The sequence below is a fragment of the Acinetobacter lwoffii genome (genome assembly GCF_024129735.1).
Taxonomy (GTDB): domain Bacteria; phylum Pseudomonadota; class Gammaproteobacteria; order Pseudomonadales; family Moraxellaceae; genus Acinetobacter; species Acinetobacter lwoffii_H.
Map to the genome: position 1 here is coordinate 1 of NZ_JAMXXK010000024.1, position 48728 is coordinate 48728.

Consider the following 48728-nt stretch of genomic DNA (forward strand, 5'->3'; position numbering starts at 1 on the left):
ACATTTGATTTCTAGAGTTATTCGCATTTCTCTATTTTATCAAAATTCAACCTGCTTTGTTTCAGCATACTTTTTGAAACACCACCGAAATCATTACTCCTTCTCTGTCTATTCTGGCTGAACCACCCGTGGCAATCGTAGAAAAAAATGCCAAGAAAGATGGTAATGAACATCTGGCCAAAGCCTATTTAAATTACCTCTATTCACCTGCTGGACAGACTGTGGCGGCGAAAAACTTTTACCGTCCACGTAATGCGAATGTATTAAAGCAATACAGTACCGTATTCAAGTCCTTAAAACTGGTCACCATTGATAAAGAATTTGGTGGCTGGACCAAGGTTCAGAAACAGCATTTTGACAATGGTGGTGTGTTTGATCAGATTGTCAAAACCAATCACGCAAAATAATACTTTAAATGCAGTTCATTATGGCCTTTATTCATAAGGCCATTCTTATTTCAAACACTTAAGAGCTTATTTATCTCTTTTTTTCATATAAAATTCATTTTTAATTATTTTTTATGCATAAAGAATAAGTTTATTCTGCGCTTATGTTACAGAACATATCAGAGATTCAGTCCAGATGAGCATTTCAAACACATTAAAACTTGGGGTTTTAGCAGCTGTTATCTCGGCAACCTCATTTGGTGCAGCAGCACGTGATTTTCTCAATGTATCCTATGATCCGACCCGTGAACTGTATGAAGATGTAAATAAGAATTTTGGCAAATATTGGGAAAGCCGTACCGGTCAAAAAATCAATTTCAAGCAATCGCATGGCGGTTCAGGCAAACAGGCACGTGCCGTGATTGATGGTCTGGATGCAGATATCGTAACGTTAGCATTGGCTGCCGATATTGATGTGCTGGCAGAAAAAGCTAAACTGTTACCTGCGGACTGGCAGAAGAAATTGCCGCAAAACTCGACGCCTTATACTTCAACCATCGTGTTCCTGGTGCGTAAAGGCAATCCGAAAGAGATTAAGGACTGGGGTGATCTGGTCAAACCGGGCGTAGCGATCATTACCCCAAACCCGAAAACTTCAGGCGGTGCACGCTGGAATTATCTGGCGGCTTGGGCTTGGGCCAAACATCAGGCGGGCGGCAACGATAAGACTGCGCAAGAATTTGTTCGTAAAATTTATAAAAATACCAAAGTTCTGGATTCCGGGGCACGTGGTTCAACCACGACCTTTGCTGAACGTGGCATTGGGGATGTTTTACTCGCATGGGAAAACGAAGCGCATTTAGCCCTTCGCGAACAGCCGGGCAAGTTTGAAATTATTACCCCTTCTCTGTCGATTCTGGCTGAGCCACCGGTGGCGATTGTAGAAAAAAATGCCAAGAAAAAAGGCAACCAGCACTTGGCTCAAGGTTATTTGAACTTCCTGTATTCGCCATTGGGTCAAGACCTGGCAGGTAAACATTATTATCGTCCACGTAATGCCAAAGTACTGGCCAAATACAGCCAAGTATTTAAGCCATTAAAACTGGTGACGGTTGATCAGGAATTTGGCGGCTGGAACAAAGTACAAAAGGCTCACTTTGAAAATGGTGGTGTATTTGACCAGATCGTTAAAGCCAACAGCGCGAAATAATTTTCCAAGCTGATTGATATAGGAGCATCGACATGATTCATACGCTTATCGTTCCTGGTGTAGGTGGCAGTGAATACAACCACTGGCAAACCTGCTTACAGCACCGGCTGATGCGATGCTCCCGTGTGCAGCAAAAGGACTGGAATCATCCGGTACTGGATATCTGGGTAGCAGAATTTGTCAAAACTCTGCAAGCCATTCCAGCAGAGGTTCAGATTGTCGCACACAGCTTTGGCTGTCTGACCAGTATTGCGGCCCTTGCCCGACATCCCGAACTCAATGCAAAAGTAAAAAATCTGCTATTGGTGGCACCAGCTAATCCGGCACGATTTGGGGAAAATGGTTTTTCGCGCGACAGTCAGACTGACTACAGCACCTATTTTCAACAGCTCAAGCTTCAGGTGCCCACCACGTTATTGATCAGTGAAAATGATCCCTGGTTAAGTTTTGAAGATGCCCACATACTGGCCCAAACCTGGAAAATCAAACCAATTAATCTGGGTGCAGTCGGTCATGTCAATGTCGCTTCTGGTTTTGGCCCTTTTCCTGAAATTGAACACTATTTGATTTCAGAAAACACTATGCCCCATATCAGCAAAGTTGATGAGAGCAAGTGTTATTTTAAATTTGCATTTTAGTCGCTGCAAATTATGCTTGTGCCCAAATTGTTTTTTTATTTTAGCTGATTGACTTCAATCAGCTTTCTCTCTTCTGAGGAGTAATCATGTCGCAGCGATCCCGAGTGCTGCCAGGATTTGGTCTTTCTCTAGGCTTTACCCTAGCGTATTTGTCATTAATCGTTTTGATCCCGCTGTCAGCTGTTTTTATTAAATCACTGGGCATTGGCTGGGATGGCTTATGGGAAATCCTGAGCTCTGAACGTATCTTGAAATCATTGCAGTTAAGTTTCACCGCGGCCATTGTCGCTGCACTGGTCAATGTAGTTTTTGGCCTGTTGCTGGCGTGGTGTCTGGTACGTTACAGCTTTCCGGGCAAACGCATAGTCGATGCTCTGGTAGATTTGCCATTTGCCTTGCCAACTGCAGTTGCGGGTATTGCCCTGACCTCTTTATATGCACCGACCGGCTGGATTGGTCAATATTTAGAACCAATTGGCATTCAAGTCGCTTATACCCCGATTGGTATTACATTGGCATTGATCTTTATTGGCCTGCCTTTTGTGGTGCGTACCGTCCAACCGGTACTGAGTGATCTGGAAACTGAACTGGAAGAAGCTGCATCTGCATTGGGTGCCAACCGTTTTCAGATTGTGACCAAAGTGATTTTTCCAATTCTTCTGCCTGCGCTGATCACTGGTTTTGCTTTGGCCTTTGCCCGTGGTGTCGGTGAGTATGGTTCGGTGATCTTTATTGCCGGTAACCAGCCTTTTGAAACGGAAATTGCACCGTTAATGATTATTTCTCGCCTAGAAGAATATGACTATGCCGGTGCAACCACGATTGCTGTCGTCATGCTACTGATTTCCTTCGTGATGCTATTCCTGATTAACTTATTACAGGCATGGGCTAGCCGTCGTACCGGGAGAACTGCGCGATGAGTTTAAATACCAACAGCAATGCGCTGGCTGAAAAGTTGCAATCCCGTGATGCAACCCGTGAGCCAACTTGGGTACGTTATACGCTGCTCACTATTGCCTTAATCTTCTTTTTAAGCTGCCTGATTCTGCCCTTGATTCTGGTTTTTGTTGAAGCCTTTAAACAAGGGGTTGGCGTTTATACCCAAGCGCTGGTGCATCCGGATACTCTGTCGGCAGTAAAACTTACCTTGCTGACGGCTGCAATCGCAGTACCGCTCAACGTCGTATTTGGTGTTGCGGCAGCCTGGTCTGTGGCGAAGTTTAACTTTCCAGGTAAATCATTCCTGACGACCATTATTGATCTCCCTTTCTCTGTTTCACCTGTGATTGCGGGTATGATGCTGGTACTGATTTTTGGTACCCAAGGCTGGATGGGCTCTTGGCTGATGGATCACGATATCAAGATCCTTTATGCAGTGCCTGCGATTGTCCTAGCGACTATCTTTATTACGGTACCTTTTGTTGCGCGTGAGCTAATTCCGTTAATGGAAGCACAAGGAACCGAAGAAGAAGAAGCTGCGATTGTACTCGGTGCATCTGGCTGGCAGACTTTCTGGAAAGTGACCCTGCCCAATATCAAATGGGGTCTGATCTATGGCGTGATTCTGTGTAATGCGCGGGCCATGGGTGAATTTGGTGCGGTGTCGGTGGTTTCCGGCCATATCCGTGGTGAAACCAATACCTTGCCGCTACACGTCGAAATTCTTTATAACGAATATACCTTTAGTGCTGCGTTTGCCGTGTCTTCGCTTCTGGCTCTCCTCGCAATTGTGACCCTGATTTTAAAAACATGGGTGGAACTGCGCCAGGAAAAACAAGACAAACGTAATGAAGATTCAACAGTTTCTTAAGGAATGCCCACATGAGTATTCAAGTACAAAATATTGAAAAACACTTTGGTGCATTCCATGCACTTAAAAATATCTCGCTGGATTTCCCAGATGGTCAACTGGTCGCACTTCTTGGTCCATCAGGCTGTGGTAAAACCACTTTGCTACGGATTATTGCCGGTCTGGAATCAGCAGATGGCGGTCAGGTTATTCTTGAGGGCGAAGATGCTACCAATGTGCATGTACGGGAGCGTGAAGTTGGTTTTGTATTCCAGCACTATGCCTTGTTCCGCCATATGACGGTATTTGACAATATTGCCTTTGGCCTGCGTGTGCGTCCACGTAAAACTCGTCCATCGGAAGCGGAAATTAAAAAACGTGTGACACGTTTACTCGACTTGGTTCAGCTCGGTTTCCTTGCTGACCGATATCCAGCTCAACTTTCTGGGGGTCAGCGTCAGCGTATTGCCCTTGCACGTGCTCTGGCCGTTGAACCACGTGTATTATTACTAGATGAACCTTTCGGTGCACTGGATGCCAAAGTGCGTAAGGAACTGCGTCGCTGGTTACGTACCCTGCATGACGAATTGCATATTACTTCGATCTTCGTGACTCATGATCAGGAAGAAGCACTTGAAGTTGCAGATCAGATCGTAGTAATGAACAAAGGCAATGTAGAGCAGATCGGTTCACCGCGTGAGGTCTATGAAACCCCGAAAACTCCATTTGTATTCGACTTTTTGGGTCAGGCGAACCGTTTTGAAGGTCAGAACCATGGCGGCCTCATCCAACTCGGCGAAGACCGCATTCAATTTGAGGGTGCAAAAAATGCCGCTCAAGGTGAAGTGATTTTATTCGCGCGTCCAGATGAACTACGCATTCATGCACAGCCACACGACAATGCCATTCAAGCGACTTTCATTCGTGAATTATGGATCGCGGGTAAAGTCGTTGCAGAGCTAAATGACCGTCAAGGCAATCTGATTGAAATTTTACTGACGCCTGATGAAGCGAGAGCGCACCAATTCCGCCCAAATCAAACTGTTTGGTTAAGTGCGGTGAACTTGCATTTATTTGAAAACCAGGTCGCTTAAGATCAAAAGATGGGGCTTTAAAATGCCCCATCCTCTTCTAGGGTAAGAGAATTATGAATTTCCAACAATTAAGAATTATACGAGAAACGGTTAGACAAAACTTTAATTTAACTGAAGCTTCTGCTGCGCTTTATACTTCACAGTCCGGGGTAAGTAAGCATATTAAAGATCTGGAAGATGAACTGGGGGTGCAGTTATTTATCCGTAAAGGTAAACGTCTACTGGGCTTAACCGAACCAGGTCAGGCACTTTTAGGCATTGTGGAACGCATGCTGGTCGATGCCGACAATATCAAACGTCTGGCCGATGATTTCAATAAAGTCGATGAAGGCACATTGACGATTGCCACGACGCATACCCAGGCGCGTTATGTGTTGCCACCAATTGTCAGCCAATTCAAAAAAGAATTCCCTAAAGTACATTTGATTTTGCAACAGGCCAGCCCGATGGAAATTACGGAAATGCTGCTGGAAGGCCAAGCCGATATCGGTATTGCGACTGAAGCCCTGACGACTGAAGACAATCTGGCCAGCGTGCCTTATTATAACTGGCAACACAGTATTATTACGCCGCAAAATCATCCGCTGGCGAGTAAGGAAAACATCCGGATTGAAGATCTGGCTCACTACCCGATTATTACCTATCATGGTGGTTTTACCGGTCGTTCCAAGATTGATACTGCTTTTGAAGAAGCCGGCTTTGATGTCAATATCGTGATGTCCGCACTCGATGCCGATGTGATTAAAACCTATGTCGAAATGAACATGGGCGTGGGTATCGTCAACGATGTCGCTTATAACCCTGAGCGCGATTATCGTTTAAAGCAAATTAAAACCGACATTTTTGGTGTCAATACCACCTGGATTGCGGTACGTAAAGGACATTTACTGCGTGGCTATGGCTACGAGTTTATTTCCCTATGCTCGCCAGATGCCAATATTAAAGCACTTAAAAAAGTCGCCTATCCAGACGACTGAACTAAATTCAGGCTTTAAACTCAAGAGGCTCATTGGCCTCTTTTTTATTTTTTGAGTAGATAAAGAATATAAATATCAAGCATAATCACATGCATAATAAATTGAATTATACCAAGATGATCAATAATAAATTTGCTCTTTTCTCCGTGGGCTTGTTTTTCTCCGGGTCAGGTTATGCAGCAGCGTTTGAACAATCTAACCAAAGCATCCAATCGTTTTTTGAAAAAAATCATTATGCTGAAGTTTCATTGGCCTGGGTTCGCCCTGATATCAGCGGTCAGGTACAACATACCGAAGAGCTACAAAAATTAGGCATCATCGATTTTTCTACAGGAAATCTTGCCCATAGCCAATGGGTTTCCAATGCCGCATTAAAATTCCAGTTAAATCCTCAAGTGTCGTGGGGACTGATTTATGATCGGCCTTATTCTATAGATATCGCTTATCATTATGATCCTGTTTTTGCAGGTGCGGCACTTCCCATTGAGGCTGCTACCATTCAGTTTGAGAGCCATAATTTGACCTCATTAATTGGCTTTCAACCAGACGCTGACTGGAATTTTTATACAGGGCTAAGTTATCAAAGCTTAGAGGGAAATTTATATTTAGCCGGGCAGACATTTTATATATTCAATGGTTATCGAGCCACATTTGAACGAGATCCCGCTTGGGGCTGGCTTGCAGTAATCAGTTATCAGATTCCTGAATATTTTTTTAGAACCGCACTGACCTATCGTTCTGCAATTACTCATCACAATAAAACCACTGAATCAATTATTGTAGGTACAAATCCAGCACCTTATACAGAAATTCAAACTCCACAGTCTGTGAACTTGGATTTTCAGACAGCTTTAACTGATCAAAATGCGCTCTATGGCACGCTGCGTTGGTCAAACTGGCAGAATTTCGTGATCCAGCCACCTAAATTTGGCGCTGTAATTGACTATGCGGCCTTACAGTTCCCTGAAGTAAAACCTTTTAGAATGATTGATTATCGTGAGGATCAATGGTCTGGCAAAATCGGACTTGCCCATCAATGGTCATCTTTTGGCATAAATTCGATTGAACTTTTATGGGATTCTGGTACAGGAAATCCGGCTTCAACCTTGAATCCGAGTGATGGCTATTGGGGTATCGGACTAGGTCATCTTTATAAGATTCAAGAAACCTGGGATATTGCTACTGGACTATATTATTTAAAGTTTCAAAAACCTGAAATTTCCTCATCCGAACCTATGACGCCACAGATTGCAGGTTTATCTGCAGTTTCTGAAAATAGTGCTTTGATCCTAGCTTTGAAACTGGGTTATCACTTTTAAAATTGTTCTAAAAATATAAAAAAACGGGCCGAAGCCCGTTTTTTTATATTAAGTTAAATCTTAGAAGCGGAAGCTCACACCTAGTTTCGCTACTGGTAACCATTCGTATTTATTGTCGTTACGAATATCACGTTCTTCTTGAGCAAGAGCATCTTCTAAACTGTTACCTTCGCTTCCTGGGCCTACTGCTATTAAAGCTTCTGGATTAGCAGTTAAATTTGCAGTTGGATTTCCATTATAGTAGGCACCAATTTCACCAAATACTCCCCAACGATTAGTAATCGCGGGAGAAAAACCGATACCTACATAAGGAGCAATGTTGTTCTTGTAGGATAAATCACCACTAATACGAACATCGGCACCAGTTGGATTGCTAAAGCGTTCTCCACCTACTGTAAATGAAGCATTAGTACCTGGACGACGTTCTAGACCATAATCATTATCAATATAACCTACCCCAGCCGCCATATAGAACCAGTTTGCCCAAGGACGAATTTCAGCATTTAGATAAGTCAGGTTATTGTCCATATCTAGGTCATAATCAGAACCATTGATTGATAAATCATCAGACCAGGAAATATCACCGCCGTTATAACCTAAAGTGACACCTACATATGGGTTAGCACTCCAGGAAATTGCACCACCATAACCGGTAGTACCGACTTCAGCACGAACAGAAGCTGGTTTAAAGAAAGAGAATTCAGCAACGCCTTCATCTGTTACGATTGTTTCATCAGCAGCCATCGCAGAACTCGCTGCTAGAGCTAAGACTGATACTGCTAAAATGTTATGTAAAGATTTCATTATTTCTCTCCTCAAAAGAACTTATTTTGATCATTAGTTATTCGTGATAGGCTCAATATAAAGGACTTAAAAAATATTTTTTATTCGCATTTTGCTCATCTTTTGTTATTTTTTGATACAAATTAATTTTTCTTGTTCAGAACCAAGCATTTTCTAACACTTCTCCTACATTTCAACATAATGAAAAAGTATACTTATCACTTTAATAATTTCACGCTTTCTACACTTTTGGTTATTTTTCATCTATTTTTAGTGCTTTCAACTATTTTTCCTGCAATATAGTGTAAAATCTAGAAAATTTTTTTCTGGAAGGAAGATCATGTCGCAGCTTTCAACAATCATTGAACAAGCGTTTGAAGACCGTGCGAATTTTACAGCTGCAGATTGCTCTGCTGAAATCCGTCAAGCAGTTGAGGAAGTAATTGCTGGTCTAGACAATGGTACTTTACGTGTTGCTGAAAAAATCGATGGTGAATGGGTTGTTCATCAATGGATTAAAAAAGCGGTATTGTTATCATTTAAATTGAACGACAACAAACCAATGGAAGCTTGTGATCTTCGTTTCTATGACAAAGTAGAGACTAAATTCTCAGGTTGGACTGAAGAACAATTTAAGGCTGCTGGTGTACGTGTCGTACCACCTGCTGTCGCACGTAAAGGTTCTTTCCAGGCCAAAGGCGTGATCTTGATGCCTTCTTATGTCAACATCGGTGCTTATGTAGATGAAGGCACGATGGTTGATACCTGGGCAACTGTCGGTTCATGTGCGCAAATTGGTAAAAATGTTCACTTGTCAGGTGGTGTAGGGATTGGTGGTGTGCTTGAACCACTGCAAGCGAATCCAACCATTATTGAAGATAACTGCTTTATCGGTGCACGTTCTGAAATCGTTGAAGGCGTAATCGTTGAAGAAGGTTCTGTAATTTCAATGGGTGTATTCATTGGTCAATCGACCAAGATTTATGACCGTACCACTGGCGAAATCCACTACGGCCGTGTACCAGCAGGTTCAGTCGTTGTTGCTGGTAGCCTCCCTTCTAAGTGTGGCACTTACAGCCTGTATGCTGCCATCATCGTGAAAAAAGTTGATGCACAAACTCGTTCTAAAACAAGTCTGAACGATCTATTACGTGAAGACTAAGATGTCTTAACTTAGAGGACACATTTGTGTTCCTCGGAGCTTCAACTGCTCCTCGTCTCTACGATTAGTAATAATCGTAGGGATTTTTATTTTTATATCCGGTTATTTATTTCTCATTGGTTAGTTTTGTTATGAATACGCTTCGATCTTCCGCAATTCCTGTCTCTGATCCGTCTGCGGGTTTACGCATTACGGAGATTTTCTATTCATTGCAAGGTGAAGCCAATGCCGCAGGACTGCCAACGGTATTTATCCGTTTAACCGGTTGTCCATTACGTTGTAGCTATTGTGATACCACCTATTCCTTTGAAGGCGGTGAGCGTCAGTCTCTGGACGATATTATCCAGACCACGCTAGATTTTAAAACCCCTTATGTCTGTGTGACCGGTGGTGAACCACTGGCACAACCAAATGCCCTACCCCTGATGCAGCGACTTGCAGATTTAGGATGTCAGGTTTCACTTGAAACCAGTGGCGCTTTAGATGTGTCCAAAGTGGATTCACGTATTTCTAAAGTTTTAGATTTAAAAACACCAAATTCAGGTGAAGTTGCACGGAATTTGCTTTCTAATCTGGATCATTTAACTGCACATGATCAAATCAAGTTCGTAATATGCAATCGTGAAGATTATGAATGGTCAAAACAACAACTTGAACAGTACCAACTTCAAGACAAAGTGAGTACAGTTTGGTTTTCGCCTGCATTTGCGGTCGAAAAAGGTGCGGTTCGTTTACCGCCACTGGCACGTGATTTGGCTCAGTGGATTTTAGAAGACCATCTCCCTGTTCGTTTCCAGTTACAGCTGCACAAGTTGTTATGGAATGATGAAACTGGTCGTTAATTTTTTGTAAAGTATTTTTTTGGAGAATCAGCTTATGCGCCCTCGTGCCATTGTCCTGTTATCTGGCGGTTTAGACTCAACCACATGTCTGGCTTGGGCACAGGCACGCTATGAATGTATCGCACTCAGTTTTCGATATGGTCAGCGTTCAACGACCGAGCTGGATGCAGCAAAAGCTTTAACGCAACGTGCGGGTGTGGAACATCGAGTGATCAATATTGATCTGGGTAATCTGGGTGGCTCAGCCCTTACCGATCATAGTATTGAGGTACCCGACCATGAACAGGCTGGCATTCCGATTACTTACGTTCCTGCACGTAATACTATCTTCTTGTCTTACGCTCTAGCCGCGGCAGAAGTGTTCGAAGCTGAAGCGATTGTCATCGGAATTAATGCGGTTGATTACTCCGGTTATCCGGATTGCCGTCCGGAATTTATCGAGGCATTTGCCAACATGGCACGCCTTGCGACCAAGGTTGGCGTAGAGGGTCAGGCGCTCAAATTTGAAACACCTTTGTTACATTTATCCAAAGCAAATATCATTCGCTTAGGTATTGAACATGGCGTAGACTACAGTCAAACGGTGTCATGCTATCAAGCAGATGACCAAGGACGTGCCTGTGGCAAATGCGATAGTTGTCGTTTACGTAAACAGGGTTTTGCGGACGCAGGTGTTGAAGACCCGACACGTTATATACCGTAATAACAAGGTAGAGTTTATGAAGAATTTAAAATCAAGCATCGTGCTTTCAGCAATTGTTTCAGCTGCTGCTATGTTCGCAACTACGGCTCAAGCGGCTGATGACAAATTACAACAAGCTTATAAAAGCACCAATGTAAAATCTGCATTGATCAATGTTTGTAAAAATGAAACTGGCAAAAGCAAAAAATTGACATCTGCTGAAGTCAGCAAATATTGTGGTTGTGCTATTGAAGCAGATGGCAAATTAACCAATGCACAAAAATGGGAAATTCAAAGCACCATTAACCAGAAGAAAAGCCCAGGCACTTTAGCTTTTGTACAGAAGCAGAATAAAGATCTTCAAGCATGCTTTGGTCCACAGTTAACAGGCAAACTGAAAACTTTGACTGAAGAAGCAATGAAATCAGCTCAAGCGGCACCAAAGAAATAAGATCTGATTATTCTTTGATAAAATAAGCCACTATAATGTGGCTTATTTTTTTGAAAAAATTTAAAGAAAACAGGAGTTTTTATGTCTGAAATTAGTTTGCTTGACCAGAATTTTCCTGCGACGACAGGCGAAATCAATTTAACCCAGTTAAATACAGAATGGCTGGTGATTTATTTTTATCCTAAAGATTCTACGCCAGGCTGTACGACTCAGGCAGTTGGCTTTTCCTGTTTAAAAGATCAGTTCGATGCTTTAAATACCACAATTCTTGGCGTATCCCGTGATTCGGTAAAAGCTCATCAGAACTTTACTGAAAAGCAGAACCTGAGTATTAACCTGATCAGTGATAAAGAAGAAGTGTTGTGCAATCACTTTGATGTGATTAAAGAAAAGAACATGTATGGTAAACAAGTGATGGGCATTGAGCGTTCAACTTTTATTTTCCATAATGGCCAACTGGTCAAAGAATACCGTAAGGTCAAAGCAGCAGGTCACGCAGAACAAGTTCTGGAAGATTTAAAAGCTTTACAAGCTGCTTAATTGCATGCTTGTGTATAAATAGAAGCTCGAAATATTCGGGCTTTTTTTACAATAAATGTCATATCATCAAGTATTTTATATCTACCCTAGTTCATTTCACACTGTCCCGAAAGATGAAGATTCACTTTATCTCCTACCCCGGCAATTCCTTTTTTCATACCAAAATCCCTACGGTTAATCACAGCAGATGCCTGAACATCAAGCAGGTTGGTATTCGACATACTGGGTTTAAAGGTTGTTTCGAAAATCACAGGCTTGGTCACACCACGCAGGGTTAAATGACCTAAAACATTGTATTTGCCATTGCCCAATTCTTTAAACTGGATACTTTTAAAAATTACAGTCTTATATTTTTCTACATAAAATAGGTCTTCGCCCAGAATCATATGTTTAAATAGCGGCTTACTAAAGCTTAAACTTTCCACATCCATGACCAGATGGGTTGAGGCATTTTGCGGTGCTTTAGCATCAAACTGCATCGTGGATTGAACCTGATTGAACTTGGCTTTAACTACAGTAAGACCCATCGACTTGATCTCAAAACCGACATCACTTTTGGGAGTTAAGGTCCATGATCTTGCAAAAGACTGACTGGTCAAAGCTAAACAGATCGCCAAGCTAAGGAGCCCAGTTTTTATTGTTGTTTTCAATTTTAAATCCACCTTGTTTAATTTCTTATTGATCGGATTTAAGTACACGGCTTAATCTGAAACTAAATTTTCTTGTTTTTTGAGCGAACAGGTTTTCGTTATTTTTATACCAGTTTATTGAAGTTTTTGTAAAATCATTCATGACTAACGGACAAAATGCTTGTGCTGGTTTTTCTCTGATAAGTGGCCCTGCTAGGCTAGCAGGAGATTGTTTTCATCTTATAAAATTCTGATTTTAAAATTTTTTTATACCAGACAGATCGTTTATTTTAAGCTCAATATATATTGAAATATCTATGTGCTTGCAGTACTGAAAAGAGTTGTTTTCTGCGCTGACCATTCTCGATACCTATCTAAAATGACACGCTTGGTCAACTTCTTAACCGATCTATCGGCTTTTGTAGCCTGAATCAAATACTGAGGATTAATGACACCGCGACGCCCCACATGGTACAGGCAATAATAGCATCCAGTATTTTCCATGCTTTTGGATGCTGGAACCAAGGCGTCAGTATCTTTGCCCCATATCCCAAACTAAAGAAAAAGAACCAGGAAGCACAGACAGCACCTAAAGCAAACCACCATTTTCCTAAGGCGTATTGGGTTGAAATTGATCCAATCAATATGACTGTGTCTAAGTAAACATGCGGATTTAGCCAAGTAAAAGCCAGGCAGATCATCAGTACTTGTAGAAAATGCTCTGTTAGCTGGTCACTTGGTGCCAAAACCTCTGTTGATTTAAATGCGCTGATCGCATGATGCAAACCATAATAAAACAGGAATCCTGCACCAATATATTTAGAAAATATAACAATATCTGGATAATGTTCAATGATACGCGCAAAGCCTAGTACGCCAAGCAGAATTAAAATGGAATCAGACAAGGCACAAATCACACAGACCCAGAACACATGCTGCTGTTTTAAACCTTGTTTTAATACAAAAGCATTCTGTGCACCGATACTGACAATCAGGCTCATTCCCACAGCAAAACCACTCACCATATAACTAAACATCACATTCCCCTTTTTTTGAATAAATGAATTATTCAACAAAATGAGTGCGATTAATTAAAACTAAGTTAATATCAATTTAACTAAATTATTTTTAGATAACAGCTATGCTGAATGCGAAACAATGTGAGGCTTTTTATGCAGTTGCAAAAACGGGAAGTTTCGATCTGGCTGCCGAACAGCTAAATATTACCGCCTCGGCAGTGACCCTACGTGTTCAAAGTCTGGAAAAAAAATTGGGACAATTGCTTTTGGTGAGAGATCGGCCTTGCCGCGTGACCCAATCCGGACAAACTTTATTGCATTATTTACAGCATCAACGTTTGCTAGAACAGAATCTGATGCAGGATTTGGGTGGACAGCTGCAACATGAAGGTTTCTACTGCCTGAATATTGCCACCAATGCTGATTCACTCGCGACCTGGCTATTACCAACCTTACAAACCCAGCTGATCCAGCATAAAATTGTGCTGCATTTTCAGGTAGATGATCAATCACAGACTCATCATCTGTTAGAAGCAGGTCTCGTCAATGCCTGTTTGAGTACAGAGAGTAAGGCAATGAAAGGTTGCCGGGCTGAGTTGATCGGACAGATGCAGTATCGTCTGGTCGCCACCCCTGACTTTTCCCGAAACTGGTTTCATCAAGGGGTACATCGGGATGCGCTACGCCTTGCCCCTGCCATTATTTTTAATGAAAAAGACCAACTCCATACCCAATTTATTCAGCACGAATTTGGCCTGAACCTTGCTCAATATCCTCATTTCTTTATTCCATCGACCCATGCATTTTTTGATGCGATTGTCATGGGTCTAGGATATGGCTGGCTGCCGGACTATCAAACCAGGGATTTGCTGGAGTCAGGTCGACTGCTTGAACTTTCAAGTGAGATGCGAATTGAAGTACCCTTGTATTGGCATCACTGGAAAGAACAGTCGTCTGCCCTGGAAATTTTAGGCGAATGTTTGAAACAGCATGCTCAAACTACCATGAATCAACCCATAACAACCTGATACTTTTAAACTAGATTGGTTTTATCATTCTGGGCAAATTTTTCACTGAGTTGCTGATAGGTCGTGGTTTTTTGGAAATTCTCTAGAAAATCAATTGTGCCTTGTGGAAATTTATCCCGTTGAATTTCGCCACGATAATAAGCTTCACGCATCGGCGTGGCGGATAAGGCATCTTCAAGACTGTCAAGTTCGACCATTTCCCATTCTGGAAAAAACTTTAAATAATAAGAAGAATCATCTTTAAAATGCCCGATCAGTCCGATTTTAGCATCCGGTTCAATAACCTGATTCACCAGCGATTTCACCAGTTTTTGCCATTTTTCATCATTATAAACATCTATGACTTCTACAAATTTGATCCGAGCCCGATTTTCTGGACTAAAATTTGACAGGATCATGGCTTCACGCTCCGAAGCCAAAAATGGATTCTTGATATTACGTTCATTTTGTGCAGAACCAAGAGCCAAAATCACATTCTGACTGTGCTGCAGGGCAATGTTAATGGTTTGCATGTGTGCCAGATGAAAAGGCTGAAAACGGCCAATGAAAACCAGATAATCAAATGTATAGTTCATAAGGGATCAGTTTTTTATGACTCATGAGTTGTGCTGCCCCAATAAATATGCGACATAATCATTCCCATAAAATCAAATTAAGTTTTAAAGCAAGGATAGTACGATGACACTGAGCTGTATTCAACAACCTCATGAGCATTTGAATGCGAATTTAGAACATGGTGTACTCACTTTGGCCATCAATCGCCCGGAAGCGAAAAATGCGTTATATAGCGAACTTTATCTCTGGATTGCGAAAGCTTTAGATGAAGCAGATCAGGCGCCTGAAGTTCGTGTGGTCGTTTTACGTGGTCAGGATGCAGACTTTAGTGCGGGCAATGATATGCAGGATTTTATGAAATCTGCTGCGAAGAAAGGTCAGGCACCCGCCGCTGAAGGCCCACCGTTTGTTTTACTGAAATCTGCTGCAAAATTTTCCAAGCCATTGATTGCAGGCGTGCGTGGTGTTGCAATCGGCATTGGCGTGACGATCTTACTGCATTGTGATCTGGTCTATAGTGACAATACCGCCCTGTTCCAGATTCCATTTGTCAGTCTGGGTCTATCGCCTGAAGGTGCTTCAAGCAAGCTGTTGATTCAGCAAGCGGGTTATCATAAAGCGGCCGAATTATTGCTGACTGCGCAAAAATTCAATAGCGAAAAAGCACTCGACGCAGGTCTGGTGAATAGCATTGAAGAAGATGTTTATACTAAAGCAGCAGCACAAGCTGCCCAGCTCTCTGCCCTGCCATTGGCATCACTGGTGCAATCTAAAGCCTTGATGAAACATAATGTGAATGAAATTGTGGAATGGATTGACCATGAAGCAGAAATTTTCATGCAGCGTGTTGGCTCGCCAGAAATGCTGGAAGCGGTTCAAGCCTTTATGCAAAAACGTAAACCTGATTTCACACAATTCAACTAATTTTCAAACTTATGAGTTCAATGAGGTGGTTTAGACTGCCTCAATCTTTTATTTTTCCAAGAATCTGAAGTATGCCAAATCAAAACTCCGAAACCTCTTCCCAAACAACAGATAGCTCAAATCCAGAAAAGAAACGTTATTACGAACCTGCACCTCAAGATATAGATGTCGATAATTTTCGTAAAGTGATTGAAAGCCGACGTTCAGTGCGTAAGTTTACCAAAAAGCCTATTCCCGTTGAAGTTCTGGATGCCTGTCTAGATCTGGCATTGTTGGCCCCGAATTCGTCGAACTTGCAGCCTTGGACTTTTTATGTGGTACAAAACCTAGGCAAGAAAAAACGTCTGGTCAAAGCCTGTATGAGTCAACTGGCAGCCAAAACAGCTTCTGAGCTAATTGTCTGTATCGCACGTACCGACCGTATCGATGAAATGGCGAAACGTAATGTGAATGAATTTCCATTTCCTGAAGCACCGCCCGCGATTAAGAAATACTATAAATATATTCCTTACAACTATAAGACTGGTTATCTGAATGCTTTCGGTAACTTTAAGAAAGTGGCTTTCAAAGTTGCCCGTACATTGGATAAACAAATGCCAGTATCTGCTTTCAGTCCGGCTGATGCGAAACTGTGGGCGACCAAAACGACGGCGCTCGCTTGTGAAAATCTGGTCTTAGCTTTACGTGCTTATGGTTTTGACAGCTGTATGATGGAAGGTTTTGATGAGCCGATGGTTCGTGAAATTCTGAAATTAAATGATGAACAGTATCCAGTCATGGTAATTGGTGCGGGTGAACGTGCTGAAGATGGCGTGTTCTTCCCACAGTACCGTTTTGATCGTGAGCTGTTTATTCAGAAGGTTTAAGCTTCTCATCTTAGAAATTAAATAGCTTAAATCTGGTATATCTCTTGTGACATGGATGTCACATCATTCACTCTTTATTCGTTAAAAACTATATAAGATAAATCTTAACGGAAATTTCATATTTTTTATTAGTGCCCTTTCATAAGTTATTTTTTACTCAGGTGCAAATTTTAGATGCCAGAAATTAAATCTTAGATTGAGTCTTTTCCCATTATTTGGCTAGTGCTCAGTAAATATTTTTAAAGCTTCCACACTACCCAAAATATGTACAATTCCGATTCTTCTTCCATTAATTTTTTGATTATAAGTTTTGAATTCAAGATCCAATTTAGTGATTTCTCTAGTTAAATTTCTTTTTAATCGAAAATTAAGCCGAGCTAAAAAGTTTAAAAAATTTTTACACAATCACACAAAATGTCTATTGTGGAATTTAAAAGATAGTTTATTTTTCTTCTATTTTTTATGAAGCTATTTTTTATACTTTAAAAGTATAAAAAAATTAAATATTAATATAAAACAATATCTTAATCTATTTTAAAAAGACTTATAAAACTATTTTAAGCTTACTGAATTAAAGTCAAGGTAAAAAGAAAGATGAATTTTCCGAAATAAAAAAATGCTAACCGGAACAAATATTTAAGTATTTCTTAATTGAAAATGGTATTTTTTGTGATAGATCATTTAATCATTAAGATGATTTAATCAGTTCGCATAATAACAATAGATAAATAAAAAAAAATGTGACTGAAATTTTGGCTCTCTAGTTCTTTTATAAAAAGAGGCTCGAAGAAGCAAAAAAGAATTAGAGGGTTCATCTTAAACAGAAGTTAAATAGGAGGTGAAGACGTACTGAAGATAAGATTCATAACCTTGTAACAGGATAGCAAATATTTTGAAATAAAATGCATTTTTTTAAACAAATTAAAAAGACCCTAACATATAGAAGAGTTGAGGCCATGACAAAAAAGTACAGTAAATTTTTATCCATTCCTACAGATTTTAATTTAGAAGATTCACCCTATCATTGGATTAGTCAAGTACATACCCAATATGTGCAAAATGTTGACTATGCCTTAAAGAAATACGGTTTAGACAATTCTCGCAGACGTATTTTGCTAGCATTAAAATTTAAAAATAGAGCGAGTATTTCTGATTTATCTGACATGTTGATCTATAAGATGTCCACTACCACTAAAATCATCTATCGCCTGAAAGATGAGGGATTAGTACATACTTATTCCTGTGAGGATGATGCACGAATTACCCGAGTATTATTAACCGAAAAAGGTCAGCAAATGATTAAAAAGATTAATGATCTTAGTGTTGTTGTACTAGAGCAATCTTTCGACGGTTTAACACCGTTGCAAATTGAAAAAATGCTACATAGTCTTAAGCATATTTTCCGCAATCTGGCTCCTTCGCATTAATTGAATCAAAGGTAAATTAAAGTATATAAAAATTGAGTTAAAATCAGGGGAAATTATATTTTTTTAAATTTCAGGACTTAATATTATAATAATTAGCATAAAAGATATCTATTCAAAAATAATAGATATCTTTTATAATTAAAAAATAATCATCTATTTAATTCAAATTATAAATCATTTTAACTGGATAAAAACCAATTACGAAATGGTACTTACCTTTAAATCAGAAAATTGAGTTAAAAGAAAAAATGAAAAAATATTAACAATGAGTAGTTTATTTATTTTAAATGGTTGTCAAGTAACAGCACCAACTATGAAAAATAGAATTAGCTTTGAAATGGATAATCAATATTGGCCAATCCATAGCATAGTTTACAAAAATAACTGGCCTGAATGTGGCAATTTATCAGGAACACCAGATGCTATAAAAAAGCAAAAATATATTACGACCTATAGTAGCTGCAAGGTTTCCCCTGAAGGTTATGTACCTGAACAAATTATTATTGAATATGCGCCTTGGTTAACTTATGAAGAGCAAATAAAAAAGGATATGGCGTTCCTGAAGAACTACGTTATGCTGGTGGAGAAGAGGCAGAAGAAAAAAGACTCGCTATAATGGCAGCGCAACAGGAAGGTGTAGCAAAAATCCCAGCCACAGCATGGAACCGTATTGTACTCACTCCTCCTCAAGAAGTAGAAAAATATAAGTACCAAGTTCCTGAAGGTAAAGGCAACCGTAGTCGAGGCAAAGACATTCATTACCTCATTTCCCTGAATCCCGATGGTAGCTACGACATAAAAACCAAATTGTATTGGGTCTCAAAATATCAAGAATTCTGGAATTGAATTTCAATTGTAAGCCTATGATAAAGCCCGCTTGATTTCAGGTAGACTTCTGCTTATATAGCTATCTGTAAACAACTCAAGCTCATATTGTTCTCAATTTCCGATAATCAATCCAGTTACAATGAAACCCGACGGGTACACGTATTGGTAAATGAATGGTTGTAATCGGCCCTTCAGCCATATGCTGTGCATCCAGAATCACCACTTTGGATGGGCGTCCATCTAAAGCATGAACATAAGACATCAGCCAGCCATCATTTTCAGCTTGAGCACCTTCCCGTGCGACGAATATCACCTCTCCTGTTACCCAGTTTTCTCCAAAAGAATAGCTTTCTGAATTGCCAGTTTCCACATCATGGCTCAAAAGAGTATTGCTGCTGACATGAGAAGGATCATCAAACTCGCCAAAGGAAATAGTGTAGACATAGCGATAAGGCCGACCTGTATAAGCTTCATTAATCCGTGGGAATTCCTGTTTCATCTCGGATAATATCGTCCGAACCACTTTTCCAGTACCGTGTTCAAAAATGAATCGTTCTAGCCGAATATCCTGATCTTCAATCGGTCCCTGAATCGAACTGACCAATGCTTTGGAGTGCACCACCGCATCCATAACCACATCACCAGAATCCAGCTCATAAGCATTCACGGTATGAAAAATAAAACAGGGATCAATCTCATACCAGCGAATATCAATTGCTTTACCGCCAAAAGGCAATATACCAATGCGTGCCTGCCGTTTTGGATTCCATTGATATGGCAACATTGAACCCTTTAATGCACTGCGTACAGAAAAGTTCACATTCAGATCCAGAATCAGCACCTGAGATTTGGTAATGGCACAATCATGAATCATCGGACCATGTTTCACTGGAATGTCGACATGATGTTTCAACTTACCTTTTGAATCTATCTGCAAATAAAAAACTTTGTTCTGACTTAAAGCATCATAACAAATCGCATGAATATCGCCCGTTTCAGGATCAATATGCGGATGGGCAGTAAATGGAAAATCCTGATCATCTTCAAATAAATGATGTCGTTTTGACTCCAGTGCAGCATTCAACTCAACTGGATATGCACCCGCTTCTACCAGTGCCCAGATTTTTCCGGCAAAGTGGATGACATTGGTATTGACTGCATCCGCGATACCTCGCGTTTTACCGGGAATTTGTGGTCGATGAAGTTTTTTCTGCACACTGGCAGAACCGATATAACTGCTTTTATACCAATGTGCCTCACCACCCTTCAGTCTGAGCGCATGCAACATGCCATCGCCCGTAAACCAGTGATAGTTGCGTGGGTTTTTGACTGTAATAGGATTTGGACCAATCCGCATTAATGCACCATCCAGTTCTGCAGGAATCTGCCCTTCAACCTTTAAATCTGTGGAAAAGGTTCCTGCCGCTCTGGTGCAAATATACCTTCCAGATAGGGATTATCTGGCGAATATGGAATGCGCTGATGCAGGATTTCTGTACCGTACTGGATAGATTTACTGAGGGTATTCTTAAGCGCACTGTTCAGCGGTTTTGGCCACGGCATTGTTATTTTCCTTATTATATTTTTTCTTTGGATTATTCTGGAAGAAATGATAATAACAAAAGCAGGTCGGCTGGTTTCTGAATCTAGATTAACGGCGCGCTAAGTTAAACGCGCCGCAGCAGAGTATCAATTTTAGACTTTGATATCCAGAAGCTGAATAAACTCAAAAGCTGGCTCTTCATAAGGATGACTTTCTTTCAGCACCTTGGCCACATCGACTGCCTTTTCATCAGGCACCAGAATTTCTACCCGCCATTCTTCCACCTGTTCCAATTTTCCCACTTCACCAATATGAGGATCTGCACCTTCTTGCGGTTTAAACTGCCCAGTTCCTAAAACTTGCCAGGCGCAGTCCGTATACTCACCAATACCACCCGCTCCTGCTGCAAATATCGCATTCTTAGTGTCTTCCAGATTTTCATCCGGCACGTAATAAATCAGCTTTAACATATATTCCTTCCTGAAATTCAGTTACTTGTCGTATTGTTAAGCGCTTGGGTAATCATCTTCAATGCAGGATTTTGGGAATTCTTGTTAAATGTTGCATACAAGCCCAGTTTTGGCAGTGCCTGATCAGTCTGGATAATTTTTACATGCTCATTCAAAAAACGCAGTAAATATTCGGGCGCAAAACTAAAGCCCATTCCCATATTGGTCAGATTGATGTGTTGCAAGACATTGGTCACCCACAACGGCTGTTCATGTTCGAGTTGATCAATGCAGAGCAGTTTATCCAGCTTCTCATAAAATACGGGCGAAGCATTCTGCTCGCACATAATCATATTGTGATTTTTCAGTTCCTGTAATTTCAGGATTCGATCTGTAGGATGTAAATGCTGAGCGGCAACCAGATAAATTTGCTCGGTTAATAAATGAATATTCTCAAAATCTGGATGGTCCAGATGAAAGCGGGTAATACATCAATCCAGTTCAGCATTTTTTAGCCGCTGAATCTGTTCCATACAGGTCAGGCTATGCAGATGGATTTTTAAGTCCGGCATGGTTTTTTTAAGCTGGGCGAGAATCTGTGGCATCACTTTTATTTCTGCGACATTCAGGAAGCCAATGTGAATCTGGTTATTTTTCTGCTGCGCAACCTGACGCGCTGCTGCTACTGCCAGTTTGGCATTTTCCAGTGCTTTTTCGGCATAGATCTGAAAAGCCTGCCCTTCATCGGTGAGTTTGACCTTTCTGGATGAACGATCAAACAGCATGACGCCTACTTCCTGCTCCAGATCCTTAATTTGCTGGCTTAATGACGGCTGAGCGGTAAACAGTTTTTCGGCAGCCTTGGTAAAACTTTGTTGCTGCGCCACAGTAATAAAATAGCGTAAATGTCGAAGTTCCATAGCCTGCCCGGTTTCTGATCAGGTCAGCATCTTAAGATTATGACCCACGTATTGCAAATAAGAATAGGTCGATAGTTTATATGAATATCGCTATATCAACAGATCCTGTTTTACTAGACTGCCTGATTATATAGATAGCTTGTTCTTCACCTATACACATGGAGTCTTGTATGACACAACACTATGACACTGATGTTCTGATCATTGGTACCGGTCCTGCAGGTTCAACATTAGGTTTGGCTTTGGCGAATTATGGTATCAAGGTACAACTGTTTACCCAGTTTAGCTGGCTGGCCAATAGTCCACGTGCCCATATTACCAATCAGCGTGCCATGGAAGTATTACGTGATTTAGGTATTGAAGAACAGGTTAAAGAGATTGCAACACCATGGGAACAGATGGGTGAAAGCCTGATTACCACCAGTCTGGTCGGCGAAGAAATCGCCCGTTTAAGTGCATGGGGTACCGGTGATGAACGTCATGGTGACTATATCCAAGGCAGTCCATGTCCATTAGTCGATCTGATTCAGCCAAAAATGGAAGCTTTACTGGTGAAAAATGCCGGTGAACGTGGTGCAATTTATAACTTCAATACTGAATACCTGTCACATGTGCGAGATGAAGATGGCGTGACTGCGACCTTCCTGAATCGCATTACCAATACTGAATTTAGCTTAAGAGCAAAATATCTGGTGGGTATGGATGGTGCTAAATCTCGTGTATTGGAACAGCTTGATTTACCTCTTGAAGGTGTCATGGCACGTGCCGGTACAGTGTATGTGACCTTTAAAGCTGATTTGACTAAATATGTACAGCACCGTCCTGCGATTCTGCAATGGATCGTGAATCCTGAAGCCAGCTTTGGCGATCTCGGTATGGGATTGTTACGTGCCATTACGCCATGGAATGAATGGATCATGGGTTGGGGCTTTGACATTTCCAAAGGCGAACCACAAGTTACTGAAGAACAGGTCCGTGCCCGCCTGAATGCTTTTGTTGGTACTGAAGTCGAAGAAGTTGAAATCCAGAAATTATCGTACTGGTATGTGAACCAGACCTGGGCCACTGAATATTCTAAAGGTCGAGTGTTCTGTGGTGGTGATGCAGTACACCGTCATCCACCATCGAGTGGCCTAGGTTCAAATACCTGCATGCAGGATGCCTTTAATCTAGGCTGGAAACTGGCATACGCGGTAAAAGGCTGGGCTGCACCTTCCCTGCTGGATTCCTATACCACCGAGCGTGCACCGGTCGGCAAGCAGATTGTAGCGCGTGCGAACCAGTCACGTTTTGATTATAAATACCTGAAAGAAGTCTTTGGTTTTGATCAAGGTGTGACGACTCAGAAGCAAATGCTGGAACGTATCTTTGCGGAAGATGAGCAAGGTGCTGAAATCCGTCAAAAACTATTTGAAGCTTTGGAAATTAAAAACTTCGAATTTAATGCACAAGGTGTAGAACTGAACCAGCGATATAGCTCCAATACGGTGATTGCAGAATCCGAGCCTGAGATTTTTGAAAAAGATGAGCAGCTTTATTTACAGGCAACCACTCGCCCAGGCGCTAAAGTTCCGCATACTTGGCTGATCAATGCCAAAGGTCAAAAGCAGTCGACACTGGATATTACGGGTAAAGGTCGTTTTACCCTGCGCACAGGTTTATCCGGTAAAGGCTGGAAACAGGCGGCAGAAGCATTGGATTTGCCATATCTGGATGTGACTCAGATTGGTTCACGTGACTATCGTGATGTGTATGGAACCTGGAATGCCAAGTCTGAAATTCATGAATCTGGTGCAGTACTGGTTCGTCCGGATGGTTATGTGGCTTGGCGTTATCAGGACAGTACCAATAAAGCTTTTGATTATGAAAATACGTTAAAGGCGGTATTGAAGCAGGTTCAATTGGTTATTTAAATTATAAAGCCACCTTAATGGTGGCTTTCTTAAAGCTGATGATCAAGAACCCTGCAGCAAGTAACTGCCCACAACGAACAATATTTGTAGTCCTACAACAATACAAAACAACATCCAGCCTTTCTGACGCATTGCCGCCTTATCCATTATTCTAAGTGTTTTAGCCATGTCATCACCTCATCTTTGAGAATTGATACTGAACCGATCTATTCCATCTTTCTTTTATAGTGCAATAAAGTTGTGCATAAAACATACCATAGCACTTTATATACAATATAAAAGCAAAATCTAAACCAACTCAGCAGGAAGAAAAAAAATTAAAAAATCAGAATGCTTAAAAAGCAAAAATCCACCAAATTGGTGGTTGAATAATCCTATGTTAGTGAATTTATTTTAATTTTTCCATACAGTAAAATTAAGATACTATTTAAAAACAATATTTATAATAAAAAATTCATTCACCTTGTTTTAATTTCCAAGATGAGAATAAAAACACGGACATTGTACCAGCCAAATTCACTGCTAATTCTGCATGTCTTGGAGAAGGTTTAAAGTTTATTTTACCTTGCCCATGAGCATCACCCACTTTATTTCTCAATGATCCTAAACCTTCAATGATGGAACTACATCCTCCGAGAATTTGTTTGAAAGTCTGCTCCGTATGTTGAGATGGAGCAAGGTTTAATTCTTTACTCACCAATCTATACAGTTGATTTATATCTGGAGCATTGCCATAACCGACTTCGTATTCATCAAGAATATATTTGCAGGTCGATTCTAAAAGTGTTCGAGCTAATGTAATCGCACCTTCAGGATCTGTACTTCTTCGCTCTAATGCTTTCTGCCATATTTGATGTATATAATCCGAGCTTAATTCAGCAATCTTCAACTGTACTACCTGATCCAATGGAGGAACATCTAGACTTTCTAATACATTAAAGAATTCTTTAAATTCCGAATAAATATAATTTTCACGTTCAGCGTAAGATTCAAAATCCCACTTAATCCTAGCTTCAAATTCATCTAATGTGCGTGTGTCTTTAATAAAAAATGGAATATATTCATAAAAGTTTTTAAATGTCAGTAACTCTTGTCTAAGCTGCATAAATGCCTCTGAAGAACCTTTTTCATAAGTATCAGTAGCTCTAGCTATTAGCAATTCTTGTAAAAGTAAAACTTTTTCAATTAAATCGGACATTTGAGGACTCTTTATTCATTTTTTAATCTTTTTCAATTCTATATCTAATCACCTATAAATCTATAATTTGCTTATTAAAAAAGCCCCTTTCGGGGCTTTTTTAATTCTTGATTATATCAATTAGCCAATAAATTTACGTGCATTACGGAACATACGTAACCAAGCACCGTCTTGATCCCAGTCTTCTGGTTTCCAGGAATGCTGGAGCGCGCGGAAGTTACGTTCAGGGTGCGGCATCATAATCGTTGCACGGCCATCCTGAGAGGTTACACCGGTAATACCTTCCGGTGAACCATTCGGGTTCAACGGATATTGTTCAGTTGCATTGCCATGGCTGTCGACATAACGTAGAACCACCTGATTCGATGCATTCAGTGCAGCAAAGTTTTCCGCCGTTGCAACTGCACGACCTTCACCATGCGCCACAGCGATCGGCAGAATCGAACCTTGCATGTCTTGTAACAATACTGAATTCGATTTTTCCACACGAACGTTCACTGCTCGCGCTTCAAATACTTCAGACGTATTGCGATGGAAACGTGGCCAAGCATCCGCACCCGGAATTAATGGAGCCAATTGAGACAACATTTGACAACCATTACAGATACCGAGCGAGAAGGTTTCTTGACGGTTGAAGAATTTCTCAAACTGGTCACGCAATTTAGCATTGAACAATACGGATTTCGCCCAGCCCCCACCAGCGCCCATCACGTCACCATACGAGAAGCCACCACACGTTACCAAACCTTCGAAATCATCCAGGCTGATACGACCTGCCAGCAAGTCACTCATGTGGACGTCAACGGTATTGAAACCGACTTTGTCGAAAGCTGCCGCCATTTCAATATGACCATTCACACCCTGCTCACGCAGAATTGCCATATTTGGACGACGCAAGTTAATGAAAGGTGCTTCAATCGCTTCGTTCAAGTCGAATGTTGGTTGGGCGATAATACCTTTGTGCGCTTTATCAGTAATTAAGGCAAATTCCTGATCTGCAGTTTGTACGTTGTCACGTAGGCGCTGGATTTGATGAGAAACTTCAGTCCATGCCACTTGCAGGTCAGCACGTTCAAGTACCAGACCATTGATAGACAATTGGTCCGTATTGTTTACACTACCAACCACTGCAATTGCATCTTTAAGCGTAGATGCTGTAACTTCAGCTTGTAATGCTTCCCAATCTGCTTTGGCAATTTGTAGAACTGCACCAATCTCTTCAGCAAATAGGCTTGCAGTTGATTGATTTTCTAGAGCAACACCCAGACGTGATGCGAACATCATTTCTGCAACAGTCGCCAATAAACCACCATCACCGATGTCATGATACGCCTTGATCAAACCACGGTTGTTCCAGTCTTGAACTAATGCGAAGAATGCTTTGAAGTCATCGAAGCTATCCACATCAGGAGTAACTGAACCAATTGCTTTGTATACCTGCGCCAGAATCGAACCGCCTAAACGGAACTGACCTTTAGACAGATCAATACGAACCAATATAGATTCAATATCTTTCAGTTCAGGAGTCAATGTTTGACGCACATCAGTCACTGGCGCAAATGCAGTGATCACGCCCGACATTGGAGAAGTCACAGACTTGTCTTCACCTTCATCATTCCAGGTGGTACGCATAGACAATGAGTCTTTACCGACTGGAATCGCGATACCCAGTGCAGGACACATTTCCATACCGATGGCTTTCACGCCTTCGAACAATGCCTGATCTTCGCCCGGTTGACCCGCAGCAGCCATCCAGTTTGCAGACAATTTGATGTCGCTGATTTTTTCAATCTTCGCAGACATGATGTTCGAGATCGATTCAGCCACCGATAAACGTGCAGAAGCAGCAGGATTTAACAAGGCTACTGGAGGACGCTCACCCATTGCCATCGCTTCACCAGTGTAACCGACAAGACTTGTTGTAGTCACAGCAGCATCTGCGACAGGAACCTGCCAGCGACCTACCATTTGGTCACGTGCGACCATACCGGTAATTGAACGGTCACCAATACTGATCAGGAATGATTTAGAAGCAACAGTCGGGTTTTTAAGAACGCGATAAATCGCATCTTTTAAATCGGTGACTTTAGCCGCATCAAAGTCATCGCCTTTGCGTTCAATCGTTTCATAGGTACGGCTCATACGTGGCGTACCGCCAAGCATCACCTGCATTGGCATATCCACTGGTTTGTTGCCGAACAATGGATCTTCAACGGTTAAGTGACGTGCTTCAGTCGCTTCACCCAGTACTGCGAACGGGCAACGTTCACGTGCACAGATTGACTCAAATAATTCTAAAGAAGATGGACGAATCGCCAATACATAACGCTCTTGCGCTTCGTTTGACCAGATTTCCATTGGCGACATGCCAGGTTCTAAAGATGGAATCTTACGAAGATCCAGCACTGCACCTAATTCGTGATCATTCACCAGTTCAGGCATGGCATTTGATACACCACCCGCACCCACGTCATGTATCGACACGATTGGGTTGTGGTCTTCCATGCGCCAGCAAGTATCGATCACTTCTTGGCAACGGCGTTCCATTTCCGGGTTTTCACGTTGTACCGAAGCAAAATCAAGGTTCTCGCCGAGTTTACCGCTATCTACAGAAGATGCAGCACCACCGCCAAGACCGATCAGCATGGCTGGACCACCGAGCACGATCAGCAAATCGCCTGGTAAGATCGGATCTTTTTCAACGTGATCTGGACGGATATTTCCGTAACCACCCGCGATCATGATGGGCTTATGGAAACCTTTAACATCGCCATTGACGTTTTGTTCAAAGGTACGGAAGTAACCGTTTAAAGCTGGACGACCAAATTCGTTATTGAACGCAGCACCACCCAATGGGCCTTCAATCATAATTTGTAACGGCGATGCCATACGGGATGGTTTGCCGTAGTTTTCTTCCCAAGGCTGTTCAAAGCCCGGAATATTCAAGTTAGATACCGTAAAGCCGGTTAAACCTGCTTTAGGCTTACCACCACGACCGGTCGCGCCTTCGTCACGGATTTCACCGCCTGAACCTGTCGCTGCACCGGCAAATGGCGCAATCGCAGTTGGATGGTTGTGGGTTTCCACTTTCATCAGGATATGCGCGGCCTGGCTCTTGTATTTATAAACCTGATGGCCGTTGTCTTCTTGAGTTGGATAAAAACGCTGGGTATCCGAACCAACAATCACCGAAGCGTTGTCTTTATAAGCCGACAATACATCTGTTGGTGATTCTTTATAGGTGTTCTTGATCATCTGGAACAATGACAATGGCTGAACTTCACCATCAATCGTCCATTCCGAACCAAAAATTTTATGACGACAGTGCTCAGAGTTGGCTTGCGCAAACATCATCAGTTCGATGTCATTCGGATTACGACCTAGCTTGATGAAAGCCTCAGTCAGATAATCAATTTCGTCCATTGATAATGCAAAACCAAATTCATTATTGGCTTTTACCAGTGCTTCTTTACCTTCACCCAGAATATCAATCGAGTTCAGTGGTTTTGGCGCAGTTTCTACAAATAATACCGCAGCATCTTCAATCGCATTGAATACGCTTTCGGTCATACGGTCGTGAAGTACTTGCAATGCTTCTTTAGAGAGCTCTTTTACGCCCTTCAAAGTAAACAAAACGCCGCGTTCAAGTCGATGAACCGGCGTATTACAGTTTTTGAAAATGTCCGTCGCTTTAGAGGACCAAGGAGAGATGGTTCCGACGCGCGGTGTGACTAAAATCTGGATTTCATCACTTGCAGCCTGGTGCAATTCAAAAGATTGACCATCGTTGAGAAGCTGTAAAGCGGATTGCTGTTGTTGCTCGCTGAGCGCTTGGTCAAAGAGGTAGACCCATTGACTTTCAATTGATTGAACAGAACTAATTGACGTCAAACGCGATAATAGTTGAGTTTTCTTAAAAGAAGAATGTGCGGGTGCACCGGCAACGATAAACATGCTGATTTTGGCTCCACGGGATGGTATGAACAACCATGCCACAATGTGACTTGAGAGAGCGCATATTCTACTGTGAAATAAGGAAATCGGCTAGATGCCAAATCAGAAAACTACGTCTGAAATATCCTGGACTTTTAAAATATTTCGTTTATTTTCAGTCAGGAAAATTGAATGTAGTCGCACAGGTTAACACATTTTTTTCAAGAAAAATCAAAACCGCTTCAGAATAATTTTCTGCATAAAAATTGTATTATTTTTCAACAACAATCGGGACAAAATCAAATTCAGGTTTTATTGTCATGACCTGCCAAAACTCCTATTTAGGCCAAAATGAAATACTTGATTACAAGATTTAATGAAGTCGTATTTTTTGCAGACTGTTTTTGATTCTTTTGATTGACTCTTAACTTTGACTTCTAAGATTAGAAAACTGGTTAAAGGTCTTCTGCCGTTTTCTGTACTACAAGGAACAGTTCTCCGCTGATCTCCGCCATTACAGTAACAGAGGCAAATTACTCCCCTCTATGAAAGAATAATTAATACTGAGTGGTATTTTAATCTGACATCATCTGCTGGGGAAAAACCGGACATCCATTCTCACCTTCTAAAAGAATAAAAATAAAGTTTCTTATTTGGGCCTTTTATTTTTTTATATTTTATTTTTATCTTCTCAGATCATAATTAAGCGAAATTTACTCATCTAAAAGACCAAAAAATATATCGACAAAATCCCCCACCATATCCAATATTTTGAAATTTCATCATTTATTCATGAGCTCTATTATGCGTAAAAAACACAATATAAATAGCAAAATACCACTTATATTTATGAGGAAATTTACCAGGAATTATGAGGCTTATATAAAAAAATAATGAAGAAATGATTAATAATAAAATTTTGTTACCTTTTTTATTTAATCCGTATTCTCAGGTTTTATTTAACTCGAAAAGTTTAAAATAAATATTTGTAATTGCTGAAAAATATAGAAAATTTTCTTTTTTATTCAACTAACAGAATAACAGGCCCACACGTCTATATCAGCTAAGAATCTTACCAAATAGACACTTCATCAGTAAATTTGATGATTTTATGTTAAGCTCTAGCCGAATTGCTGAGGAATTGTCCAAATTCTGGGCCTGGCAATGGTTTTTCCTTTCTGCTGTAGAGATGAATATAAATTCTATATTCGGACACTAATTTTTTGATGTTCTATAGCTTCACTGCTCTGTCTATTTTAGAGCCTTAATCTGTCACCAATGATTTAATTTTCAAAAACAAAAGGTGACCCGCTTAAGGAGTATGTATGTTTCAATTCACTAGTACAGCAACTGTACTATTGATGGTGCTTTTCTATGGCATCACTTTTTTACTATCGTTACGTATTAAACAGAAAAATGAAAATGTTGATGGCTACATGGTCTCGAATGGCTCCATCGGATTCGGAATGTCTGCGGCCAGTATGACCGCCACCTGGATCTGGGCCGCCTCGTTTTATGCAGCAGCTTCATCTGGATATACATACGGCGTTTCCGGTGCCCTCCACTATGGTTTGTGGGGTGCGCTGATGATTTTATTTATCTATCCCTTTGGCAAGCGCTTTCGTGAACTGGCGCCTAATGCACATACTCTGGCAGAAATCATGCATGCCCGGCATGGCAATCAAAGCCAGATGATTCTGGCGGGTTCCAATATTGTGGGCAGCGTCATCAGCCTGATGGTGAACTTTACCGCTGCCGGGGCACTGGTTGAGATTCTATCTCCTTTAAGCTTTATCCATGGCGTGCTGATTACCGGTATCGGTGTACTGTCCTATACCCTCTGGTCGGGCTTCCGTTCTTCGGTGTTTACCGATTTTGGTCAACTGGTGGCGATGATTGTCGCGGCTGTGATCATTATTCCAACCTTGTTCTTTACCTTAGGCGGACCTTCCCTGTTTCAAAGCGGGATTCATAATCTGCAACCAGAACAACTGGATTTTTTCTCTAAAACAGCGTTTCTGGAACAAGGCGCGCCGTTTTTTGTTGCCGTATTGGCCTACGCGATTGGTAATCAGACCATTGCCCAACGCCTGTTTGCAGTCCGTGAAGACCTGATCAAACCGAGTTTTATCACTGCAACCATTGGTTATGCTGCAATTGTCATTGGTCTAGGCATGCTTGGATTACTAGCGTTATTTGCAGGTATTCAACCCATTGATGGCAACCTGAATAACCTGATTCCACAAATGGCAGCAACCTACCTTTCGCCATTTATGGTCGCGCTTTTATTTATCATGGTGATTGGAGCCCTTTCTTCTACCGCTGACTCGGATCTGTCTGCCCTGTCTGCGATTGTCATGACGGACATTTATGGCAAACAGATTGCGAAAAACCGTCCTGATCCAAAGAAAATGCTGTTTATTGGTCGTATGACCATGATCGTTGCCACCATGCTGGGGATTGTGATTGCCACCTTGAAATTTGACATTTTGTCGATGCTGATTTTTGTGGGTGCGCTTTGGGGTTCTATTGTGTTCCCGGTGATTGTCAGCCTGTATTGGGACAAGGTGAATGCTCGGGCCTTTAACTGGTCAGTGGGCCTCGCATTTTTCAGCTTTCTGATTGTACGTTTTGAATGGCTTCCGATTCAGGGATTGATCGCACTTGGCTTTGAACTCGTTGCGACCCTGGGGATTGGTGTGGTGCTGGGTTTGATGACCTTTGGTTTCTTCGGCAAGAAAGTGGGCTTGGTCGTTGGCATATTGGCCAGTATTGGCTTCATGCCATGGACCATCGGCTTCTTGCGTGAATACGGCACCTTGTTAAGCTCACTGACAGCTTATGGCAGTAGTGCGCTGGTATGTACTGTGTTGACGCTGGTCTACAGTAAAGAACGATTTGATTTTAAACAAATCAACAAGATGGTGATTGAATTTCACCATCTATCTGAGAAAAGTAAATAAGGAGATTTCAGATGACAAGTCAATTATTGACTCTATATGTACTTTTTTGGCCATTGGTGGCAAGCCTGGTCTTGTTCACGATTTGCCTGAATGTCTATAAAGACACACAACAGGCCAAGAAAAATGGCGAAGAGCTAATCTGATTCTTCGCCTTAAACAAAAAGCAGACCATTGAGTCTGCTTTTTTATTGTTCATTTGATGATTTCGATTTTTAATCTCAGTCTTTTCCAGCTGACTAAAATAACAATAGGCAGCATGACAATTCATGTCGCACTACCCTAGTGCAGGAGCTAGTTTTTTGGCATGATGCAAATAGTGGATCACTGAATAATGATAAATGACTCAAATGCGTTGGTTAGAACTGCTTTCGACAGTTCGGATTGGTAGTAAAAAGCAGAGCACTGAACTGGCACGCAGCCCGTTTCATAAAGATTATGATCGTATTATTTTTTCGCAAAGCTTCCGGCAGTTAAACCGCAAAACCCAAGTCCATCCACTGACCCAGCACGATGGTATTCATACCCGTTTGACCCATTCGCTAGAAGTCTCCTGTATTGGCCGTTCACTGGGTATGCTGGCTGCAGAAAAAATCAAAGATAATTTACCTGCCTGGATTTCTCCGGCTGATGTCGGTGCCATCATTCAGGCCGCCTGTCTGGCGCATGATATTGGTAACCCGCCTTTTGGTCATGCCGGTGAATACGCTATTCGGGAATGGTTTGACGATGCTTCTCATACCGACTTTTTAAAAGATTTGAGTCCTGAACAGGAAGCCGATGTACGCCAGTTTGAAGGCAATGCCCAAGGCCTGCGCCTGCTGACCAAGATTGATTATCATCCCTATGATGGCGGCATGCGCCTGACCTATGCCACGCTCGGCGCCTATCTTAAATACCCATGGCTCTCTGAGGCGATTGACCCGACTGGTAACACCCCGGCCAGCCGACGTCCTAAATTTGGTTGTTACCAGTCTGAAAAAGAGATTTTGCAGGAAATTGCTGAACAGCTAGGATTAATCCAGCTTGGTGAATATCATTATTGTCGTCATCCGCTGACCTATCTCTTAGAAGCTGCGGATGATATCTGCTATGCCCTGATTGATCTGGAAGATGGTATTAGCCTGAATATGCTCAGTTATGCCGAAGTCGAGCCAGTCTTTCTGAACTTGCTGGGAGAATATGGCACACCTGAAGAAATCAATCTGCCTAATACCACTTGGCAACAAAAAATTGCCGCCTTACGTGGCCGGGTCATGAAACGTCTGGTAGATGAAGTCACCACAGCCTTTGCCCGACATCAGCAGGAAATTCTGATGGGCCAACTACAAGGTTCATTGCTGGGTTATTGTAGTGCCGACATTGAGATTGGCATTAACCGGGCCAAAGAACTGGCGCGAGACAAGATCTTCGAACACCCGCAAAAAGCCGGTCTGGAAATTATTGCGCATCAAAGTTTACAAACGATTCTGGATGCCTTTATTCCACTGACCACACCGCACAAAACCTTAAGCTTTAAGGAACAGCGTTTAATGGCTATTTTAAAACGTTCGGGTGCGCAGTTTAGCGCTGATCATTATGACAATATTATGCAGGTACTGGATATTGTCTCCAAGTTCTCCGATCATCAGGCTTATAATCTGGCGCAGGAACTGCATGGCAATAAAGCCGGATTGCTCTGATGCGAGCGAGCACCTGATGACAATCTCAGCAAAATCACTGCTTTTGAATGATAGAGTTTTGCCTTTATCGAAAATGCTGACTACTATGCCTGTATTAAATTTGAGTATGTATAAAAAATGATTGGATGCCTGATTGGGGAAGTGCTGGCGCTGGAAGCACCGACTGTTTTATTAAATGTGAACGGCGTAGGTTATGAGATTGACACCCCTTTAACCACTTTCTGTCAGTTGCAAAAAGGCCAGAAAATTACCTTGTGGACGCATTTGGCTGTGCGTGAAGATGCCCAGTTACTTTATGGCTTTATCAATGCGCAGGAAAAAACCATTTTCCGTACCTTATTAAAGGTGAACGGCGTAGGTCCTAAAATGGCACTTGGTATTCTTTCAACTTTAAGTGTGGAAATGCTGATCCATACCGTTGAACATGAAGATATCAACACTCTGGTCAAAGTTCCGGGGGTGGGTAAAAAGACTGCAGAACGCCTGATGATTGAATTGCGTGACCGCTTTAAAGCCATGGCGTCAGGTGCTATGCCAAGTAATTCAACTGCACCACAGATTCAGTTTATGGGCAATTCAGCCGTGGCTGAAGCGGAAGCTGCATTACAGTCGTTGGGCTATAAACCTGCTGAGGCACAAAAACTGGTCAATGCATCTAAAGGTGAATTTACCGAAGCCAGCGATATCATTCGCGCTGCATTAAAGTCGATGAATAAATAGAGATGATATCCAAGTTACAGGATAAAGTCTGATACGCGTAAAAGTCATTCGCAACTGTTTGAGGCAGGAGACATTTATAGTTAAATGTTTCTGCGATATATTCGATAAGAATCAATATTCGACGAGTTTTGCGAATGACGGTGGTTTTGCTTACTTTTGCCGAAACAAAAGTAAGGCGAACCGCAGGTTAATACTCAGATATAAATCTGATTGGAAAGACTCTGCAAAAATTCAATTCCTCGCCTAGGCGAAAATCTTAGGATTCAGATCCATATTTGAGGCCGTGTCAAAATTACCAGCTCAAAGGATCACTAAAACATTGGTATATAAACGTTATGCAAGACCGTCTCATCAGTGGTTCTGAAAAACCCGAAGATCATTTCGATCGCGCCATCCGCCCAACTTCCCTCGATGACTACATCGGTCAACCGGTGGTTCGTGAGCAGATGGAAATTTTCATTGGTGCAGCCCGCGGCCGTGAAGAAGCCCTCGATCACACCTTGATTTTTGGTCCGCCAGGTCTGGGTAAAACAACGTTGGCCAATATTATTGCCCGAGAAATGGGTGGCAATCTTAAGTCAACTTCTGGTCCGGTTCTGGAACGTGCCGGCGACTTAGCCGCGATGTTAACCAATCTGGAAGAAGGCGATGTCCTGTTTATTGACGAGATTCACCGTCTTTCACCCGTGATTGAAGAAATCCTGTATCCGGCAATGGAAGATTATCAGCTCGACATCATGATTGGTGAAGGCCCGGCTGCGCGCTCGATTAAACTGGATTTACCGCCATTTACGCTTGTTGCAGCAACCACACGTGCAGGTCTACTCACCTCTCCGCTGCGTGACCGTTTCGGAATCGTGCAACGTTTAGAGTTTTATTCGGTTGAAGATTTAACCCATATTGTCAAACGTTCAGCCAATTTGATGGATGTACCTATGACGGGAGATGGCGCAAAAGAAATTGCCCGTCGCTCACGAGGTACACCGCGTATTGCCAACCGTTTATTGCGTCGTGTCCGTGACTATGCACAGGTCAAAGGGACGGGTGAGATCAATCAGGATATGGCCCAACGTGCTTTGGATATGCTCAAAGTCGATAAAGATGGTTTAGACACACTCGACCGCCGTTATTTATCTATGCTTCTTGAGCGTTTTGATGGTGGTCCTGCCGGTGTTGAAGCACTCGCAGCAGCCATGGCGGAAGATTCAGGCACGTTGGAAGATGTCATTGAGCCATATCTGATTCAGCAAGGTTATGTGATGCGTACTGCACGTGGTCGTATTGCGACTAATATGGCGTATTTGCAGTTTGGGATGACCCCACCTGAGCCGAAAGAGAAGTAATTCATAAGGGAGATTTATTCTCCCTTTTTAACTCTTTCCCATTCTTTTTTTAATAGTTTTTGAATGTTTTGTACAAGAGTTTTAGAAATAAGTATTTTGCTTAATTCATCCAACTCATTATCGATAATATCTTTATTAAAGCACTTAGTAACTAGAGAGTCGATTTTTCTCATATCTGATAATATGATTTCCGATGATTCCTCCAAAGGATTTAAATATAAGGTAACTTTATGAGTAAGTTTTCTAAATTCCACTAAATAATCTATTAATGCCTCCTTACTTTGAACAGAGAAATCATTTGCTATTACTATATTCATTTTTGTTCTTACAATTAAAATTTCACTAAATAGCTCTCTAATATTATTTATCCAATCCTGTCGATGTGTAGACTTAATCTGCATTAATTGCAAGTCTTTCTGACTTTGATAAAGTTCTCTATTAGAATTCAGTGTTTGCTCTACTGACTTTCCTATTTGCTCTAATGTTAAATTAAAGCCTTGTTTAGTTAACTCAAAACTCTTACGTCCATACCAATAAGCAAGCCACGTTGCCAATGCACCGAAAATCAGAGCAATCACTACTGAAAGTGCAAAAGAGGAAATGGCTGTTTTATCTGTCGAAGCATTCAACTCCATGTGTGTTTTAGCAGGTTGTTGCAATACGATCGTTTGTATATTTGGTTGTTGTGGCACTGTCCACGGAAGCTGAATCATCACTTCATTATTATTCTGCTCTGCCACACCCACCCCTTTTAACTTAAATGAATTTTTATTATCAACATTCTAAACATTTTCAAAGTATCACAAAAGAAAAAGCCAACTGACCATGCCTGAATCAGTTGGCAAAAGCACAAAATAAAAAACTAAATAAAAAAAATTACTTCTCTTCTTTCTTAAACTCCTTAAAATCCGCTTTACGAATCATGGCATGAATACCTTTGGTTCGATCGACCACTTGTGACACTTCAAAGTCAGTCGCAGCACTTAAGTAGGCATAGGCAATTTCTTCAGAAATGCCATATTCATTGACCAGAAAACGGATCGCTTCACGGGTGGATTTACGCATGGCTTCATCTAAGTCTTCATCCAGACCCGGCGTAATCCAGAATTCAGCATTTTCAGCCAGCGGCTGTTTAATCTCTGCACCTGGAATTTTATCCTTGCCAGATTTAAGTAAAGTGAATTTTAAAGTCGCACGTGCCGAACCTTCCAAGGCAGTTAAAGCCACCTCACCATCACCTTGTACAAAGTGACTATCACCTGTATAGAACAAAGCACCTGGCACCTGTACAGGATAATAGGCCGTAGCCCCTGCTCCTAATTCATTGATGTCGATATTCCCGCCATAAAATGATGGTGGCACAGAGTGCACAGGCTCACTGGTATTTGGTGCAACGCCCATCGTGCCCATAAACGGATTCAGCGGGAAACGAATCGCTTTACCAGATTCAGTTTTTAAAACGCCTTCCCATACACCATCCGCATTTTTCTCAATTGGGGTAAAAATGGACACGTTGCCATAAGCATCAGGATTGGCTGGAGATGCATGCTCATGTTTCTGACGTTTCGGGAATTCGGGTAAGGTTCCTTTGCCATGACGGTTTGAAATCACGCCATAAGGTACACGCGGTTCAACTTTTAAAATCTCCACCTTTAGAATATCGCCCGGCATTGCCCCTTCTACATAGACAGGCCCGGTAATAATGTGTGGTCCATCTTTATGGAAATCATGTTTCAATTTGGAATTCGTGATCAGCTTGGCTTCATCCAATACATGCTCAGGCTTGACGCCTTTTGATGTGAAATATTTCTCTGCATTGCGGCCTTGATCTTCCAGCAGCCCTTCATGCGAAACTGTATCGAAAGTAACTGTGCTACCTGAAGGGACAGTCAAGACAGGTTTTGCATCTTTATTTGGCAGATAACCCCAAGTAATCGTATTTAAGGTACTCGGCACATAATAATGACCTTTATATTCACCACTTTTGAGTAATGTCGGTTTATTTTCCAGCTGTTTCAGTATCTTAAAGTCTTCAGCCCATAGGCTTGTCGAAATAAAACTTAAGCTTGAAGCCACTGCCAGAGATAAAGCCAAAGGTTTTAACATGTGTTCAATTTCCGTCATAAAAAATATTACGAAAGAGTGAATGCAATCTAAGTGCCAAAATAAGTTTAAGAGGTTTAAAAAATCTTCACTTCATTCAGATTATTGATATAGAGGTAATCGTTTTTATCCCTTTTTAGCCTGAAATTCTTATAATTTTCATACCTTATAAATATAAAAAATCAATTTAGATACATATTTTTACAATGTAAAAGAGCAAGTAAAGCTCTTTGAGAACAGATATTAACACCCAGAATACCTTTAAAGTATCAAAAAATACTTAGAGGGTTTTGGTCGAAATTAGATCAGTATGCCATCCTAAAGAATCACTTTAACCATTTCAAATTCTTGAGGTTCTCCCGAAGTATGAACATGTATAAGCAGATATCCCTTTGTCTCCCTCTTCTTTTCTGTAGCCAGTTCAGTCTGGCCGACTGGATTGATGACTCTGTACACGCTGCTGAAGCACACACCATCAAACTACGACAGCATATCCACCAGCACCCAGAACTGGGGAATATGGAATTCAAAACCTCGGAGCTGGTCCAAAAAGAATTAAAATCCTACGGCATTGAAGTACGTAAAGGCTATGCCAAAACCGGTGTAATCGGTGTATTAAAAGGTGCAAAAACCGGCCCTGTGATGGCCTTACGCGCAGATATGGATGCCTTGCCAATCAAGGAAACTGCACCCGTGCCTTTCGCCAGCAAACAAAAAGCGATTTATCAAGGCAAAGAATCTTATGTGATGCATGCCTGTGGTCATGATGCACATACTGCGATGTTATTAGGTGCAGCCAAAGTGCTGGCCGCCAATAAAGATAAAATTGCGGGTACAGTGGTGTTTGTATTCCAGCCGGCTGAAGAAGGTGGTGCCGATATTGATAACTTTACTCATGGCGATCAGATTGGTTCCCGCAAAATGATTGCCGATGGTGCCTTGAACAGTCCAAAACCTGAAGTGATTTTCGGGATGCATGTCATGGCAGGCATGCCAAGCGGCAATATCTTCTACAAAGATGGTGCGATTTTAAACAGTGCCGATCATTTACGTATTCAGGTCAATGGTAGTCAGGTGCATGGCTCCATGCCTTGGGCAGGTAAAGACCCAATTTATGCCTCTGCCCAGATGGTCACCAATTTACAAAGCCTGATCAGCCGTAAAGCTGACTTGACTAAAGGGATGGGTGTGGTGAGTATTGGCAGCATTCAGGGCGGCACCACCGGCAACGTCATTCCAGATCAGGTCAATATGGTCGGGACTATTCGTTCCAATAGTGAAGATGTACGTCAGGGCATTTTAAAAGACTTGCCGAAAATGCTGGAACACAATGCCGCAGCCAATGACGTTAAGGTGAAAGTCGAAATTGCACCTTATGCACCAGTGACCACCAATGATAAAACCTTGACTGAATTGATGCGCCCAACCTTGGCGAGCGTGCATGATGAAGATAAATTGCATGTTTTAGACAACAATGCCAGCGCCAGTGAAGATTTTGCTTATTATGGCCAGCTCATGCCATCGCTCTTCGTTTTTGTTGGTGCCACACCAGCAGATCAAGATCCGGCAAAAGCCGCACCCAACCATAACCCGAATTTCATTGTCGATGATGCGACCTTGAAAACCGGGGTCGAAAGCCATGTCCGTTTTATTCTGGACTATCCAAAAGTAGCTGAGCAGGTTCAGGCCAACTGGAAACAGAAAAATAAAGGCTAATCTTCTATTACTAAAATGCGCGCCTTCATGGACTCGCGCATTTTAGTAACTGCTGCTGTTTCATAAATGAGCTGTTAAGCGCTCAGTACTTCTTCTTGGCGACTTCTCTCCAGATTTGACACCTTGTGCCATTGGTCTCAAGACTCACAATGCTAAACTTTGAACCGCTAAATTGCTTGACTGTTGGCAGGAATCCGGCAAACTCTAATCCCTCTCCTGCATCTAAAAACAAGCAAAAATTTCGAAAATCTGCATGGAACAAAACTATGGCGAATCACTTTGAATTCAATATCCGCGTTTATATTGAAGATACTGATGCGGGTGGCATTGTCTATCACGCCAATCATATTCGCTATATGGAACGTACCCGTACCGAATGGTTACGTGCCGCTGGAGTGAGCCATTACTGGCATCAGACAGACTACAATTTTGTGGTGCATAAAATTAATGTCAAATACATGCGTCCGATCCTGATGGATGATTTAATTACTGTTACGGCACGTGTCATTTCATGTAAAGCTTCATCATTTGTATTGCAACAAAATATTTATCGTGGTGAAATCATGCTTGCATCAGGTGAGGTTGAGTTGGCATGTATCAGTGCAGAGATGCGACCACGTCGACTCCCGGATGAAATCCGCGAACTAATTCAAAAAGAATTGGAACAAGACTAAAAAAATTTATTGGCACACGTAACAACTATGGCGACTCAGTTAGAATCATCTCTTCAAGTTTCAGATCTTATTTTACAAGCAAGCCCTGTCGTACAACTGGTGATGCTTTCTCTCCTGTTAGCCTCAATATATAGCTGGTATCTGATTGCCAGGCTCTATATGAATTATAAAAAAGCCCAGGCCGATGATGAACATTTCCAGAAAATCTTCTGGTCTGGTGCTGAGCTGAATACCCTGTATAACAATGCACAACTCAACTCCAAACGCACTGGCCTTGAAGATATTTTCTATCAGGGTCTGGGCGAGTTCCTGAAACTGAAAAAACGCCATGCGCCGACTGCCCAGTCGATTGAAGGAACAGAGCGTATTCTGCGTGTCGGTTTAAGCCGTGACCAAGGTCATCTGGAACAAGGTCTGGGTGCATTGGCAAGTATTGGTTCTGTTGCACCTTATGTTGGTCTGTTCGGTACAGTCTGGGGCATCATGAACGCCTTTATTGGCCTGGCAGATGTTGATCAGGTGACACTGGCGACGGTCGCACCCGGTATTGCAGAAGCCTTGATTGCAACTGCGATCGGTCTGTTTGCAGCCATTCCAGCGGTATTGGCCTTTAACCACTTCACGGCCAAAGGTGAAACGGTCTACTCTGACCGTGCGCTGTTTGCCGAAGAAATGGTGGCGCTATTGCAACGTCAGTCTGTGGGCGTAACTCAGGACAAAGACTAATGGCGATTCAAGGTTCAGGACGCTTTCAGCGTATTAAAAAGCCACTAAAAAGTGACATGAATGTGGTGCCGTATATCGATGTCATGCTGGTACTTCTGGTGATCTTTATGGTCACCGCTCCGATGATTACCAGCGGTATCAAGGTTGACTTGCCTCAGGCCAACGGATTGCCGATCGAATCCAAGGACGCTCCGACCATCGTCACACTCAAAGAAGATGGTTCATATTATTTAGAATATAAAAATCAGGCGACTGGCCCAGTCACACTGGAAGAATTAACGCGTACCCTGGTTGATGCCCAAACCCAGGCACAAAATGAAAACAAGGTGCTCAATGTCGTGATCAATGGCCATAATACCCGTCCATATGGCGATGTCATGGCCTTGATGTCCAGCCTGCAGGATGCTGGCCTTTCTCAAGTCGGTTTACTGACCAAGCCATTAGAATAAAGTATGAAAGACTATAAAAAGCCACCATTTCAGAAAAAAGCCATCGCACTTGGATTCACCTTAGGTATCCATGCAGTGGCTTTGGTGGGCTTACTTTATCTGGGCATGAGTAATCCCCCTGAACCGCCAAAACAGATCAAAACCGTTCTGATCAAGCCAGAAGACCTTAAACCGGTGACTCGCGAAGAAACCGAATTTGAGGAAACTGCACATGAAAATGTCGCAGAAGAAATCACTCAAACGGCAGAACCCAGTATAGAACCTGCTCCTGTCATTCCGACAGCAGCCCCTGCTGTACCTGTGACTCCACCTGTGCCAAAAGCAGATACACAAAAAGTCCAGCAGGAACTGAAAGCGGCAGAGGCAGCACAAGCCAAGGCTGCGCAGCAAGCAGCTGAAGCAGCGAAACGTGCCGAAGCTGCTGAACAGGCGAAACAGGCAGCGGTCAAAGCCAAAGCGGATGCAGCACAAAAATCCAAGGCTGAAGCCGAAGCTGCACGCCAAGCTGAACTGAATGCACAGCGCAAAGCCGATGCTGCACAAAAAGCCAAACTGGAAGCACAGAAAAAAGCCGACCTAGCTGCCAAGCAAAAAGCGGATGCTGCAACAAAAGCCAAAGCAGAGGCTGATGCCAAACGTAAGGCTGAAGCTGCTGCTAAAGCAAAGGCAGATGCGGCAGCAAAAGCCAATAATGATGCAGCGGCGAAACGTAAAGCAGACGCTGATGCGAAAGCCAAAGCAGACGCGGCAGCTAAGGCTAAAAATGATGCAGCGGCGAAACGCAAAGCGGATGCTGATGCCAAAGCGGATGCGGCTGCTAAAGCTAAAGCCGACGCTGATGCCAAACGCAAGGCAGATGCCGACGCTAAGGCCAAAGCGGATGCAGACGCCAAGCGCAAAGCAGATGCTGAAGCAAAAGCCAGAGCTGATGCAGATGCCAAAGCTTCAGCCGCGAAACAAGCTGCTGAAGAAGCTGCACAGAAAAAAGCGGAATCAAAACGGATTGCATCCACTGCGAAGCGCGATTTTACCAATAAAGTTAAACAGGCTTGGAATACACCAGTGGGTTCATCTGGTAAAACTGCCAACGCTCGCGTCACGCTAAGTGATAGTGGTTCTGTCATTTCTGTAGTGGTAAGTGCAAGTGATCCCGATATGAAAGCCAGTGTAGAAGCTGCAGTTCGTGCTGCTGCACCTTATCCAATGCCTTCCGATCCAGATGCACGCCGTGAAGCACGAAGCTTTACTTCAACCTTTACTGCGCAATAAAAAACGGAGCCATCACATAAATAATGTTGTGATGGCTTTTATTTTTTAAGCTAAACTTCACTTTAAATTGATTAAATAATATTCACTTTTCACAGTGTCATAACAGTTTGGTCATAAATTCATGGTTTTATTCTATTAAATCCATGCGATGATGTAGCCCAAGCACCTATACAATAAATCCGTTGATTTGAGTAAATAACGAATGATGGAAAAGACTCGCAAACATCTACTCTGCCTCGCAATCATTAGCGCTTTAAGCCCTGTATTGGCAACCCAGTCCTATGCCCAATTGCATCTGGAAATTACCAAGGCACCTGAGGCAGCACCTAAAATTGCCGTTGTACCTTTCAGTCAGGATCAGAGCATTTATCCTATTGTGGAAAATGACCTGAATCGTTCTGGCCGCTTTACCAGTGCTTCAAAAAACCTGCCTGCAACAGCGACATTGAATAATCCGAATGCAGAAGCTTGGGCATCGGCTAGTGTTCCCTATGTGGTCACCGGTTCATCCAAGACCACAGCCGATGGTTCTTTTGAAATCCAGTATCAGCTCTATGATGTCGAAAAAAAACAATATCTATTAAATGAATTGCTAACTGTTCCAGCCTCACGCACCCGTCAGGCAGCACATATGATCAGTGATGCCATCTATCAAGCATTGACCGGTATTCCTGGTGATTTTAGCGGACGTATTGCCTATGTGCTGCGCAATCCTGCTACGCCAGAACAACGCTATACCTTGCAGATTGCCGACACCGATGGCGAACAGCCAAAGACCATTTTGACCTCACGTGATCCGATCCTTTCTCCGGCATGGACACCAGACGCCAAAAAAATCGCTTATGTGTCGTTCGAAACCAAACGCCCGGCGATTTATGTACAGGATCTGGCGACCGGACAGCGTGAAAAACTGGCCAGCTTCCGTGGTTTGAATGGCGCGCCGAGCTTCTCTCCAGATGGCAAGAGCATGCTGTTTACTGCTTCTATGCACGGCAATCCGGAAATCTACCAGATGAATCTGGAAACGCGTCAGCTACAACGTATGACCAATGACAGTGCCATTGATACTGAAGCACGTTATTCGCCAGATGGAAAATCTTTTATTTTCACTTCTGACCGTGGTGGTTCTCCACAAATTTATCGCCATGATCTTGAATCAAGTAGCAATAAACGCCTGACCTTCCGTGGTGCATTCAATGCGCGTGGTACGCTAAGCGCAGATGGTAAAAAACTTGCATTAGTTCATCGCCCAAGCGGCAGTAACTATCGAGTTGCGGTTCAGGACATGACCTCTGGTGTGAACAACATTTTGACACCAACAACGCTGGACGAATCGCCAAGCTTCTCGCCAAATGGCCAGATGGTGGTCTATGCCACCCGTGAAGGTGCACGCGGACTCTTGTCGATCATGTCGCTGGATGGCCGCTTCCGTATGAATTTGCCAAGTGAAACGGGCGAAGTCCGTGAACCGGCTTGGGCACCAAAATAAGATTTTTATATTGATAAACCCTTTACCCCATAATCAAACTTCATGGAGATGAAGATGAACAAAGTAAAATTATTTGCCTTGCCACTTTTAGCAGCAGCTGTTGTCATGACAGGTTGTGCGAGCCGTAAGCCTGCCGCTGAAGTTCAAACGGGCGGTTTAGATACGACCGGTACAACAACTGTGAATACTCAAGGTCTGAGTGAAGATGCAGCACTGAATGCACAAAACATGGCAGGTGCTTCTGCAAAAGGTGTTACTGCAGAAAATAAAGCATTCTTGGCAAAACGCGTGGTGCATTTTGACTATGACAGTACTGAACTCAGCAATGAAGATCTAAATACGCTGCAAGCCCATGCGCAATTCCTGATGGCCAATGCCAATTCACGTGTAGCACTCACCGGCCATACCGATGAACGCGGTACCCGTGAATACAACATGGCACTTGGCGAGCGTCGTGCCAAAGCAGTAGAAAGCTTCTTGGTGACGACTGGTGTTAATCCTGGTCAACTAGAAGCAGTTAGCTATGGCAAGGAAATGCCAATCAATGCGGGCCATGACGAAAATGCCTGGAAAGAAAACCGCCGTGTAGAAATTAATTATGAAGCGGTACCACCATTGTTGAAATAATTTTCATTCATGATGGTTTCATCAAATAAAAAGCACTCAATCATGAGTGCTTCTTATTGGCTTCAATGAAAGAATCGGTCTACTTTAGAAGCTGATCTTGTTCAGCCGGATGCATCGATTCGATCAGATCATGTTTATTGAATTGTTTGTACTCTGGTTTTGCTTCATAATCCCGCCAGGCTTCTTTCATCTTGTCTTCAGAGATATCATCTAAAGTAATGCCTTCGCTTGGCGTTGGAGTCGCATCAAACTTCAATGTTGTCATATCTGTGCTCCTATTCTCAATTTTCCTTTGTCTTCAACATAGCACTTTCCGCAGGAGTTGCAAGGGCAAAATCGATACAAATAATCCAGTTTAATTTTTCTTTTAGTACGTTCTCATCTAAAATATAGCCGCATATCGTTTTGATCATTTTTTCCCGATTTAAGTTTTGGAGTTTCCCCTATGTCATACCGCACTTTATCCCAGTTTTTACAACAACAAAGCGGGAATCTCACACCTGAACTTGCACAAGTTATTGAAACGATTGCAAACACTTGCAAAGACATTGATCAATTACTGCAAAAAGGTGCTTTAGCGGGTGTATTGGGAAGTGCACAGCATGAAAACGTTCAAGGCGAAGAGCAAAAGAAGCTGGATGTCATTTCTAATGACTATTTGATTGATGCCTTGCAGCAACATCCAAATGTGGGTGGTTTGGCCTCAGAAGAACTGGATGAATTCACCCCTGCACAAGAAAATGGTCAATTTCTGGTATTGTTCGATCCATTAGACGGTTCAAGCAATATCGACATCAATATGTGTGTTGGTACTATTTTCTCGATTCTTCCTGCGAAGAATGCTGTGACTCAGGCAGAAGACTTTATGCAAGCCGGTGTTCATCAGGTAGCTGCAGGTTATGTGCTTTATGGCCCGTCAACCATGTTGGCATTGACGGTCGGCGCAGGCGTGGTGTTCTTTACCTATGACCCTGAGACTCAAGAATTCCTACTGACTTCTGAAGCAATTCAGGTTGCTGCGGATACTAAAGAATATGCGATCAATGCGTCGAATCAGCGTCATTGGGAAGCACCAGTACAGCGTTATATCGATGAATTGTTAGCTGGTAAGACTGGCCCGCGTGAAAAAGACTTCAATATGCGTTGGGTTGCCTGTATGGTGGGCGACATTCACCGTATTCTTTGCCGTAGCGGTATCTTCATGTATCCATACGACCTTAAAGATCCGGCTAAAGCTGGCCGTCTGCGTTTAATGTATGAAGCTAACCCAATGAGCATGCTCATGGAACAGGCTGACGGTGCATCAACTACAGGTCGTGTCCGTATTCTTGAGATCGAACCGACAGATCTACATCAACGTGTGCCAGTGATCATTGGTTCTAAAAACGAAGTTGATCTTGTGACCAGCTACCACAACTAATTTTTATAGCGGTAGTCGATATTGAATCGGCTGCCGTGGATTATATCTCCCATGCCAACTTTTTTTCTTGATTCAAAAGACAATCCAAAGATTAAACACTTACGTGGTTTAATCGAACAAAATACTTATCGTAAAAAACAAGGTCAAACGGTTTTAGAAGGCACGCATCTGTCTCTTGCCTGGCTACATGAAAACCGTAAAATTGATTCGATTTTCACCACTGAACATGCACTTTCACATCCTGATTTCGAGAAAATTCTTGCAAAATACACAGGTATGGTCTTTGTTCTGAGCGAGTCTTTATACAAAGATTTAAGCACCTTAGGAACATCTTTAGCCTGTTTAGCTGTGGTCACTCTACCGACAGCAAATTATGCATTGGATTTTAAAGCAGACACTTTGATTTTGGAAAATGTACAGGATCCGGGTAATGTAGGCACCCTGCTTCGCTCTGCTGCTGCTGCCGGTATTGAACAGATTGTATGTACCAAAGGTTCTGCATCGCTCTGGTCTCCACGCGTATTACGTGCCGGTATGGGTGCACATTTCACGCTGCAAACCTTTGAAAATATTGCGCTTGAACAAATTCTTGAGCAATTTCAAATCCCTGTCTATGTAACCAGCTCACACCGTGCTGAAAGCCTGTATTCAAAAGACTTACGTAAACCTTGCGTGTGGATTCTGGGTAATGAAGGCCAAGGCGTGTCTGATTATGCGATGCAACATGCTGAAGCCGTTAGCATTCCGCAACCTGGAGGTCAGGAATCACTGAATGTCGCAATTGCCGGTTCGATCTGTTTCTTTGAAATGGTACGTCAACGTATCTAATTAGGGATTTAGGTTACAGTGTTTTAATACGGCCCTGCCCGTGTATAAAATAGATTAAACTACAAAAATAATAAACTTAATTGTCAACCAAACCAGGATTCCCAACGTTATGTGATTATGAACTTGGGAATAATGGTGGGTGTCCAATGACAGGATTTTCCATCTCTATGGATTTAGCACCAAAACAGTTGCAAACACACGATGTAAGTATTCTGAAGAGTACGGCTGAAGCACGTCTGAAGAATTTTATGCAGGATGTGACTGGGCGTGCCTTGGTGATGATGGAAAGTGCGACTCAAGGTCATCATGGTATTGCTATGGATCTGGTTCAGGAAGCTTTCATTTCCTTACACAAATCCTATGCAGAAAAAAGCACAGAAGAATGGTATCCCCTGTTTTATACCATTCTCAACAACAAGTTACAGGACTGGCGTCGTAAAGAATCACGGCGTGGTCAAATGTTTTCATTTTTCAAAAAAGTCAGTCTCGATGACGACAAAATTGAATTCGATGATATCGTTGATGAATCAACACCAACGCCGCTGGACTTTCTCGATCAGGCAGTCACTGCTGAAGAAATCCAGGAAGCGATTGCAAAATTGCCTGTGCGTCAGCAACAGGCATTTATGCTCAGAGCCTGGGAAGGATTTGATACGCATACTACCGCACAAATTATGAACTGCACAGAAGGCAGTGTAAAAACCCATTATCACCGTGCTATCCAAGGCTTACGTGCCTCTTTAGCACATTTAAATCCATATCTGGGAGGGTCATCCGAATGAATCAAGATGATTTCTTAAAACAAGTAACTTCCAAACTTGATGGACTGGCACAACAACATAAAGATAAACCTGTTGTCATGCACCATGTTCTTGAAGAAATTCAGGATTCAAAACATTCACGCTTTGCATTTCTAAAAATGTCAGGTTTTGCTTTGGCAGCTGCGATTGCAGGCATTGTGGTATTACCGAATCTTTCGGACCATAACGAACCGCAAACTCAAATGGTGTCAGTCCCAAAACTGTCTCCGCAAATGCTTGAAGATTTAGAAATGTTAATGGTTTTAGGTGAGGACAAAGTTCCACATGGCAGCTAAAAAATTGGTGATTGCTTTTTGTGCATTCAGTTTTCTGCAAACCAGCTTTGCAGGATTTGAACGTTTTTGGCTATTTTCCAAAGATGCGAATACCCAAGTAACTGATACTTGGGATAGTCTTTCTGATTCTGAACAATTGGCACTGATTAAACGTTATCAATCTTTAAAAGAAATCCCCGAACAACAACGTGTCAGCTTGCAGCAGCGTATGGACTGGTTTACCCAACTCCCTGATGCGGAAAAGCAGAGAATGCGTGAAACATGGCAAATGATGAGCAGTCAGGAACGTAAAGAACTGGGCGCACGTATGCAAAAAGCGTCTCCTGAGCAACGCCTCGCCATTCGTGAAGAATATATTCTCAAATATCAGCAAGTGACTCAGCAGCCTAACTCGCATTAAAAACTTAATATAAAAAAGCCTCCATATGGATAATGCCAGTCAGTTAAGAAATTGACTGGCATTTTCTTGGGTATTTCTGCGGTTTTCCTTTCACAACTCGTGGGCAACTTCTAACCCTTCT

At 42.2% G+C, this 48728-nt stretch carries 47 protein-coding genes and 3 pseudogenes; 37 read left to right on the forward strand and 13 right to left on the reverse strand.

What is annotated here, in order from left to right:
- Positions 1-86 precede the first annotated feature (86 nt).
- The 8 genes and pseudogenes from NI469_RS08375 to NI469_RS08410 form a co-directional block, all read left to right on the forward strand.
- Positions 87-407, forward strand: a pseudogene (locus NI469_RS08375) (sulfate ABC transporter substrate-binding protein); the annotation flags it as partial.
- Between the two features lie 175 nt (positions 408-582).
- Positions 583-1596, forward strand: a complete 1014-nt coding sequence (locus tag NI469_RS08380) for a sulfate ABC transporter substrate-binding protein (RefSeq protein ID WP_004731673.1) — start codon at positions 583-585, stop codon at positions 1594-1596.
- 32 nt (positions 1597-1628) lie between these two features.
- Complete coding sequence (locus tag NI469_RS08385; protein WP_004731675.1) at positions 1629-2234, forward strand: RBBP9/YdeN family alpha/beta hydrolase; 606 nt, start codon at positions 1629-1631, stop codon at positions 2232-2234.
- An 86-nt stretch (positions 2235-2320) separates the two neighbouring features.
- Complete coding sequence (gene cysT, locus NI469_RS08390) at positions 2321-3154, forward strand: sulfate ABC transporter permease subunit CysT (protein WP_004279076.1); 834 nt, start codon at positions 2321-2323, stop codon at positions 3152-3154.
- On the forward strand, positions 3151-4044 hold the full coding sequence (gene cysW, locus NI469_RS08395) for a sulfate ABC transporter permease subunit CysW (protein WP_004279077.1): 894 nt from the start codon (positions 3151-3153) through the stop codon (positions 4042-4044). The genes cysT and cysW overlap by 4 nt, the downstream gene beginning before the upstream one ends.
- A gap of 11 nt (positions 4045-4055) precedes the next feature.
- Positions 4056-5117, forward strand: coding sequence for a sulfate/molybdate ABC transporter ATP-binding protein (locus tag NI469_RS08400; protein WP_004731677.1), 1062 nt, complete (start codon positions 4056-4058; stop codon positions 5115-5117).
- 53 nt (positions 5118-5170) lie between these two features.
- Complete coding sequence (locus NI469_RS08405) at positions 5171-6094, forward strand: CysB family HTH-type transcriptional regulator (RefSeq protein ID WP_004731679.1); 924 nt, start codon at positions 5171-5173, stop codon at positions 6092-6094.
- Positions 6095-6183: 89 nt separating this feature from the next.
- On the forward strand, positions 6184-7413 hold the full coding sequence (locus NI469_RS08410; RefSeq protein ID WP_253174836.1) for an outer membrane protein transport protein: 1230 nt from the start codon (positions 6184-6186) through the stop codon (positions 7411-7413).
- A gap of 60 nt (positions 7414-7473) precedes the next feature.
- On the opposite strand, the gene carO is transcribed toward NI469_RS08410, so the two are convergent.
- Positions 7474-8217, reverse strand: a complete 744-nt coding sequence (gene carO, locus NI469_RS08415) for an ornithine uptake porin CarO (protein ID WP_004731683.1) — start codon at positions 8215-8217, stop codon at positions 7474-7476.
- A gap of 319 nt (positions 8218-8536) precedes the next feature.
- Here carO and dapD point away from each other — a divergent pair, with 319 nt between their 5' ends.
- The 5 genes from dapD to NI469_RS08440 all read left to right on the forward strand — a co-directional run bounded on the left by dapD (position 8537) and on the right by NI469_RS08440 (position 11873).
- Positions 8537-9358 carry a 2,3,4,5-tetrahydropyridine-2,6-dicarboxylate N-succinyltransferase gene (dapD, locus tag NI469_RS08420; RefSeq protein ID WP_004731685.1) on the forward strand — a complete coding sequence of 274 codons (822 nt, stop codon included), beginning with the start codon at positions 8537-8539 and terminating at the stop codon, positions 9356-9358.
- 131 nt (positions 9359-9489) lie between these two features.
- A complete protein-coding gene (gene queE / locus NI469_RS08425; RefSeq protein WP_253174838.1) occupies positions 9490-10200 on the forward strand; it encodes a 7-carboxy-7-deazaguanine synthase QueE in 711 nt (236 codons plus the stop codon).
- 34 nt (positions 10201-10234) lie between these two features.
- Positions 10235-10903, forward strand: a complete 669-nt coding sequence (gene queC, locus NI469_RS08430; RefSeq protein WP_004731688.1) for a 7-cyano-7-deazaguanine synthase QueC — start codon at positions 10235-10237, stop codon at positions 10901-10903.
- A 16-nt stretch (positions 10904-10919) separates the two neighbouring features.
- Positions 10920-11333 (forward strand): hypothetical protein, encoded by a 414-nt coding sequence (locus NI469_RS08435; RefSeq protein ID WP_004645640.1) that lies wholly within the window; start codon positions 10920-10922, stop codon positions 11331-11333.
- An 81-nt stretch (positions 11334-11414) separates the two neighbouring features.
- The gene (locus NI469_RS08440) at positions 11415-11873 is read left to right on the forward strand and encodes a peroxiredoxin (RefSeq protein WP_004731690.1); all 459 of its coding nucleotides are present in this window, start codon (positions 11415-11417) and stop codon (positions 11871-11873) included.
- A gap of 86 nt (positions 11874-11959) precedes the next feature.
- On the opposite strand, the gene NI469_RS08445 is transcribed toward NI469_RS08440, so the two are convergent.
- Together NI469_RS08445 and NI469_RS08450 are read right to left on the reverse strand one after the other, a co-directional pair.
- Complete coding sequence (locus NI469_RS08445) at positions 11960-12523, reverse strand: YceI family protein (RefSeq protein ID WP_004731691.1); 564 nt, start codon at positions 12521-12523, stop codon at positions 11960-11962.
- 410 nt (positions 12524-12933) lie between these two features.
- The gene (locus tag NI469_RS08450) at positions 12934-13539 is read right to left on the reverse strand and encodes a LysE/ArgO family amino acid transporter (protein ID WP_253174840.1); all 606 of its coding nucleotides are present in this window, start codon (positions 13537-13539) and stop codon (positions 12934-12936) included.
- 104 nt (positions 13540-13643) lie between these two features.
- Here NI469_RS08450 and NI469_RS08455 point away from each other — a divergent pair, with 104 nt between their 5' ends.
- Complete coding sequence (locus tag NI469_RS08455) at positions 13644-14549, forward strand: LysR family transcriptional regulator ArgP (protein ID WP_004645644.1); 906 nt, start codon at positions 13644-13646, stop codon at positions 14547-14549.
- Between the two features lie 5 nt (positions 14550-14554).
- Here NI469_RS08455 and NI469_RS08460 read toward each other — a convergent pair whose 3' ends face one another.
- Positions 14555-15124, reverse strand: coding sequence for a nicotinate-nicotinamide nucleotide adenylyltransferase (locus NI469_RS08460; RefSeq protein WP_253147594.1), 570 nt, complete (start codon positions 15122-15124; stop codon positions 14555-14557).
- Positions 15125-15227: 103 nt separating this feature from the next.
- Between NI469_RS08460 and NI469_RS08465 the strand changes: the two genes are divergently transcribed.
- The 5 genes from NI469_RS08465 (at position 15228) to NI469_RS08485 (ending at position 19167) form a co-directional block, all read left to right on the forward strand.
- Positions 15228-16028: an enoyl-CoA hydratase-related protein gene (locus NI469_RS08465; RefSeq protein ID WP_253174842.1), complete on the forward strand. Its 801-nt coding sequence runs from the start codon at positions 15228-15230 to the stop codon at positions 16026-16028.
- 71 nt (positions 16029-16099) lie between these two features.
- Positions 16100-16894, forward strand: a complete 795-nt coding sequence (locus tag NI469_RS08470; RefSeq protein ID WP_253147595.1) for a nitroreductase family protein — start codon at positions 16100-16102, stop codon at positions 16892-16894.
- Positions 16895-17850: 956 nt separating this feature from the next.
- Positions 17851-18321 carry a MarR family winged helix-turn-helix transcriptional regulator gene (locus NI469_RS08475; RefSeq protein WP_085064150.1) on the forward strand — a complete coding sequence of 157 codons (471 nt, stop codon included), beginning with the start codon at positions 17851-17853 and terminating at the stop codon, positions 18319-18321.
- Between the two features lie 265 nt (positions 18322-18586).
- Positions 18587-18937, forward strand: a complete 351-nt coding sequence (locus NI469_RS08480; protein WP_253147596.1) for a hypothetical protein — start codon at positions 18587-18589, stop codon at positions 18935-18937.
- Positions 18937-19167: a hypothetical protein gene (locus tag NI469_RS08485; RefSeq protein WP_253147597.1), complete on the forward strand. Its 231-nt coding sequence runs from the start codon at positions 18937-18939 to the stop codon at positions 19165-19167. Before NI469_RS08480 ends, NI469_RS08485 begins: the two co-directional genes overlap by 1 nt.
- A gap of 82 nt (positions 19168-19249) precedes the next feature.
- Here the strand turns inward: NI469_RS08485 and NI469_RS08490 are convergent.
- The 3 genes and pseudogenes from NI469_RS08490 to NI469_RS15865 all read right to left on the reverse strand — a co-directional run bounded on the left by NI469_RS08490 (position 19250) and on the right by NI469_RS15865 (position 22061).
- A pseudogene (locus tag NI469_RS08490) lies at positions 19250-20712 on the reverse strand (carotenoid oxygenase family protein).
- Positions 20713-20844: 132 nt separating this feature from the next.
- Positions 20845-21162: a YqfO family protein gene (locus tag NI469_RS08500; RefSeq protein ID WP_005247560.1), complete on the reverse strand. Its 318-nt coding sequence runs from the start codon at positions 21160-21162 to the stop codon at positions 20845-20847.
- 17 nt (positions 21163-21179) lie between these two features.
- Positions 21180-22061 (reverse strand): annotated as a pseudogene (locus NI469_RS15865) (LysR family transcriptional regulator).
- 170 nt (positions 22062-22231) lie between these two features.
- Here NI469_RS15865 and NI469_RS08515 point away from each other — a divergent pair.
- Positions 22232-23974 carry an FAD-dependent monooxygenase gene (locus NI469_RS08515; RefSeq protein WP_253147600.1) on the forward strand — a complete coding sequence of 581 codons (1743 nt, stop codon included), beginning with the start codon at positions 22232-22234 and terminating at the stop codon, positions 23972-23974.
- 42 nt (positions 23975-24016) lie between these two features.
- Here NI469_RS08515 and NI469_RS15870 read toward each other — a convergent pair whose 3' ends face one another.
- From NI469_RS15870 to purL, 3 genes are all read right to left on the reverse strand, one after another.
- Complete coding sequence (locus tag NI469_RS15870) at positions 24017-24142, reverse strand: KGW motif small protein (RefSeq protein ID WP_004645654.1); 126 nt, start codon at positions 24140-24142, stop codon at positions 24017-24019.
- 286 nt (positions 24143-24428) lie between these two features.
- Complete coding sequence (locus NI469_RS08520; protein WP_005097594.1) at positions 24429-25172, reverse strand: abortive infection family protein; 744 nt, start codon at positions 25170-25172, stop codon at positions 24429-24431.
- A 120-nt stretch (positions 25173-25292) separates the two neighbouring features.
- A complete protein-coding gene (purL, locus tag NI469_RS08525) occupies positions 25293-29126 on the reverse strand; it encodes a phosphoribosylformylglycinamidine synthase (protein ID WP_253147601.1) in 3834 nt (1277 codons plus the stop codon).
- A gap of 1304 nt (positions 29127-30430) precedes the next feature.
- On the opposite strand from purL, the gene NI469_RS08530 reads away from it, so the two are divergent.
- The 5 genes from NI469_RS08530 to ruvB all read left to right on the forward strand — a co-directional run bounded on the left by NI469_RS08530 (position 30431) and on the right by ruvB (position 35810).
- On the forward strand, positions 30431-32068 hold the full coding sequence (locus NI469_RS08530) for a sodium:solute symporter family transporter (RefSeq protein ID WP_253174844.1): 1638 nt from the start codon (positions 30431-30433) through the stop codon (positions 32066-32068).
- Positions 32069-32079: 11 nt separating this feature from the next.
- Entirely contained in the window at positions 32080-32211 is a 132-nt protein-coding gene (locus tag NI469_RS08535) for a putative transporter small subunit (RefSeq protein WP_004645659.1), read from the forward strand.
- A gap of 195 nt (positions 32212-32406) precedes the next feature.
- Positions 32407-33747 carry a deoxyguanosinetriphosphate triphosphohydrolase gene (locus NI469_RS08540; protein ID WP_005103835.1) on the forward strand — a complete coding sequence of 447 codons (1341 nt, stop codon included), beginning with the start codon at positions 32407-32409 and terminating at the stop codon, positions 33745-33747.
- A 117-nt stretch (positions 33748-33864) separates the two neighbouring features.
- On the forward strand, positions 33865-34467 hold the full coding sequence (gene ruvA / locus NI469_RS08545) for a Holliday junction branch migration protein RuvA (RefSeq protein WP_253174846.1): 603 nt from the start codon (positions 33865-33867) through the stop codon (positions 34465-34467).
- 335 nt (positions 34468-34802) lie between these two features.
- Positions 34803-35810: a Holliday junction branch migration DNA helicase RuvB gene (ruvB, locus tag NI469_RS08550; RefSeq protein WP_004279105.1), complete on the forward strand. Its 1008-nt coding sequence runs from the start codon at positions 34803-34805 to the stop codon at positions 35808-35810.
- Between the two features lie 14 nt (positions 35811-35824).
- Here ruvB and NI469_RS08555 read toward each other — a convergent pair whose 3' ends face one another.
- Positions 35825-36550 carry a hypothetical protein gene (locus NI469_RS08555; protein WP_253172444.1) on the reverse strand — a complete coding sequence of 242 codons (726 nt, stop codon included), beginning with the start codon at positions 36548-36550 and terminating at the stop codon, positions 35825-35827.
- A gap of 136 nt (positions 36551-36686) precedes the next feature.
- Positions 36687-37916, reverse strand: coding sequence for an acetamidase/formamidase family protein (locus NI469_RS08560; RefSeq protein WP_005106407.1), 1230 nt, complete (start codon positions 37914-37916; stop codon positions 36687-36689).
- Between the two features lie 369 nt (positions 37917-38285).
- Here NI469_RS08560 and NI469_RS08565 point away from each other — a divergent pair, with 369 nt between their 5' ends.
- The 7 genes from NI469_RS08565 (at position 38286) to pal (ending at position 44863) form a co-directional block, all read left to right on the forward strand.
- Positions 38286-39629, forward strand: a complete 1344-nt coding sequence (locus NI469_RS08565) for an amidohydrolase (protein ID WP_253174848.1) — start codon at positions 38286-38288, stop codon at positions 39627-39629.
- Positions 39630-39895: 266 nt separating this feature from the next.
- A complete protein-coding gene (gene ybgC / locus NI469_RS08570) occupies positions 39896-40303 on the forward strand; it encodes a tol-pal system-associated acyl-CoA thioesterase (protein ID WP_004645668.1) in 408 nt (135 codons plus the stop codon).
- A 27-nt stretch (positions 40304-40330) separates the two neighbouring features.
- Complete coding sequence (gene tolQ, locus NI469_RS08575) at positions 40331-41029, forward strand: protein TolQ (RefSeq protein WP_253137816.1); 699 nt, start codon at positions 40331-40333, stop codon at positions 41027-41029.
- Positions 41029-41478: a protein TolR gene (gene tolR / locus NI469_RS08580; protein ID WP_004731735.1), complete on the forward strand. Its 450-nt coding sequence runs from the start codon at positions 41029-41031 to the stop codon at positions 41476-41478. The genes tolQ and tolR overlap by 1 nt, the downstream gene beginning before the upstream one ends.
- Positions 41479-41481: 3 nt before the next feature.
- Positions 41482-42747, forward strand: a complete 1266-nt coding sequence (gene tolA / locus NI469_RS08585) for a cell envelope integrity protein TolA (protein ID WP_253174850.1) — start codon at positions 41482-41484, stop codon at positions 42745-42747.
- Between the two features lie 205 nt (positions 42748-42952).
- Positions 42953-44236, forward strand: a complete 1284-nt coding sequence (gene tolB, locus NI469_RS08590; protein ID WP_253174856.1) for a Tol-Pal system beta propeller repeat protein TolB — start codon at positions 42953-42955, stop codon at positions 44234-44236.
- A gap of 54 nt (positions 44237-44290) precedes the next feature.
- Positions 44291-44863, forward strand: coding sequence for a peptidoglycan-associated lipoprotein Pal (gene pal / locus NI469_RS08595; protein WP_004279115.1), 573 nt, complete (start codon positions 44291-44293; stop codon positions 44861-44863).
- 79 nt (positions 44864-44942) lie between these two features.
- On the opposite strand, the gene NI469_RS08600 is transcribed toward pal, so the two are convergent.
- Positions 44943-45128, reverse strand: a complete 186-nt coding sequence (locus tag NI469_RS08600) for an NF038105 family protein (protein ID WP_253174852.1) — start codon at positions 45126-45128, stop codon at positions 44943-44945.
- 180 nt (positions 45129-45308) lie between these two features.
- Here NI469_RS08600 and NI469_RS08605 point away from each other — a divergent pair, with 180 nt between their 5' ends.
- From NI469_RS08605 to NI469_RS08625, 5 genes are all read left to right on the forward strand, one after another.
- Positions 45309-46283, forward strand: coding sequence for a class 1 fructose-bisphosphatase (locus NI469_RS08605; RefSeq protein ID WP_004731742.1), 975 nt, complete (start codon positions 45309-45311; stop codon positions 46281-46283).
- Between the two features lie 51 nt (positions 46284-46334).
- The gene (locus tag NI469_RS08610; RefSeq protein WP_004279118.1) at positions 46335-47111 is read left to right on the forward strand and encodes a TrmH family RNA methyltransferase; all 777 of its coding nucleotides are present in this window, start codon (positions 46335-46337) and stop codon (positions 47109-47111) included.
- Between the two features lie 167 nt (positions 47112-47278).
- Entirely contained in the window at positions 47279-47893 is a 615-nt protein-coding gene (locus NI469_RS08615; protein WP_253174854.1) for an RNA polymerase sigma factor, read from the forward strand.
- Entirely contained in the window at positions 47890-48207 is a 318-nt protein-coding gene (locus NI469_RS08620; protein ID WP_004279120.1) for a hypothetical protein, read from the forward strand. Before NI469_RS08615 ends, NI469_RS08620 begins: the two co-directional genes overlap by 4 nt.
- Positions 48197-48607 (forward strand): DUF3106 domain-containing protein, encoded by a 411-nt coding sequence (locus NI469_RS08625; protein WP_153566694.1) that lies wholly within the window; start codon positions 48197-48199, stop codon positions 48605-48607. The genes NI469_RS08620 and NI469_RS08625 overlap by 11 nt, the downstream gene beginning before the upstream one ends.
- Positions 48608-48728 lie beyond the last annotated feature (121 nt).

Coding starts and splice junctions, on each gene's coding strand:
- NI469_RS08380 (WP_004731673.1), top strand. CDS start 583: ATGAGCATTTCAAACACATTAAAACTTGGGGTTTTAGCAGCTGTTATC.
- NI469_RS08385 (WP_004731675.1), top strand. CDS start 1,629: ATGATTCATACGCTTATCGTTCCTGGTGTAGGTGGCAGTGAATACAAC.
- cysT (WP_004279076.1), top strand. CDS start 2,321: ATGTCGCAGCGATCCCGAGTGCTGCCAGGATTTGGTCTTTCTCTAGGC.
- cysW (WP_004279077.1), top strand. CDS start 3,151: ATGAGTTTAAATACCAACAGCAATGCGCTGGCTGAAAAGTTGCAATCC.
- NI469_RS08400 (WP_004731677.1), top strand. CDS start 4,056: ATGAGTATTCAAGTACAAAATATTGAAAAACACTTTGGTGCATTCCAT.
- NI469_RS08405 (WP_004731679.1), top strand. CDS start 5,171: ATGAATTTCCAACAATTAAGAATTATACGAGAAACGGTTAGACAAAAC.
- NI469_RS08410 (WP_253174836.1), top strand. CDS start 6,184: ATGCATAATAAATTGAATTATACCAAGATGATCAATAATAAATTTGCT.
- carO (WP_004731683.1), bottom strand. CDS start 8,217: ATGAAATCTTTACATAACATTTTAGCAGTATCAGTCTTAGCTCTAGCA.
- dapD (WP_004731685.1), top strand. CDS start 8,537: ATGTCGCAGCTTTCAACAATCATTGAACAAGCGTTTGAAGACCGTGCG.
- queE (WP_253174838.1), top strand. CDS start 9,490: ATGAATACGCTTCGATCTTCCGCAATTCCTGTCTCTGATCCGTCTGCG.
- queC (WP_004731688.1), top strand. CDS start 10,235: ATGCGCCCTCGTGCCATTGTCCTGTTATCTGGCGGTTTAGACTCAACC.
- NI469_RS08435 (WP_004645640.1), top strand. CDS start 10,920: ATGAAGAATTTAAAATCAAGCATCGTGCTTTCAGCAATTGTTTCAGCT.
- NI469_RS08440 (WP_004731690.1), top strand. CDS start 11,415: ATGTCTGAAATTAGTTTGCTTGACCAGAATTTTCCTGCGACGACAGGC.
- NI469_RS08450 (WP_253174840.1), bottom strand. CDS start 13,539: ATGTTTAGTTATATGGTGAGTGGTTTTGCTGTGGGAATGAGCCTGATT.
- NI469_RS08455 (WP_004645644.1), top strand. CDS start 13,644: ATGCTGAATGCGAAACAATGTGAGGCTTTTTATGCAGTTGCAAAAACG.
- NI469_RS08460 (WP_253147594.1), bottom strand. CDS start 15,124: ATGAACTATACATTTGATTATCTGGTTTTCATTGGCCGTTTTCAGCCT.
- NI469_RS08465 (WP_253174842.1), top strand. CDS start 15,228: ATGACACTGAGCTGTATTCAACAACCTCATGAGCATTTGAATGCGAAT.
- NI469_RS08470 (WP_253147595.1), top strand. CDS start 16,100: ATGCCAAATCAAAACTCCGAAACCTCTTCCCAAACAACAGATAGCTCA.
- NI469_RS08475 (WP_085064150.1), top strand. CDS start 17,851: ATGACAAAAAAGTACAGTAAATTTTTATCCATTCCTACAGATTTTAAT.
- NI469_RS08480 (WP_253147596.1), top strand. CDS start 18,587: ATGAGTAGTTTATTTATTTTAAATGGTTGTCAAGTAACAGCACCAACT.
- NI469_RS08485 (WP_253147597.1), top strand. CDS start 18,937: ATGGCAGCGCAACAGGAAGGTGTAGCAAAAATCCCAGCCACAGCATGG.
- NI469_RS08500 (WP_005247560.1), bottom strand. CDS start 21,162: ATGTTAAAGCTGATTTATTACGTGCCGGATGAAAATCTGGAAGACACT.
- NI469_RS08515 (WP_253147600.1), top strand. CDS start 22,232: ATGACACAACACTATGACACTGATGTTCTGATCATTGGTACCGGTCCT.
- NI469_RS15870 (WP_004645654.1), bottom strand. CDS start 24,142: ATGGCTAAAACACTTAGAATAATGGATAAGGCGGCAATGCGTCAGAAA.
- NI469_RS08520 (WP_005097594.1), bottom strand. CDS start 25,172: ATGTCCGATTTAATTGAAAAAGTTTTACTTTTACAAGAATTGCTAATA.
- purL (WP_253147601.1), bottom strand. CDS start 29,126: ATGTTTATCGTTGCCGGTGCACCCGCACATTCTTCTTTTAAGAAAACT.
- NI469_RS08530 (WP_253174844.1), top strand. CDS start 30,431: ATGTTTCAATTCACTAGTACAGCAACTGTACTATTGATGGTGCTTTTC.
- NI469_RS08535 (WP_004645659.1), top strand. CDS start 32,080: ATGACAAGTCAATTATTGACTCTATATGTACTTTTTTGGCCATTGGTG.
- NI469_RS08540 (WP_005103835.1), top strand. CDS start 32,407: ATGACTCAAATGCGTTGGTTAGAACTGCTTTCGACAGTTCGGATTGGT.
- ruvA (WP_253174846.1), top strand. CDS start 33,865: ATGATTGGATGCCTGATTGGGGAAGTGCTGGCGCTGGAAGCACCGACT.
- ruvB (WP_004279105.1), top strand. CDS start 34,803: ATGCAAGACCGTCTCATCAGTGGTTCTGAAAAACCCGAAGATCATTTC.
- NI469_RS08560 (WP_005106407.1), bottom strand. CDS start 37,916: ATGTTAAAACCTTTGGCTTTATCTCTGGCAGTGGCTTCAAGCTTAAGT.
- NI469_RS08565 (WP_253174848.1), top strand. CDS start 38,286: ATGTATAAGCAGATATCCCTTTGTCTCCCTCTTCTTTTCTGTAGCCAG.
- ybgC (WP_004645668.1), top strand. CDS start 39,896: ATGGCGAATCACTTTGAATTCAATATCCGCGTTTATATTGAAGATACT.
- tolQ (WP_253137816.1), top strand. CDS start 40,331: ATGGCGACTCAGTTAGAATCATCTCTTCAAGTTTCAGATCTTATTTTA.
- tolR (WP_004731735.1), top strand. CDS start 41,029: ATGGCGATTCAAGGTTCAGGACGCTTTCAGCGTATTAAAAAGCCACTA.
- tolA (WP_253174850.1), top strand. CDS start 41,482: ATGAAAGACTATAAAAAGCCACCATTTCAGAAAAAAGCCATCGCACTT.
- tolB (WP_253174856.1), top strand. CDS start 42,953: ATGGAAAAGACTCGCAAACATCTACTCTGCCTCGCAATCATTAGCGCT.
- pal (WP_004279115.1), top strand. CDS start 44,291: ATGAACAAAGTAAAATTATTTGCCTTGCCACTTTTAGCAGCAGCTGTT.
- NI469_RS08600 (WP_253174852.1), bottom strand. CDS start 45,128: ATGACAACATTGAAGTTTGATGCGACTCCAACGCCAAGCGAAGGCATT.
- NI469_RS08605 (WP_004731742.1), top strand. CDS start 45,309: ATGTCATACCGCACTTTATCCCAGTTTTTACAACAACAAAGCGGGAAT.
- NI469_RS08610 (WP_004279118.1), top strand. CDS start 46,335: ATGCCAACTTTTTTTCTTGATTCAAAAGACAATCCAAAGATTAAACAC.
- NI469_RS08615 (WP_253174854.1), top strand. CDS start 47,279: ATGGATTTAGCACCAAAACAGTTGCAAACACACGATGTAAGTATTCTG.
- NI469_RS08620 (WP_004279120.1), top strand. CDS start 47,890: ATGAATCAAGATGATTTCTTAAAACAAGTAACTTCCAAACTTGATGGA.
- NI469_RS08625 (WP_153566694.1), top strand. CDS start 48,197: ATGGCAGCTAAAAAATTGGTGATTGCTTTTTGTGCATTCAGTTTTCTG.